Origin of the sequence: Pseudonocardia kujensis (assembly GCF_021283305.1) — a bacterium.
GTDB classification, from domain to species: domain Bacteria; phylum Actinomycetota; class Actinomycetes; order Mycobacteriales; family Pseudonocardiaceae; genus Pseudonocardia; species Pseudonocardia kujensis.
In genome coordinates this window covers 279670-335827 of sequence record NZ_JAJSOK010000001.1, presented here as the reverse complement: position 1 = coordinate 335827, position 56158 = coordinate 279670, and the positions used below count along the sequence as shown (strand labels likewise).

Genomic DNA, 56158 nt, shown 5'->3' with positions numbered 1-56158 from the left:
CCCCTTCGAGCCCAAACCACTCGTGCCCCCGATCCCCGAGTCGCCGACCGACGGCCTCCGCCACACCTACTGAGGAGACCTCCATGCCCACGCACACCTTCACGCTCAACGGCGAGCGGGTCACGGTGGACGTCGAGGACGACGTCCGCCTGCTCTGGGTCATCCGCGACATGCTCGGCATCACCGGCCCCAAGTACGGCTGCGGCATCAACGTCTGCAAGGCCTGCACCTGCCACATCAACGGCAAGGCCTTCAACCCCTGCTCCGTCCCCGTGGGCGCCATCCACGAGTCCGACGAGATCACCACCATCGAAGGCCTCGCCGACGGCGACGACCTCCACCCCATGCAACAAGCCTGGCTCGACCGCGACGTCCCCCAATGCGGCTACTGCCAACCCGGCCAGATCATGGCCGCCGTCGCCAAGGTCCGCCAATGCCAACGCGAAGGCCGCGACCTCGACGACGCCGCCATCGAAGAAATCCGCAACATCTGCCGCTGCGGCACCTACCAACGCATCCGCGAAGCCATCAAGGCCGGCGCGGACAACATGTGAGGACCGGAATGAAAAAACGCACCCTCTGCACCCTCGCCCTCGGCGGCGCGCTGCTGCCGGTCGGCACCGGCACCGCATTCGCGGCCGAAGCCCCCACCGCCGACCTCGCCCAGGGCGCCAGCGCCACCCAGGCCACCGCCCAGACCGCCGCCACCTCCTTCCTCGACGCCGCCGACGGCAACGGCCCCACCGGCGCCGACGGCCTCGAAACCGAGTTCCCCGACCCCGGCTTCAACTACCTCGACGGCCCCGCGAACGGCCTCCTCAACGGCCCCTTCGACTGACCCACCCAACCCATTATGGTTCCATAACGCACCATTCCCCGGCCCCAGAATCGCGTTATGGAACCATAATGCGCCCGAGAGCGGCGAGAGAACGCGTTATGGAACCATAATGCGCTCAGGACGCGCGGAAACGAGCGTCATGGAGCCATAATGCGTCGGGTTGGTCAGGCGAGCGCGAGGATCGCGAGCGGGGTGTCCTCGAGACGGCGCAGGGCCGGGTCGGAGCGCCGCCAGAGCGCCGGGACGTCGGCCTGCCGCGTCACCGCGCCCGTCACCAGGTCCGGCCGGTTGGCCACCAGGACCCGGCCCTCGGCGTTGACCAGCGCCGTGGGCCCGGTCATCCGGTGCAGCAGCGGCAGCAGCCGCCGCTCCAGCCAGCTGGTGACCACGTCGGCCCCCACCACCCCGAGGTAGGTCCGCCCCCGTTCGTGGTGCGTCGCGTAGAGCGGCACGGTGAAGGTGAGCGTGTACTCCTCGGTGCACAGCCAGTCGACGTACGGGCCCGTGACGTGCCGGGCGCCGGTGTCGCGCGGCACCGCGAACCACGGGAAGCTCGTGTAGTCGAAGAAGTTCTCCGCCTCGGGGTCGAGCACCGGGAGCAGCTTCCGCGGCCCCGCCCCGGACCGGTACCACCACTCCATCCAGTGCGCCGCGTCGGCGAGCACGTCCGGGGCGAGCACCAGGCCCGCACCGACCAGCGGCGTCCCCTCCGGTTCCACGATCGGGCGGACGGCGCCGGCGATGGCGGCGACCTCCTCGGCCCGGACGGGCGTGCCCGCGGCCCACGGCAGGAAGAGCTGCTCGGCGACCCGGCGCAGCGCGTCGAGCGCTCCGAAGGCGGTGGCACACAGCTGTTCCACCCGCGCAGCCAGGGCGTCGGCGGGGTCGGGGACGGCGGCGGGTTCGGGCGCGGCGCTCACGGCTCCTCCTCCCCGAGCAGGGTCAGCTGGATCGCGCTGGCCCGGGCCAGCGCAGCGTAGACCTGCGCCACCGCCTGTGCGCGGGCGCGCTGACCGTCGCCGGCCACGACCGCGTCGAGGACCTGCCGGTACCGCGCGACGACGTCGGTGTGGGCGGCCGGGGTGGTCGCCGCCAGCCAGAGCAGCGACCCGACCTCGCTCTGCAGGTCGATCACCGCGCGGGTGAGCCGGGGCGACTGGGCGGCGGCGGCGAGCTCCACGTGGAAGCGGGCTTCTGCGCGCCGGCGGGACCCGGCGTCGGCGGCCCGGGCCAGCTCGTCGACGCTCGCGGTGAGCAGGTCCAGGTCGTCGCGCCCGGCGCGATCGGCCGCGAGCAGCGCGCTCGTGCCGGCGATCGCGACGTAGTGGTCGGCGAGGTCGCGCAGCTCGGAGGGACTCACCTCGCGCAGCCGCTCGTGCAGCAGGTCCGCGCCGGACGTGCGGATGTCACGGACGAAGCTGCCGCCGCGCCGCCCGCGCCGCGTCTCGACCAGGCCCTGCTCACGCAGCGTGGTGAGCGCCTCCCGCACGGTCACCGCCGAGACCCCGAACGAGCCCGCGAGGTCGGTCTCGCTGGGCAGCTGCTCGTCGGCCCGCAGCAGCCCGAGCCGGATGCCCTCGGAGAGCCGGCGCACCACCGCGTCGGCCCGCCGGCCCACCTCGAGGGGCGCGAACACCGCGGCGCGCCCGCCACCTCCCGGCGCACGCAGCGACCGGTTGTCCCCGTTCGTGGTCATTTCGCCGCCATGCTGCCACAGGGACTTGACCATAAACATATGAGTCCATATGTTTTCGCCCCATCGGTTGCCCCGAGGTTCGCAACGCGGGCGGCCGACCGCCGCAGGAGTCGCGCCCACCCGACCGATCCCGGAGGAGACGATGCTCGTGGCGACAGCCGCCGAACCCCGCACCACCGACACCGGCGCCGCGCCGGCCATCGCGCTGCGCGGGATCCGGAAGGTGTTCGGCTCGGGGTCCGGCGCCGTCACGGCCGTGCACGACCTCGACCTCGACATCTCCGACGGCGAGTTCGTCACCCTGCTCGGGCCGTCCGGCTCCGGGAAGACGACGGTGCTGCGGATCGTCGCCGGGTTCGAGCAACCGACCGCGGGCCGGGTGCTGCTGCGCGGCCGGGACGTCACCGGCGTCGCCCCCTTCGACCGCGACGTCCACACCGTGTTCCAGGACTACGCGCTCTTCCCGCACATGTCGGTGCGGCGCAACGTCGAGTACCCGCTGCGCATCGCGAAGGTCGGGCGCACCGAGCGCCGCGACCGGGCCATGGAAGCCCTGGAGACCGTGCGGCTCGGGCCCATGGCCGACCGCGCCCCGACCGAGCTCTCCGGCGGCCAGCGCCAGCGCGTCGCCCTGGCCCGCGCGCTCGTCGACCGGCCCTCCGTGCTGCTGCTCGACGAGCCGCTGGGCGCCCTCGACCTCAAGCTCCGCGAGCAGATGCAGCTGGAGCTCAAGGACATCCAGCGGAAGTCCGGGATCACGTTCGTGCTGGTCACGCACGACCAGGACGAGGCGCTCACGCTCGCCGACCGGATCGTCGTCTTCAACGACGGCCGGGTCGAGCAGGCCGGCGCAGCGCACGAGGTCTACGAGCACCCTGCGTCGCCCTTCGTGGCCGGGTTCGTCGGCACGTCGAACCTGGTCGGGCCCGAGGTCGCACCGGCGGTCCTCGGCCGCGAGGGCAGCTGGAGCGTGCGCCCGGAGAAGATCGCGATCTCCGAGCCGGACGCCGACGTGCCCGCCGGGCACGTCGGCGCCGACGGCACCGTCTCGGAGCTCGTCTACACCGGCCCCACCACGCGCTGCGTCGTGGCGCTCGACGCCGGCGCCTCCCTGTCCGTGCTGCTGCTCAACGGCGGGCAGCGCGACACGGCGCCGGAGCGCGGCGCCCGGGTGCGCCTGTCCTGGCACCCGGACCACCAGATCCCGCTCGGCTGACTCCGGCCGCGCAGACCCTGTTCCACACGAGATGAGGGGACCCGAACACCATGCGATGTCTCTCCGCGAGAAGGGGCCTGCGCTCCGCGGCGGTCGTCGGAGCGCTGGGCCTGGCGCTCGCCGCGTGCGGTGGCGGCGGGAGCGGCTCGGCCGGCGGCGCCCAGCAGCAGGCGCCGGCCGGTGAGGCCTACGCCGGTCCGGTCGGCCAGGGCGAGGGCAAGCTCTCGGTGCTGGCCTGGCCGGGCTACGCCGAGGACGGGTCCACCGACCCGGCCGTGGACTGGGTGACCCCGTTCGAGCGGGCCACCGGCTGCCAGGTGAGCGTCAAGACCTTCGCCACCTCCGCCGAGGCGGTGCAGCTGTTCGGCACGGGCGAGTACGATGTGGTGTCCGCCTCCGGCGACGCCTCGCTGCGGCTCGTCTACGGCGACCGGGTGCAGCCGGTGAACACGGGCCTGGTGCCGAACTACGCCGACATCATCCCGGACCTCAAGGACAAGCCGTGGAACACGGTGGGCGGCAAGAACTACGGCATCCCGCACGGCCGCGGCGCCAACCTGCTGCTCTACAACACCGCCGCGCACTCCACCGCGCCCACGTCCTGGAAGGACATGTGGGAGCCCGGTAGCCCGGCCGCCGGCAAGATCAGCCCCTACGACGACGGCATCTACATCGCCGACGCCGCGGTCTACCTGATGGCGACCCAACCGGACCTGAAGATCACCAACCCGTACGCGCTCGACCAGAGGCAGTTCGACGCGGCGATCGCGCTGCTCAAGCAGCAGAAGCCGATGGTGTCCGAGTACTGGGCCGACGTCGTCAAGCAGGGGCAGGGACTGTCCTCCGGAGCGCTGTCCGAGGGCCAGGGCTGGCAGCTCACCGCCAACCTCGCCAACACCGACGCCCCGAACACGGTCGGCACGGTGAAGCCGACCGAGGGTGCGACCGGGTGGTCGGACACGTGGATGGTTAAGAAGGACACCCCGAACATCAACTGCGCCTACCAGTGGCTCAACCACGTGATCTCGCCCGAGGTCAACGCGCAGATCGCGGAGTACTTCGGTGAGGCGCCGGCGAACACCAAGTCCTGCGCGCTGACCAAGGACCGGAACCACTGCGCGACCTACCACGCGCAGGAGACCGACTTCTGGGACAACGTCTACTACTGGACGACGCCGACCGAGGACTGCCTCGACGGCCGCACGGACGTGAAGTGCGTGCCCTACGACCAGTGGGTCCGCTCCTGGTCGGAGCTTCGCAGCGCCTGAGGGCGCGTGCGCGGTGGGTGGTGCCGACCCCGGCGACGACCGGGCACCACCCACCGCGCACACCACGGAGGTGCTTTCTCGTGACGACCCTGCCCGCCCCTTCCTCCTGGACCCGCCGCGTCCAGGCCGTCCTCCACCGGCACCCGAGGCTGCGGCTGTCCGGCCTGCTCGCGCCGGCCCTGCTCTGGCTCGTGCTGCTCTACCTCGTCCCGCTGGTCCTGCTGCTGCTCACGGCGTTCGCCGAGACCGACAGCTTCACCGGGCAGATCACCTGGACGCTCTCGGCCGACACCGTGCTGGACGTGCTCACCACGCCGGCGTACCTGTTCACCGCGCTGCGCACCGTGCTCGTGGCGGTGGGCGTCACGGTGCTGTGTGCGGTCCTCGCGCTGCCGCTGGCGACCTACATGGCGCTCGTCGCGGCCCCGCGGCGGCGGCCGTTGCTGGTGGCCCTCGTCGTCACCCCGCTGTGGGCCTCCTACCTGGTCAAGGTCTACGCCTGGCGGATCCTGCTGGCCCCGGAGGGCGTGCTCGGCGGCGCGAGCCCGGGCTACGGCTGGACGGCCGTCGTGGTCACCCTGACCTACCTGTGGCTGCCGTACATGGTCATGCCGGTCTACACCGGGATCTCCGCGCTGCGCGGCTCCTACCTGGAGGCCGCCGCGGACCTCGGCGCCCGGCCCTGGACGACGTTCCGGACCGTGGTGCTGCCGGTGCTCAAGCCCGCCATCGCGGCCGGCTCGGTGTTCACGTTCTCGCTGAGCCTCGGCGACTACATCACCGTGCAGCTCGTCGGCGGGACGAACCAGATGCTCGGCAACCTCGTCTACGCCAACTTCTCCACCGACCTGCCGCTCGCCGCCGCGCTCGCCGTGCTGCCGCTGATCGTCATGGCGGCCTACCTGCTCACCATCCGGCGCACCGGCGCCCTCGACCGCCTGTAGGAGGGACGCGATGGTCCTCTCCGGCCCCGCCCGCTGGGTGCTGCGCATCCTGGCGATCGCCGTCCTGACCTTCGTCTACGCGCCGCTGGCGCTGGTGCTGCTCAACTCGTTCAACGCGAGCGCCACGTTCGCCTGGCCGCCCTCGGGCTTCACGCTGGACTGGTGGTCGGCGGCCGCCGGCAACGAGGGCGTCCGCTCGGCCGTCCTGCTCTCGGTCGAGGTGGCGCTGCTGGCCACCGCGATCGCGGTCGTGCTGGGCACGCTCGCCTCGCTCGCCCTGGTGCGCTACGAGTTCTTCGGCCGCGACGTGGTGTCGCTGCTGGTCCTGCTGCCGATCGCGCTGCCCGGCATCGTCACCGGGATCGCGCTCAACACGCTGTTCACGCAGGCCCTCGGCGGCCTGACGTTCGTGACCCTCGTCGTGGGGCACGCGACCTTCTGCATCGTGCTCGTGGTCAACAACGCCTCGGCCCGGCTGCGCCGCACCAACGCCACGCTGGAGGAGGCCTCGACGGACCTCGGCGCCACCCCGTGGACGACGTGGCGGCTGGTCACGTTCCCGGCGCTGCGGGGCGCGCTGGTCGCCGGGGCGCTGCTGGCCTTCGCGCTCTCCTTCGACGAGATCATCGTGACCACCTTCACCGCGGGTCCCGGGCTGCAGACGCTGCCGCTGTGGATCCTGCAGAACCTCTTCCGGCCGAACCAGTCGCCGATCGTCAACGTCGCCGCGGTCGGCCTCGTCGTGATCTCGGTGCTGCCCGTGTACCTCGCGTACCGGCTCTCCGGGGACAGCGCGACCGCCACCACCAAGTAGGGAGTTGCCGGCCATGCAGACCTTCCACAACATCGTCGACGGCAAGCCGGTCCCGGCCGCGGACGGGCGCACCACCGACATCGTCGACCCGTCGACCGGCGAGGTCTACGCGACCGCACCGCTGTCCGGGCAGGCCGACGTCGACGCCGCCTACGCGAGCGCGAGGCGGGCCTTCGACGAGCACTGGCGCGACCTCACGCCGTCGGAACGGCAGGCCGCGCTGCTGAAGATCGCCGACGCGGTCGAGGAGCACGCCGACGAGCTCGTCGAGCTGGAGCACCGCGACACCGGCAAACCGAGGGCCCTGACGCACTCCGAGGAGATCGCGGTCATGGCCGACCAGTTCCGGTTCTTCGCCGGCGCGGCCCGCACCCTCGAGGGGCGGGCGTCGGCGGAGTACATGGCCGGGCACACGTCGTCGGTCCGCCGTGAGCCCCTCGGCGTGGTCGGGGCGATCACGCCCTGGAACTACCCGATGATGATGGCCACCTGGAAGATCGGGCCCGCGCTCGCGGCCGGCAACACCATGGTGCTCAAGCCCTCGGACACCACCCCGGCCTCGACGACCCGGATGGCCGAGCTGTTCGCCGAGTTCCTGCCACCGGGCGTGCTCAACGTCGTGTGCGGCGACCGCAACACGGGCGCGCTGATCTCGGGACACCCCGCCCCCGCCCTGGTCGCGATCACCGGGTCGACGCGGGCGGGCAAGGCGGTCGCCGCGGCGGCGGCCCCGAACGTCACCCGCGTGCACCTGGAGCTGGGCGGCAACGCCCCGGTCGTCGTGTTCCCCGACGCCGACGTGGCCGCCTCGGCCGAGGACATCGCGGTCGCCGGGTTCTTCAACGCCGGGCAGGACTGCACCGCGGCCACCCGGGTGCTGGCCCACGAGTCGATCGCCGGGGACCTCGCCGAGGCGCTGGCCGAGGTCGCCCGTGCGGTGCGGTTCTCCTCCGACGAGGACGACTCCGACGACCTGTTCATCCCGCCGCTGAACAACGCCGCGCAGTTCGAGAAGGTCTCGGGCCTGCTGTCCCGGGCCCCCGCCCACGCTTCCGTGCTCGCCGGCGGCTCCCCGGCCGGCGGGCCCGGGTTCTTCTTCCCCGCGACCGTGGTCAACGGCCTGCGGCAGGACGACGAGCTGGTCCGCGAGGAGATCTTCGGGCCGGTGATCACCGTGCAGACCTTCACCGACGAGGCCGAGGCACTGCACCTGGCCAACGACACCGACTACGGGCTGTCCTCCAGCGTCTGGACCACCGACCACTCCCGAGCGCAGCGGATGAGCCGGGGCCTGGAGTTCGGCTGCGTCTGGCTGAACTGCCACATCCCGCTGGTCGCCGAGATGCCGCACGGCGGGTTCAAGCAGTCCGGGTACGGCAAGGACCTCTCCGGCTACTCGGTCGAGGACTACACCCGCGTCAAGCACGTGATGTCGCGCTTCTGAATCGCATTATGGAACCATAACGACGATTCCGACGGCGATTTTCGTCGTTATGGTTCCATACTGCGATCAGAGGCCGGCGGTGTTCAGGAGCAGGTTCGGCGTGCCGCCCTCGTCGCCGCCGGCGATCTTGCCGGGGGTGGCGTGGTCGACGATCCACTGCTTGACCGTGGCGCTCGGGGCGTCGCCGTAGGTCTGCTTGTACAGCGCGGCGACCCCCGCCGCGAAGGGTGCGGCCATCGAGGTCCCGGTGTACGACGCCGTCCGGCCGCCGGGCGTCGTCGCGACGATGCTGGTCCCGGGGGCGTACAGGCTCACGCACGGCCCCGTGCTCGAGGAGCTGTTGCGCCGGTCGTCGATCGTCGAGTTCGCGACCACGAGCACCCCGGCGGCCGCCCGCGGGGCCACGCCGCAGTCGTTCGCGCCGCTGTTGCCGGCCGAGGAGGCGACGAACACGCCGTCGTTCACCAATTTCGTCACGGCCGAGAGCAGTGCGTCAGAGGGCCCGTAGCTCCAGGACATGACGGCCACGGCCGGGCCGCCCTTGTGGTTCTGCAGCACCCAGTCGATGCCCGCGAGCAGCGAGGAGAGGGTGCCGGAGCCGTTGCAGTCGAGCACCTTCACCGCGCGGACCCGGGCGTCCTTGGCCACGCCGTGGTCGCGCGAGGCGGCGATCCCGCCCACGACGGTGCCGTGGCCATCGCAGTCGGTGTCGTTGTCGTCGATCGTGTTCGTGCCCCAGCTCGCCCGCCCGCCGAACCCGGGGTGGGTGACGTCGACGCCGGTGTCCACCACGTACACCGTGACCCCCTGCCCGGTGGCGCGGGTGGTGTAGCGGCCGTCGAGCGGGAGGTCGCGCTGGTCGATGCGGTCGAGGCCCCAGTTCGGCGGGTTCTCCTGGGTGGCCTCGGTGAGCCCGGGCACCTGCGCCGGGCGCGGCTCCAGCGGGTCGATCCGCCGGTCCTCCTCGACGCCGAGGATCCCGGGCAGCGCCTCGAGGCGGGTCAGCTGGTCCGCGGTGAGCCGGGCGGCGAAGCCGGTCAACGCCCGGGTGAAGACGGTGGTCGGCGAGACCCCGACCTCGGAGGCGGCGTCGGTGGCCCGCTGCGCGTCCCGGGCGAGGACGACGTAGGCGCCCGGCACGGCGGTGGCGGCCGGCGCACCCGACGCCGGGTCGGCGGCCAGCGCGGCCCCGGCGGCGTCGGCCGGGCTCGCCAGCGCGACGGAGCCGGTCACCGGGAGGAGCCCGACGGCGATCGCGACGCAGACGAGCCGCAGCAGCTGACGTGTCACGGAAAGCGACGGTAGGCCCCCATCGCCCTGCGACATAGGTACACGATAGTGGCTCGGGTGACTCCTGTGACCCGAGAGGTGACCCTGGGTTGCGAGGCTCGCCGACGTGTGAGTGCCCGACTCGGGCGGATCGTGCCGTCCGCTACCCCGCCGGGTGGATCTCCACCTCGGTGGCCTTGACCGCGAACCAGAGGGGGCTGCCGGGCTCGGCGGCCAGGTCGGCGACCGCGGCCGGGGTGACGTCCGCGGCGAGCCCGTCGAGCCACTCCGGCCCGCCCTCCCGCGGCGCCGCCCGCAGCCGGACGACGTCGCCGCGCGGCTCGATCGAGGCCAGCCGGACCGGCAGCACGTTGCGGGGGCTGCCGTGCGGCTCGTCGGCGAACACCGCCACCGCCGAGGGCGGGAACACCGCGACCGCCGGGTCCCCGGCGCCGATCGGCTCGCCCGACACGCCGTCCCGCCCCGCGATCACCGTGCCGTCGCTCGCCCGCAGCGCCCCCGCCTCGTGCACCCCCGGCACGAGGTCCAGGCCCGCGATCCGGGCGGTGAAGGCGCTGCGGGGCCGCCCGAGCACCTCGCGCGTCGGCCCCTGCTCCACGACCCGTCCCCGGCCCAGCACGACCACCCGGTCGGCGAGTACCAACGCGTCGAGCGCGGAGTGCGTGACCAGCACCGCCGTCTGCTTGCCGTCCCGGATGACCCGGCGCAGCAGCGAGCGCATGGCGGGTGCGGCGTCGACGTCGAGGGCGGCGAGCGGCTCGTCGAGCAGCAGCAGGTCCGGTTCGGGCGCGATCGCCCGGGCCAGCGCGACCCGCTGCTGCTGACCGCCCGACAGCTGGGCGGGCTTGCGGCCGGGCAGCCCCGAGACGTCGGGCAGCACGTCGGCGAGCAGGGCACGCGCCCGCGCCTCGGCCTCCCGCCTCGGCACGCCCTGGGCCCGCGGCCCGAACGCGACGTTCGCCTCGGCGGTCAGGTGCGGGAAGAGCAGCGCCTGCTGGGCGAGGAGCCCGACGCCACGGCGGTGCGCCGGCACGAACACGCCCGCCCCGACGTCCGTCACGGTGTGGTCGCCGACCCGGACGTGGCCGGCGTCGGGGCGCAGCAGCCCGGACAGGATCCCGAGCAGCGTCGACTTGCCTGCGCCGTTGGGCCCGAGGACGGCGACGACCTCGCCGGGCGCGGCCGCCATCGCGACCTGCAGCGAGAAGGACTCCCGGTCGAGCCGGACGTCGACGTCGAGGCTCACGGCGCCGCCCTCACGTCGCCACCCTCACGTCAGTCCCTCCGACCCGCGCGGCCGCCCGACGACGATCACGATGATCGCCACGACGACCAGGAGCAGCGACAGCGCGACCGCCCCCTCCGCATCCGTCTCCCGCTCCAGGTACACGAGCAGCGGCAGGGTCCGGGTGGTGCCCTGCAGGCTGCCGGCGAAGGCGATCGTGGCGCCGAACTCGCCCATGCAGCGGGCGAAGGCCAACACCGCGCCCGAGGCGAGGCCGGGCAGGACCAGCGGGATCGTGACCCGCCGGAAGGTCAGCGCGGGTGACGCGCCGAGCGTGGCCGCGACCGCCTCGTAGCGCCGGCCCGCCGTGCGCAGGGCGCCCTCCAGCGAGACGACCAGGAAGGGCAGCGCGACGAACGTCTGTGCGAGCACGACCGCCGCGGTGGTGAAGGGGACGGTGATGCCGAAGGCCAGGTCCAGCCCCCGGCCGACCAGGCCGGTGCGGCCGAGCAGGAACAGCAGCGCCAGCCCGCCGACGACCGGGGGCAGCACCAGCGGGAGCAGCACGACCGAGCGCAGCGTCCGCAGCCCCGGCAGCCGGCCGCGGGCGAGCACCACCGCCAGTGGTCCGCCCAGCAGGATGCACAGCAGTGTGGAGATCGCGGCCGTCTCCAGGGAGAGGCGGAGGGCGTCGAGCGCGGCGTCGCCGAGCAGCAGCTCGGGCATCCGCGCCCAGTCGGCCTTCCACAGCAGGCCCACGACCGGCAGGGCGATGAGCAGGAACGCGAGGCCGGCGGGGATCCACACGAACCACGGAAGCCCGACCGACTGCTCGTGTCGGTCGGGCTTCCGCGGGGCCCGCGCCCGGGTGGTGGCGGCAGCCGTCATGCAGTGCTCGTGACGGGGCTCGGGAGGGGACTCACGCCGCTCCGAAGCCCTGGGCCTCGAGCGTCTTCTGCCCGGTCTCGCCGGTCACCAGCTCGACCCACTTCTGCGCGAGGTCGGCCTGCGGGGCGTTCTTCACCACGGCGATCGGGTAGTCGGTCTTCGCGGCGGACGACTCCGGGAAGCTCACGCCCTGGACCTGGCCCTTGGCGGCGTTGACGTCCGTGACGTAGACGAGGCCGGCGTCGGCGTTGCCGGTGGAGACCTTGCTCAGCACGGACTTGACGTCGTTCTCCTCGCTGACCGGCTTCAGCTCGACGCCGGTGCTCTGCTCCACCTTGGTGGTGGCCGCCCCGCACGGTACCTGCGGCGCGCAGACGACGGTCTTGACGTCCGGCTTGGCGAGGTCGGCGAAGGCGGCGATGGCCTTCGGGTTGCCCGGGGCGGTCGCGATCTGCAGGACGTTGGTGGCGAAGGTCGTCGGCGCGGCGGCGGTGAGGTTCGCGTCGGTGACCGTCTTCATCGTCGAGTCGCTCGCCGCGGCGAACACGTCGGCGGGCGCGCCGTTGACGATCTGCTGGGCCAGGTCGGACGAGCCGCCGTAGCTCAGCCTGACGTCGACGCCCGGGTTGTCGGTCTCGAACTGCTTCTCGAGGGCGTTGAACGACTCGGTCAGCGACGCCGCCGCGAAGACCGTCAGCGTGCGTGCCTCGGGCGCCGCCGAGGGCCCGCCGGTGCTCGGGGCCTGCGACGGCGAGCTGCACGCCGCGGCGAGCACGACGGCCAGGCCGGCGACGCCGGCGGCCACGAGACGCTTCATGAGCTTCCTCCGGGGATCTCCACCACGACGTTCGTGGACTTGACGACGGCCACCGCGAGCGACCCGGGCGCCAGTCCGAGGTCCCGGACCGCCTCGCTGCTCATGAGCGAGACGATCCGGTGCGGCCCGCACTGCATCTCGACCTGCGCCATCACCTGGTCTGTCAGGACCGCGGTGACCAGCCCGACCATGCGGTTGCGGGCCGAGCGCCGCACGCCCGAGGGGTCGGGCGGCGCGCTGGCGTGGTCGCGCGCGAACTCGGCGAGCACGGCGCCGTCGATGACCTTGCGGTTCGACGCGTCCGGGTGCGCCGGCAACGTGCCGGCGTCGACCCAGCGACGGACGGTGTCGTCGCTGACCCCGAGCAGGCGCGCGGCCTCGGCGATCCGGAATTGCGGCACGGTGTGGATCCTATGTCCGCGTCTGCGCGAATCGCTACCGGGCCAGGGACGCAGGTCACGTCGGCCGGATTGTTTAATGCATCTGCATTGTGGTGTCATGCCCGCGTGGACTTCGAACCCAGCGCCGCCGCTGCCGACTACACCAAGCGCATGCGCGCGTTCCTCGACGAGGAGGTCCTCCCCGCCGAGGCCGCGTACGACGCCTTCCGCGCCGAACGCCGCGGGACACCGCAGGAGTGGGACCTGCCCCCGGTCGTCGAGGAACTGAAGGCCAAGGCCCGCGAGCGCGGGCTGTGGAACCTGTTCCTGCCCGCGATCTCCGGGCTGTCGAACCTGGAGTACGCCGCGGTGGCCGAGGTGTCCGGCTGGTCGCCGGTGATCGCGCCCGAGGTGATCAACTGCCAGGCCCCGGACACCGGGAACATGGAGACGCTGCACCTGTTCGGCACGCCCGAGCAGAAACAGCAGTGGTTGGACCCGCTGCTGGAGGGCGAGATCCGCTCGGCGTTCGCGATGACCGAGCCGCAGGTCGCCTCGTCCGACGCCACGAACGTCGAGACCCGGATCGAGCGGCAGGGTGACGAGTACGTCATCAACGGCCGCAAGTGGTGGATCTCCGGTGCGGCCGACGAGCGTTGCAAGATCTTCATCGTCATGGGCAAGACCGACCCCGAGGCCGCCAAGCACCGCCAGCAGTCGATGGTCCTGGTCCCCCGGGACACCCCGGGCCTGGAGATCACCCGCCACCTGCCGACCTTCGGCTACCAGGACCAGCACGGACACTCCGAGCTGCGGCTGACCGACGTCCGCGTGCCCGTGTCGAACCTGCTCGGCGAGGAGGGCGGCGGGTTCGCCATCTCCCAGGCCCGCCTCGGGCCGGGCCGCATCCACCACTGCATGCGGCTGATCGGCATGGCCGAGCGCTCGGTCGACCTCATGGTCCGCCGGGCCAAGGACCGCGTCGCGTTCGGGCGGCCGCTGGCCGACCAGGGCGTGGTGCGCGAGCAGATCGCGCTGTCGCGGATGGAGATCGAGCAGGCCCGGCTGCTGGTGCTCAAGACCGCCTGGCTGATCGACAAGTTCGGCGCCAAGGGTGCGGCGAGCGAGATCGCGGCGATCAAGGTCGTGGTTCCGCGGATGGCGTGCACCGTGATCGACCGGGCCATGCAGGTCCACGGCGGCGGCGCGATGAGCGACGACTTCCCGCTGGCCTACTTCTACACCTGGGCCCGCGCGCTGCGCTTCGCCGACGGCCCCGACGAGGTGCACATCCGCTCCGTCGCCCGCCAGGAGCTCGCGCAGCACTGACGGGCCAGCCGCCTCCGGCCGGGCGTTTGCTCCCCCGATCGGCCCTTGTCCGGTTCGCCGGAAGGGGCCACGGTGGAGCGCGCCCGGCCTGTCGGCGGAGCGGAGGCGATGCCCGTGCGGAGAGCGCATGCCCGCGGGAGCCGAACGGCGTCCGGGCCCGGTTCCGCCACCTCCCTCCCGCTCCCGTAGCCGCCCGCCGCCGCGGCGGGCCCGGGTCCGGCTCCTGACCGTGCACGCACCGCACCACCACGGGAGTCACCCATGCTCACCATGACCGACATCCAGACCCGGCTCGGCGAGTGCCGGGAGAAGTCCGGCGCCGCGCTGCGGGCCGCCGAGGCGGACACGGGCGCGTCCGTCGTCCTGCTCGCCGTCGTGCGGGAGTTCGACTCGAAGGCCGCGAAGGCGGGCCGGCTGGCCGCCGAGGGCGACGCGGCGGCGCACGACGCCGTCGTCGAGCTCGAGCAGGCGGCCGACAGCGCGAAGGCCGCGGCCGAGGCCGACCCCGGTCTCGACGCGAAGGCCCGCGAGGCGGTGCTCGACGCGCACCTCGCGATCTGCATCCTCAAGACCGAGATCTGACCGCGGCACGCAATGCCCGGCCGGCGGGGTGGTCCTCGCCTTCCGGGCAGGCCGAGGGCGCCGTCGCGGCCCGCTCCTGCGGCCCGCGGCGGCGTCGGGGTCCGCATCTGCGGAGCCCTCTGACCTGGCGTTTTCCACCCTGGTTGAAGATCGCGGCGGACGGCTACCCTCGTCTGCGTGACGGCTACCGAACTGGGTCTACCCGCCCTCCGCGGGACGGCGACACGGGACCCGGGCCGCCCCGACGACAGCCGCCTGATCGACGGGTTCGGCCGGGTCGCCACCGACCTGCGCATCTCGCTGACGGACCGGTGCAACCTGCGTTGCACCTACTGCATGCCCGCCGAGGGCCTCGACTGGATGCCCCGCGAGGAACAGCTGACCGACGCCGAGCTGGTCCGGCTGGTCACCATCGCCGTGCGCGACCTCGGCATCCACGAGCTCCGCTTCACCGGCGGCGAGCCGCTGCTGCGCAAGGGCCTCGAGGAGGTCATCGCCGCCTCGGCCGCCCTCGAGCCGCGGCCCGACATCTCGCTGACCACCAACGGCATCGGGCTGGCCCGCCGCGCCGAGGCGCTGGCCGCCGCCGGCGTCAACCGGCTCAACGTCTCGATGGACACGCTGCGCCCCGAGCGCTTCGCCACCATCACCCGCCGCGACCGCCTGTCCGACGTGCTCGCCGGGCTCGCCGCCGCCCGCGCGGCCGGCCTGGAGCCCGTCAAGATCAACAGCGTCCTGCTGCGCGGCATGAACGACGACGAGGCCACGGACCTCCTGGCCTTCGCCGTCGAGAACGGCTACGAGCTGCGATTCATCGAGCAGATGCCGCTCGACGCCCAGCACGGCTGGCAGCGCACGGAGATGATCACCGCGGGCGAGATCATGGAGAAGCTGTCCGCCCGCTTCCGCCTCACGCCCGACGGCGAGGAGCGCGGCGGTGCCCCCGCCGAGCGCTACCTGGTCGACGGCGGCCCGGCGCGGGTCGGCGTGATCGCGTCGGTGACCCGGCCGTTCTGCGGCGCCTGCGACCGCACCCGGCTGACCGCCGACGGGCAGGTCCGCTCCTGCCTGTTCGCCCGCACCGAGACCGACCTGCGAGCCCTGGTGCGGGGCGGCGCGAGCGACGCGGAGATCGCCGACACCTGGCGGCACGCGATGTGGGGCAAGCTCGCCGGGCACGGCATCGACGATCCCGGGTTCCTGCAGCCCGACCGCCCGATGAGCGCCATCGGCGGGTGAGGAGGATGAGTCCGGTGACCACCACCACCGCCCTGCGGACCGTGACGGTCCGGTACTTCGCGGCCGCGAAGGCGGCCGCCGGCCGGGACACCGAGGCCGTCGAGGTGCCGGCCGGGGCGACGGTCGCGGCGCTCGCCGAGCACCTGGCCGAGCGGCACGGGCCCGAGTTCGCGCGGGTGCTCGCGCGCTGCTCCTACCTCGTCGACGAGGTCGCCGTGCGCGACCCGCAGCGGGTGCTGCCCGAGGCCGCCGTCGTCGACGTGCTGCCGCCCTTCGCCGGGGGCTGAGCTCCGCAGGCCCCAGGCCGGGCGTCACCCGGTCGTGGCGGATCGTGGTGCGCGTCATAGCCGCCGTCCGCACGGTTCCGGTTTCCCTGTCCGGAATGCGTGGTGACCGCTTCCGCCCGACTCCTCCCGCGCCGACTCTCCGCGCCCGACTTCTCAGCGGCCCGTCGCGGCCCGTGCGTGGTCGTTGACAGCGGGTTCACGGACGCCTCACGGACCCGAACCGGCCGGCTGGTGCCCTGCACCCATGCCGATTCCCGTCACCCAGGCCGTCGCGGAGCAGGCGACGACGGCCCGCAGCAAGGCCGAGTCCACCCGCAACCCCGCCCGCTACCTCGTCAGCGGCGCGCTCGCCGGTGCCTACGTCGGCGTCGCCGTCGTCCTGATGGTCATGGCCACGGGCCCGCTCAACGCCGCCCAGAGCCCCTTCACCAAGCTGGCGCAGGGGCTGGTGTTCGGCATCGCCCTGACGCTGGTCGTCTTCGCCGGGGCCGAGCTGTGCACCGGCAACATGATGACGATGGTCCTGGGGCTCTTCGACCGCGTGCGCGGCACGGGCCCCGGCGCGGCCGGCGCCGTGATCCTCTTCTCGTTCGTCGCCAACCTCGTCGGGTCGATCGTCTTCGCCTGGCTCGTGCACACCTCGGGGGTGCTCGACGTCGCGGCCTCCCCCGGCGCGCCCGCGCCCGGGGCCACGATGCTCGCCGCGCTGGTCAAGGCCAAGGCCGGCGAGAACGTCACGACGATGTTCTTCCGCGGCGTGCTCTGCAACTTCCTCGTCTGCCTCGGCGTCTGGATGGCCGGGCGCACCCGGTCCGACGGCGCGAAGCTCGTGGTGCTGTTCTGGGCGCTGCTCGCCTTCATCACCAGCGGGTTCGACCACGTCGTCGCCAACATGACGATCTTCTCGCTGGGCGAGATGGCCGGCGCCCCCGGCGCGACGCTCGGCACCTTCGCCGAGAACATGCTCGTCGTCGGGCTGGGGAACCTGGTCGGCGGCGGCCTGCTGGTCGGGGCGGCCTACGGGCTGGTGGGGCGGACCCCGGCGGCCTCCGGCGCCGAGCCGGCCCACCCGGCCAACGCCGAGCCGGCGCTCACCGCGGCGACCCGGGGCTGAGCTCGGCGGCCCCGGCCGGGCTCGCCGTCCGGCGGCACGCCGGCGCCGGCAGGCGCACCGGCGTGCGTCGGGCGGGCGCCGCCGTCGGGGCCGCACCCTCCGGGATCTGCAGGTCGCGGACCGAGGCGCGCTCGCGCAGCCGCACCCACTCGGCCACCGGGGCGGCGTCCGTCCCCAGCGGCGTGCAGATGAGCAGGTGCATCCCGGGTTCCGCGGCCTGCAGCCGATAGCTGCCGTCCGGGGCGGTCCGCGTGCGGTCCTGCTGCGCGCCCCGCACGTCGGTCAGCGTGAGCACCGCCTGCACGGGCTCGGCGCCGCCACGGACCCGGCCGTACAGGGCGGGGACCGGGCCGCCGGAGGTCCGCCGGGCGGGCGCGGCGGCGTCGCCGAGCGAGACCAGCGCGTCGTGCAGGTGGCCCAGCTCGTGCACCACGCCCCGGACCCCGGGGTCGGCCACGTCGACGGCGGAGAGCAGCTCGACGGTGGCCGCGGAGCGGTCGGGGTCGACCACCGGCCCGTCCGCCCGGAGCGCGTCGACCAGGTCGACCGTCCGCTCGACGACGTGGGTCAACACGCGCCGGACCTCCCCGTCCACCGGCCCGCCGCCCGTCCCCGCCAGCCGCGCCAGGCGCCGGGCGTGGTGCGCGAGCGAGGTGTAGAGCATGAGGCGCCGGCCGCGTTCGCCGTTGCGCAGGAAGGGCGCGGGCCGCAGCAGGGTGGCGTCGAGGAGCAGGAGCTGGTGCAGCCGGGCGTCCAGGGCGCGGGAGGCCCCGGCCAGGTCGTCGGCGGCCGTGCCGACGGCCGCGGGGTCGCGCAGGACCCGCACGAGGTCCTCGAGCAGGGTGCGGAGCTGGCCGAGCAGCGCCCGCCGGGCCGCCGTCGCGACCACCGCCGTGGGCAGCGGCAGCACGAAGGCGGCCACCGCCACGCCGATGGCGCCCCCGACCGCGGTCTCCGCGAGCCGGAGCAGCATCAGCTCCGGCGTGAACGTGCCGAGCATGGCGTAGAGCTCGCCGAGCAGCAGCGTGATGAAGAAGGTCATCAGCGCGTAGGAGACCCGCATCAGGTAGAACGCGCCGAAGATCGACACCAGGACGATCGGCAGCGCCACCGCCGGGCTGTGCCCGGTCACCGCGACCAGCGGGATCGCGGCGAGCAGGCCGAGCATCGTGCCGAGCACGCGGTTGACGGCCTTGAAGATGGTCTGCCCCGCCGTCGCGGTCCCGGTGAACGCGATGAACGCGGCGAGGACCGCCCAGTAGTAGCGCTGGCCGGAGATCGCGTCCCCGGCCGCGATCGCCAGGCCGGTCGCGAGGGCCACCTGCACGGCCTGCCGGGTGGTCAGGGAGAGCCGGCTCCACCAGGCACCCGTGCGCTCCTGCAGCATCTCGGCGATCGTGCCCGCGGATCCCGGCATGGTGCCCGCGAAGAGCTGCACGGCGGGCACGAACCCGGACTCGGCGTCGTCGGCGTAGTCGGCGTGGCTCGCCTCGCGGGCCGGACGTGCTGCGTGGCGGTGCCGGTGTCCCTCGACCAGCCCCTGGGCCGCGGCGGCGAACCGGCGGACGACCTGGGCCACTGTGGGCGGCGCGGGTCCGTCGGATCCGGAGGGGCGGGGCACCGCGACCGGGAGCGGACGGTCGGCGCCGGCGGCCACGGCGTCGAGCGCACGCACCCGGCCCTCCAGCTCGGCCCACGACCCGGTGCGCAGCCCGTCCAGCACCGCCACCACCCCCGTGCGCACCTCGGAGGGCAGCCACGGTCCGCAGGCCGCGAGCAGCCGCACGGAGTCGGCGAGGGCGCGGGCGGCGAGCTCGTCGTCGATCAGGGCGTGCCGGACGGCCCGCGCGGTCCCGTCGTCGACGACCGCGCCCGGCGTGCCCAGCTGCCCGTCGATGATCAGTGCGGCCTCGTTGACCTGCACCAGCTTGCTCTCCAGGCGCGCGACCAGGTCGCCGGAGCGGCCGGCGTCGGGATCGGCGAGCAGGGCCGCCGCGGCGTCGGCCACCCCGCGCACCCGCCCGTCGAACCCGCGGACCATACGGGCGAGCACCACGCCGTTGCGCACCGGCCACACGACCAGCGACAGCAGCAACGACCAGGCGGTGGCGACCGCGACGGCCAGCGCGATCACCGGGAGCTGCTGCGGCTTCAGCAGCAGGAACAGGGCGAAGAAGTAGCCCATGAAGGCGACCATGCCGCCGTTGAACCACCGCGGGCCGAAGCGGCGGACCGCCACGGCGGCGAACATGACCACGACGAACACGACCAGCGACAGCACCCGCCAGTGGTCCACCGCGAGCGCGACCCCCATCCCCGCGAAGAGGAACAACGGCAGGCAGAGCAGCGTGACCGCACGGCCGCCGGGCGTGGGGTCGGCGACGCCGAACGACGCCATCATGGTGAGGACGGCCCCGATCATCATCGGGACCATGGCGGGGATGCCGAGGGCCGAGGCGACGAGGTACTCGATGCCGAGGGCCGCGCCGACGCCGAAGGCCGCGCGGGCCGCGGAGGTGAGCCGGTTCAGTCCGGGGTCGGAGGCCGCCAGCCGGTCCCACCGGTCCGCGCGCCGTCCGCCTCGCGCCACCACCCGCGCTCCTTCCCGCCCGCGGGCACACGTCCGCCCCCGGAGCCGATTGGTTGTTATTGCTAATCGTAACCGCTCGGCGGCGTTCCCTCCCCGTTCTCGACCGTGATCTTTCCGCCGGCCCGCTGCGCCGGCGACGGAACCGCTGGTCGACGGCCGTCGGTGTCCGGTCAGCCACGTTCCCGGTTCGCGGGCTCCGCGGCCCCCGTGACGCTGCGGTACGAGGGCCACGAGCCCCCCGTCGTGGTGACCGGGGTGGCGGCGAGCACCGCGTGCACCACGGCGCGGGTGACCACGTCGGCCGCCGCCGCGTGCAGCGCGAAGAGGCCCTCCGGCCCCGGCGCCGGGCGGTCCCCCGTGGCCAGGGCGAAGATCGCGTCGCCGTCCATCGCGGTGTGCACGGGGTCGAGGGAGCGGGCGTAGCCGTCGTGCGCGACCGTCGCGAGCCGCCCGCACCCCGCCTTGTCCAGCGTCGCGTCGGTGGCGACCACCGCGAGCGACGTCGCCGTCCCGGCGGCGAGGGTGCGCCGCCCGCGGAACACCGCCGCCAGCTCCTCGACGACCTCCGGCGCGACGTCGGCCTCGGGGAACTCGCCGGGCAGCCCGTGCCGGGCCCCCAGCAGCGTGCCGGTGCGGCCGTGCACGGGCGAGCCCGCGGCGTTGACCGCGACGAGCGCGGCGACCGTGGTGCCGTCGTCGAGGACCGCACTGGCGGTGCCGATCCCGCCCTTCAGACCCCCCGCCGTCGCGCCGGTGCCCGCGCCGACCACCCCCTGCAGGACGGGGCCCGACGCGGCCGCGTCGTAGGCGGCGGCGCCGGTCTCCGCGGTCGGGCGCGCGGCGAACCGACCGCCGCGACCGAGGTCGAACAGGACCGCGGCCGGCACGATCGGCACGACGCCGCCGGGCACGGGGAAGCCCTCCCCCGCCGCCTCGAGCCGGTCCATCACCCCCTGGGCCGCGGCGAGGCCGTACGCGCTCCCGCCCGACAGGACGACCGCGTGCACCCGCTGCACGGAGTTGCCGGGGGCGAGCAGGTCCGTCTCGCGCGTGCCGGGCGCCGCGCCGCGGACGTCCGCCCCGGCGGTCGCACCGCCGGGCGGACAGAGCACGACGGTGGTGCCGCTCAGCGCGTCCTCCCCGGTCAGCGCCGCATGTCCCACCCGGAGCCCGGGGATGTCGGTGATCGCGTTGTGCGGCCCGGCGTGCATGACCCCGATCCTCGCACCCAGTCGTCGGGCTCAGCCGTCGTGCTCGGTCGTGCTCGGTCGTCGTGCCCCACGCGGACGGCGCCGAGCGGGCGGCCACCCTCGCAGCGCAGGAGCACCTTCACCTCGGTGTCGTCGGCGACCGACTCGAAGGCCGCCGCCGACGCCGAGGACGCTCCGGGCGACCCGCCGCCCCCGGCCGGGCACCCCGCCGTCGGGGGCCGCGGGCCGCAGCAGGACCGCGCGCTGACCGGGCGTGCCACCCCGGCCGGTCGCCGGCACGACCACGAACAGCGGCACCCGGGGCAGCCACGACCCCGGCACGGTCTCCAGGGCGGTGGGCCAGGCGGGCATGCTGCTGCGGTCGTGCCCCGCGAGCAGCAGGATCCCCTCCACCACGACCACCAGGAACGCGCCGGTCAGCCAGGCCTCTCGACGGGCGTCGCCGGCGGCCGTCAGGACGCCGGCGGCGCACCGTCCCTCGCGAGGGCGGCAGCGGCCGCATCTCCGACGGCACCGAGCTCGAGACGGCGATCGAGTGCACGAACGCCGAGGGCCGGCGACCCGTGCGGGTCGCCGGCCCCGGGACGCCGAGTTCGGGTCAGCTCTTCCGCAGGGCGCGGATGATCAGGAAGATCGCGAGCAGCACACCGAGCCCGCCGGCGACCGGGACGAGGCGCTTCACGATCGGGGCGCCCGCGGTGTCGAGCAGGTCGATGGCGTCGACGCTGCTCTTCATCGGGGCCGGCTTGCTGGCGGCGGAGGTGTCGGTCGGCTTCGGCACCTCCGCGGCGACCCCGCCGGCGGTCGGGGTGGCCGGGGCGGCGGTGGTCGCCGGGGTGACCGGCTCGGCCTGGGCCTCGTGCTTCTCGGTGAGCTTGTCGGCGAGGCAGGACGAGAACTGCCCGATGATCTTGTCGGCGACGTCCGAGATCACGCCGCGGCCGAACTGGGCCGGGCGGCCGGTGATGGTCATGTCGGTGACCATCGTCACCTCGGTCTTGTCCGGACCGTCGGCCTTCATGGTGCCGGTGACCTTGGCGGCTGCGGTGCCGTTGCCGCGCGAGTCGCGCCCGGTGGCGTCGATGACGACCTTGTGGTTGGCGTCGTCCCGCTCGATGTAGGTGCCCTTGCCCTTGTACGTCAGCGAGATCGGCCCCAGCTTCACCTTGACCGTGCCGGTGAAGGAGTCGCCCGTGTACTCGGTGAGCGTGGCGCCGGGGAAGCAGGGGGCGACGGTCTCCGGGTTGTTCAGGGCCGCCCAGGCGTCCGCGATGGGCGCCGCGATCGTGAACTTGTTCTCCAGCTGCATGACTTCCAGTCTCCTCGTCGGCGAGCCGTGCCCGGCGGGTGCGGGTGGGCTCCTGGTAGGAGAAACGGCGGGACGCCTGCCCGGGTGCCCGGGCAGGCGTCCAGCCGTCTCGCTCTTGCCCACGGAGACACTGCTCGCTCCGCGGGCCGTGCTCAGCCGGCGGCCGCCAGCACCGCTCGGCCGGTGAGCACCTTGGCCAGGTGCTCACGGTAGTCGGCCGCGGCATCGGCGTCACTCGGAGCGGCAGTGCCCTCCGTCGCGTGCTCGGCCGCGGCCCGCACCGAGTCCGCGGTCGCGGGCTGGCCGACGAGCGCCTGCTCGACGCCGGTGGCCCGGATCGGCGTGGTGCCCATGTTCGTCAGCCCGATGCGGGCCTCGGCGATCGAGCCGCCCTCCACCCGCAGCGCGGCGGCGACGGCCACCATCGACCAGGCCTGGGCGGTGCGGTTGAACTTCTCGTAGTGCGTGCTCCAGCCGGTGTACTTCGGGAACCGCACCTGGGTGAGGATCTCGCCCTCGCCGATCGCGGTGGTGAAGTAGTCGACGAAGAACTCGGCCGCCGGGACCGTGCGGGTCCCGGAGGACCCGGCGATCACGAACTCGGCGTCGAGCGCCAGTGCGACGGCGCCCAGGTCACCGGCCGGGTCGGCGTGCGCCAACGCGCCGCCGAGGGTGCCGCGGTGCCGGACCTGCGGGTCCGCCACCGTCGCGGTGGCCTGCGACAGCAGCGAGACGTGCTGCTTGACCAGGTCGTCGCGCAGCACGTCGTGGTGCGGGGCCATGGCGCCGATGGCGATCCGGTCCCCGTCCTCGCTGATCTGCCGCAGCTCCGGGATGCCGCCCAGGTCGATGACGACCGACGGCGCGGCCAGCCGCAGCCGCAGGACCGGCAGCAGGCTCTGCCCACCGGCCAGGATCTTGGCGTCGTCCCCGCCCTGCTGGAGCGCGCTGACGGCCTCCTCGACCGACGACGGCCGGACGTAGTCGAACTTGGCGGGGATCACTGGACCTCTCCCTGCGGGTTGTTGGGGTCGATGGAACCGAGGCCGGCGCCCGGCGAGTGGGTGTCGATGGGCGTCTCCTGGGTGGAGCGCCCCTGCGCCTCCTGGATGGCGCGCCACACGCGCTGCGAGGTCGTCGGCATCTGGATGTCGGCGACCCCGAGGTGACGGACCGCGTCGAGCACGCCGTTGACGATCGCCGGGGTGGAGGCGATGGTGCCCGCCTCGCCCACGCCCTTCACCCCGAGCGGGTTCGACGTGGCCGGGGTGCTGACGATCTCCGTGGTGAAGCTCGGCAGGTCGGCCGCCGACGGCAGCGTGTAGTCGACGAAGGTGCCGTTGACCAGGGTGCCCTGGTCGTCGTAGTTGGCCTCCTCGAACAGCGCCTGCGCGATGCCCTGGGCGAGGCCGCCGTGGACCTGGCCCTCGGCGATCAGCGGGTTGACGACGTTGCCGATGTCGTCGACGCAGACGTAGTGGCGCAGGTTCACCCGGCCCGTCTCGGTGTCGACCTCCATGGCCGCGAGGTGGGTCCCGTGCGGGAAGGAGAAGTTCTCCGGGTCGTACACGGCGTCGGAGTCCAGTGACGGCTCCATGCCCTCCGGGTAGTCGTGCGCCATGAACGCGGCGAACGCGATCTCCTGGATGGCCTTGCCCTTGTCCGTGCCGCGGACGGTGAACTGCCCGGCGCTGAACTCGATGTCGGCCTCGTCGGCCTCGAGGAGGTGCGCGGCGATCTTCTTGGCCTTCTCGATGACCTTGTCCGCGGCCATCGTGATGGCGATGCCGCCGACGACCAGCGACCGCGAGCCGTAGGTGTCGAGGCCCTTGGGCGACGACGCGGTGTCGCCGTGCAGGATCTCGACGTCCTCGAACGGCACGCCCAGCTTGTCCGCGACGATCTGGCTGAAGGCCGTCTCGTGGCCCTGCCCGTGCGCGGAGGCGCCGGTGATGACCTCGACCTTGCCGGTGGCCAGCATGCGGATGCTCGCGGCCTCCCAGCCGCCGGCACCGTAGGCCAGCGAGCCGAGCACGCGCGACGGGGCGAGCCCGCACATCTCGGTGAAGGTCGAGATGCCGATGCCCAGCTGGACCTTGTCGCCGCGCTCGCGGCGCTCGGCCTGCTCGCGGCGCAGGGCGTCGTAGTCGAAGAGCTCCTTGGCCCGGGCGGTGGCCTGCTCGTAGTTGCCCGAGTCGTAGGTCAGCCCGCACACCGTGGTGAACGGGAACTCCTCGTGCTTGATCCAGTTCTGCTCGCGCAGCTCCAGCGGCTCGCGGCCGAGCTCGACGGCGAGCTCGTCGATGATGCGCTCGACGCCGAACGTGGCCTCCGGACGGCCGGCGCCGCGGTAGGCGTCGGTCAGCGTCTTCGTGGTGAAGACGTTGGTGGTCTGGAAGCGGTAGGCCGGGATCTTGTAGATCGCGTTGAACATGAACGCGCCCAGCACCGGCACGCCCGGGCCGACCAGGCCCAGGTAGGCGCCCATGTCGGCGAGCAGCCTGACGTCCAGGCCCGTGATCGTGCCGTCCTTCTTGGCGGTGATCGTGAGGTCCTGGATCTGGTCCCGCCCGTGGTGGGCGGTGAGCATGCACTCCGAGCGGGTCTCGGTCCACTTGACCGGCCGACCCAGCTTCCGGGCCAGCAGGACCGTCATCATCTCCTCGGGCAGCACGCCGATCTTGCCGCCGAAGCCACCGCCCACGTCGGGGGCGATGACCCGCAGCTTCGACTCGGGGATGCCGAGCGTGACCGTGGTCATGGTGCGGAGGATGTGCGGGACCTGGGTCGCCGACCAGATGACGATCTGCTCGCCGGTCGGGTCGACCACGCAGGAGCGCGGCTCCATGAACGCCGGGACCAGGCGCTGCTGGCGGAACCGGCGCCGGACGACGACCTGGTCCGGGTCGGCCTCGGCGGCGGCGATCGCGTCGGCGACGCTGCCGCCGGTGCCGGCCTCGCCGGAGTCGAAGACCCAGGTGGCGGACTCGTTGGTGCCCAGGTCCGGGTGCACCAGGGTGGCGCCCTCGGCGAGCGCGGCCTCCATGTCGAGGACCGGGTCGAGCGGGTCGTAGTCGACCTCGACGAGGTCCGCGGCGTCCTTGGCCTCGGCGGCGCTGCGCGCGACGACGACCGCCACGCCCTCACCGGCGAAGTGGACGGTGTCCTTGGCGAGGACGGGGCGCTGCGGCGCCTTCTGGTCGGGGGTGATCGGCCAGGCGCACGGCATGCCGACCTCGTCGGCACCCAGGTCCGAGACGGTGTAGACGCCGTGCACGCCCGGGGCGCGCTTGGCCTCGGCGGTGTCGATGCCCGTGATCCGCGCGTGCGCCAGCGGGGAGCGGACGACGGCGACGTGCAGGGTCCCAGGCGGGGTGATCGCGTCGGTGTAGCGGGTCCGGCCGGTGATCAGGCGGGCGTCCTCCTTGCGGACGCGGGCCTTGCCGAACTCGAGTGCGGTGGTGTCGGCGGTCGCGGTCATCTCTCAGTCTCCTGCGACGGGTGCGGGCGTCTCGGTCGGGGCGGACGCGCCGGGCTTCATCATCTGGGCCGCGCGCTGCACGGACCGCACGATGTTCTGGTAGCCGGTGCAGCGGCAGAGGTTGCCCTCGATGCCCTCGCGCACCTCGCCCTCGTCGGGGTCGGGGTTGTCCCCGAGCAGGTCGACGGCGGCCATGATCATGCCGGGCGTGCAGTAGCCGCACTGCAGGCCGTGGCACTCGTTGAAGGCGGCCTGGACCGGGTGCAGCTGGCCGTCGCGGGCCAGGCCCTCGATGGTCAGCACCTCCCCGCCGTCCGCCTGGACCGCCAGTACCGAACAGCTCTTCACGCTCTGCCCGTTCAGGTGGACGGTGCAGGCACCGCAGTTGCTCGTGTCACAGCCGATCAACGTGCCCGTCTTCCCGAGCCGTTCCCTGAGGTACTGGACCAGCAACATGCGGGGCTCGACCTCGTCGGCGTAGTTCACGCCGTCGACGGTGACCCGGACCTCTGCCATGAGTCTCTCTCCCAACCGCGGTGGTGGTCGCGTCCTCCGGGAGAGCCACCGGTGGCCGGTGTGCTCTCGCGCCGCGCACACATCTGTGGCGGCGAGCACATCACACTCCCGATCATCAGGCGGTGCAAGGCGCCCAAAGTCCCCTCCCACCAGGGCGGACGCGCTCGTCCGAGAGAGATCCGCAGCCGCGGATCGTTGCGACCCTACGACCCGCAGACGCGGTGCGTCCGGGCAGGGCCAATCACCCGTCCGGACCAGTCCACTCGGGGGGTCGGGTCACTTCCGACCGGGTGCGACGGGGCGGAGCGCGGCCGTGTCGCGGGCCTTCCCGGCGCCCCACCAGAGCCCCGCGCCGTACGCCAGGTCGTCCAGGCGGTGGGCGACCAGGTGGGTCACGGGGTCCGGTCGAACGGCCGGGTCGTGGTGCCGGTGCGTCCACCAGTCCCCCAGCCCCTCGGCGACCGCGGCGAGCAGCACCGCCCGCCGCAGGCGCCGGGAGAAGGGCACCAGGGCCGCGGTGACGGGCCAGTGGTGGCGCAGCAGCGCGTTCGCGACCTGCAGGGCGGCGCCGGAGAGCCCGAGCCCGGCCAGCCGGGCCGCCGACACCCGCGGCCGTTCGAGCCGGGAGAGCTTGCGGGACAACCGTTCCGCCGCCACGCCGGTGACCACCGCCGCCACCGGCACCGACCACCGGCGCTGCGCCAGCAGCGCCGCACACGCCGCCGCCGTCCACGGGCTGAGCACCATCGGCGGGACCGCACCCCGGTGCCGGCGGGCGAGCGGGGCGGCGCCCGTGCCGTAGTAGGCCTTGCGCAGCCACCACGCGCCCGGTGTCGTCCGGTGGTCGTGCGCGACGCGGGCGGCGGGCTCGTAGCGCAGGCGCCTGCCCGCGGCGTGCAGCCGCAGCACGAGGTCGACGTCCTCGGCCACGTGCATGTCCTCGTCGAACCCCGCACCGACGGCGTCGCGCCGGACCAGCATCGCCGCGCTCGGCACGTAGGCGACCCGGCTGCGCGGCACGATGAGCGCCGGATCGGGGCCCAGGTCCAGGCTGGACCGGACGGCCTCGTACCGGCCGATCGCGCTCCGGAGCCGGAGCCTGCGGAGCCGACCATCGGGACCGACCGGATGCAGTGCCACGATCCGCGGGGCCACGAGCGCCACGGCCGGGTCGGCGAGGTGCTCCAGCAGCGGGTCGAGCCAGCCCGGCTGCGGCACGACGTCGGAGTCCAGGAACATCACCAGCGGCGTGGTGGCGGCGGCCAGCCCGGCATTGCGGGCGGCGGCCGGTCCGCGCGGGGTCTCGTGCCGGATCACGCGGCCGCCGGCGGCCTCGACCGTGGCGGCGAGTCCCTCGGGGTCCGCCCCGCCGTCGTCGACCACGACCAGGCCGCCGAGGTCCGCGGGCAGGGTGGCGAGCAGCCGGTCGAGCGGGCGGTCCTTCACCGGGACGACGACCGTGACCTCGCCGCGCCTCGGCCCGCCGGGGATCGGGTGGGCCGGGTGGGCGAGACCGGAGTCGAGCAGCGTGCGGGCCAGGGCCCGGGAGGTCGGGTCCGCGACGGTCACCGAGTCGCCCGCACCGAGGACGGCCTGCGCCCGCGCGGTCAGGTGGACGAGCTTGGGCGGCGCCCCGCCGAGCAGCGCCGACCCGCCGTCGCGCCCGGCCAGCCGGCGCACCCGCCGGTCCAGCACCACCCGCATCCCGTCCGGCAACGGTCCCGGCCTCGTCGCACCCACCCGGGAATCCAAACACGCGGGCGTGCTCCCGGGACCGCCCCGTGACGTGGGACGCTCACGCCGTGTCCACCGCTGATCAGCTGCTCCCGCGGTACGGCGAGCGCTCGCTGGCCGAGGTGTTCCCCGCCGTCCTCGCCGCGCTGGGCGTGGCCGGTCCGGCACCCGCGATCCCGCTGCCGCCGGTGCGCGCAGCCGCGGTCCTGCTCGTCGACGGGCTGGGCGCCGAGCTGCTCCGGGACCACGCCGACGACGCGCCGTTCCTGACCTCGCTCGCGGGCGAGCCGCTGACCGTCGGCTTCCCGTCGAGCACCTCCATCAGCATCACCTCGCTCGGCACCGGGCTGCCGCCTGGCGGGCACGGCGTGGTCGGGATCAGCTTCCGGGCCTGCGGCGACGCGCTTCTCGACTCGCTGAAATGGACCACCTACGGCGAACCCGAGCCCGCCGACCTGCGCGAGTCCCTGCCGCCGGAGCAGATCCAGCCCGCGCCCACCGCGCTCGAACGGGCCGCGGCCGACGGGGTGCGGGTGACCGCGGTGGGGCCGCGGGCCTTCCGCGGCTCCGGCCTGACCCGGGCGGCGCTGCGCGGCGGGCACTACCGCGGGGTGCTGGCGCTCGGCGACCTCGCCGCCGAGGTCGCGGACGCGCTCGCCGGCCCGGGCCGCCGGCTCTGCTACGGCTACCACGCCGACCTCGACACCCTCGGCCACGTGCACGGTCCGGGGTCGGTGGCGTGGCGCTACCAGCTGCGGCAGATCGACCGGCTCGTGGAGACGGTCGCCGACCGGCTGCCGCGCGACGCGCTGCTCGTGGTCACCGGTGACCACGGCATGGTCCAGGTGACCCGCCGCTACGACGCCGACGAGCTCGCCCCGCTGCGGCTCGGCGTCCGGCTGCTCGGCGGTGACCCGCGGGCCCGGCACGTCTACGTCGAGGAGGGCGCGCTCGACGAGGTGCAGGCCGCCTGGCGGGAGACCCTCGCGGACGACGCCTGGGTCGTCACGCGGGACGTGGCGGTGGCCGCGGACTGGTTCGGTCCGCTCGGGCCGCACGTCGCCGACCGGATCGGGGATCTCGTCGTCGCGCTGCGCGGGTCGGCCGGGGTGGTGCGGACGGTCGCCGAGCCGGTCCTCGCCGGCCTGCCCGGCCAGCACGGCTCGCTGACCGCGGCGGAGCAGCTGGTGCCGCTGCTGGTGGCGACCACCGCGCGGTGAGGCCGACACGACCGGCATCCCTTCGGCGGCGCGCGCAACCGCGGGGACCTTCACCAGCGCGAACGGGTCAGCTCCCGAACGCCAGCCGGCCCGTTCCCTCGTCCGGCTCCCATCGTGCGACGGCGGCGGTGAGCGCGTCGGTCATCGCGGCGAGCAGGGCCTCGCCCTCCTCGGCGGAGGCGCCGCGCGGGTCACCGAGGATGCCGTTGGGGCTGACCCCGGCCACGCCCTTCTCCCGCATCTCCGGCAGCAGCTCGCGCAGCGGGGCGGTCGCGCCGGTTTCGCGCTCGTCGCCGACCCGACCTCCGAGGGCGAGCATCAGGGAGGTCTCGGTGCGGCCGGCGTGTGCGTCGCCGCGGACGCCCGGCGCCACGCAGGGCACCCAGGCGGCGTCGCGGCCCTCGTAGCGGAGCAGCCGGACGGCCTCGACCAGGGTGGCGACGTTGCCGCCGTGGCCGTTGACGAACACCAGCCGGGCCGCCCACCGGCAGGCCGAGCGGCCGAGCTCGACCAGCACCGCGCGCAGGGCCTCGTGGCCGATCGAGACCGTGCCCGGGAACCCCTCGTGCTCCCCCGCGGCGCCGTACGCGACGGCGGGGGCGAGCACCAGAGCGGGATCGCGCTGCTCCATCCGGGCGGCCACCCGCTCCGCCACGCGCACGTCCGTCGTCAACGGCAGATGGGGCCCGTGCTGCTCGACCGACCCGACCGGCACGACCATGCTCCGGGGTGGACCGTCGGCGAGGACCGTCCACGTGAGCTCGTCCGCCCTCACCGTCGACCTGCGCGAACGAGGTTGTCCACAGTGTGGATCCACAGGTGGACACCACTCTCAGGTTTCACAGGCTCACCGCCAGCCGCTCGCCGTCGCGGAGCGCGGCGTCCATCCGCCGCGGGGCCAGGCAGTCACCGATCCGGTGGACCCCGGCACGGTGACGCAGTGTGGACCACAGGGCGTCGTCGGGCTCGGCGGGGACCGCACAGACCACGGCGTCGACCTCCCTCGTCTCGCTCCTGCCCGTGGGATGGTGCACCAGGGTCGCCCGGCCCGGTTCGACGGCCGTCACGAGCCGGGCCGTGGTGAGCCGGATGCCGGCCGCGTGCGCCCGGCGGCGGAAGCCCTCCCGGTCGAGCGTCAGGCCGAGGTCCTGGCCGACCACCATCCCCGGGGTCACGATCTCCACGGTGCAGCCGCGGGCGGCCAGCAGCTCGGCCACGGAGGTGGCGTGGTGGAAACCCAGCTCGTCGACGACGAGCACGGCGCCGGTGGGCGCGGCGGTGCCGGCGAGCACGTCCCGGACGTCGACCGTGCCGGGCCGGCGGGCCGGTCGGGCTCCCGTGGCCAGGACGACGGCGTCGGCGCTCCCGAGGTCCCCGGGCTCGCCGTGCACGATCTCGACCCCGGCCCGCTCGCACTCGCCGAGGAGGTCCCGGACGACGTGGGCGAGCTCGCCCCGCCCGGGCGCCAGGGCGGCGAGGGCGAGCTGCCCGCCCGGCCGGTCGCGCTCGTAGAGGGTCACCCGGTGTCCGCGGGCGGCGGCCGTCGCGGCGGCCCGCAGCCCCGCCGGGCCGCCCCCCACGACGACCACCCGCCGCGGCACGCCGGGCGCCGGCAGCGGGACGGCCTCCCGCCCGGCCCGCGGGTTCACCGCGCAGCGCAGTGGACGGTTCATCCCGACCCGGCCGACACAGTCCTGGTTGCACCCCACGCAGACCCGGGTCGGCCCGGCCGGCGCCGCGAAGTCCGGGGAGGCGATCTGTCCCCGCGCGACGCCGACCAGGTCGCAGTGCCCCTCGACCAACGCCCGCTCCGCGACCGCGGGCTCGGTGAAGCGTCCGACCGCGACGACCGGGAGCCGCACCGCCGCCCTGATCGCCGAGGGGATGAAGGTCGCGTAGTCGGCCGGCGTGTGCATCGAGGCCTCGATGAGGTGCAGCGACGCCGTGGCCACGCCGATCGAGGTGTTGAGGTGGTCGACCTCGCCGGTCCGCTCGAGCAGGCGGGCCAGGGCGACCCCCGCGTCGAGCCCGATCCCGCCCTCGATGCCCTCCTCGCCGCCGATCCGCACGCCGAGGACCCGGCCCCCCAGCTCCCGCCGGACCGCGGCGACGATCCGGAGCAGCAGCCGGGCCCGGTTCTCCAGGGTGCCGCCGTACACGTCGTCGCGGTGGTTGGTCGCGGGGGAGAGGAAGCAGCGGACCAGGGAGGCGTGCGAGCACTGCAGCTCGACGCCGTCGAACCCGCCCTCGACGCAGTGCCGCGCGGTGCGCGCGTACCCGGCCACGACGTCGTCGAGGTCCGCCTCCGTCATCGCGACCGGGACCTCGCGGAACATCGGGTCGGGGACGGCGGAGGGCCCGCGGACGGGCTCGCGGGAGTACATCCCGGAGGACTGCGGCCCGTTGTGGTTGAGCTGGGCGAGGACGACCGCGCCGTGCGCGTGCACGGCGTCGGTGAGCGCGCGGTAGCCCGGGAGCACCGCGGGGTCGTGGCCGCGGATGAGCTTCTCGTAGGGGCGGTCGTGCGGATGGACCGAGTGCTCCTCGGTGATCACCATCCCGGCCCCGCCCGCGGCCCGGGCGGCGTAGTAGGCGGCGTGCTCCCGGGTGGGCAGGCCGTCCGTCGCGTAGCCGGTGAGGTGGGCGGTGAAGACGAGGCGGTTGCGCAGGGTCAGTCGTCCGGCCCGCAGCGCTTCGTGCAGCATCACGACCCCGGTGGGCGCGCAGGGTCGGCGGAGGGGCGGCCGGCCGGGACCGCCGCCGGCGAGCTGCCGAGACCGTGCACCGCCCGCCTCCCCTCCCGCACCGCCTCGTGCACGGTCCGGGGCGCCACGCAGTCCCCCGCCACCACCAGCCGCGCCTCCCGATCCCGCGAGTCGCGCGCCGGGCTCCCGCGCCCCGCACCCTGAACGCCCGCGGGTCGCGCTGCCGGCTCCCGCGAGTCGCACTCCCTACCCCCGCGAGTCGGGACTTCCGGCAGCGCGAGTCGGGAGCTCCGGGAGCGCGAGTCGGGAGCTTCCGGCTCCCCCCGCAGGAGGCCGGGGTGCCCGCGCCACAGGCCGTCGTCGGGCAGCCGGTGGGCGCAGTCGATCACCACGGTGCAGGGCACCTCCCGGGCCGCACCGTGGTCGACGTCCGTGAGCAGCGCCGTCCCACTCCCGACGGACCGCAGGCGGGCGAAGAGCTCTCGCACGACGCCGGCCCGCTCGAGGCGGGCGTTGGCGTCGGCGAGGTCCCCGGTGCGGGAGAGCTGGGTGCCGGCGACGGCGTCGGGTGTGACGAGCACGCACGGCACCCCCGCCGCCGCGACCTGCTCGGCGACCCCCACACCCGTCCAGTCGCCGATCGGGTCGTGCACGACCACGTGTGCTCCGGCAGGCAGCACGGCGGACGTCGCATCGGGTCCGGGCGGGTCGGACGGTCGACGGGGTCCGGCCGCGGCGTGCACGGCGGCCTCGAACTCGCCCGCCGGGAGCACGACGACGTCGGGTCCGGCGACGAAGGCGGGCGGCGACGGCACGGACCCGGTCGCGAGCACGACGTCCCCGCTCAGGTCCGCGGGATCCGCCTCGACCCCGAGGGCCACGTCCACACCGAGCCGGTCGAGCTCGCGCTCCCACCACTCCACGAGCAGGCCGAAGCGCGCCCGTCCGTGGACGGCCGCGGCGAACCGCAACGCACCGCCGAGCCGTGGCGCCCGCTCCACCAGCCGCACCCGGTGGCCGTGCAGCGCCGCCGTCCGGGCGGCCTCCAACCCGGCCGGGCCACCGCCGACGACGAGCAGGTCGCCCCGCGCCCCGCCCGGCGTGAGCGGGAGCGGCGGGTCGAGGGTCTCGTGCCCCGACCGCGGCTCCGCCTCGTCGCTGACCAGGGGGTTCCGCGGGTCGCGCGCGCGGTGCTGGTTGGCGAGGGTGCAGGGACGGATGCGCTCGGGCGTCCCGGCCCGGACGTGCGCGACGAGCCGGGGGTCGGCGATCTGTGCCCGCGTCATCTCGACGAGCGCGACCCCCTCCTCGAGCGCCGCCTCCGCCATCGCCGGGTCCACCACGCTGCCCTGCAGCACGACCGGCACGCCGAGCCCGAGGACGCCGCGGGCGAGGGGAAGGTTGAAGCCGGGCGGGGTGTGCAGGTCGGGGCGGGTCGCGGAGACGGTGAGGCCCGATCCCCGCACCGGCACGAGGTAGTCGACGAGCTGCGCGATGCTCGCCCGCTCTCCCGGAACTGCCGACTCGGTGTCCCGGAGCCGCCGACTCGCGGGGAGGGAACTCGCGACTCGCGCGGCCGGAACTCCCGACTCGCGGTGCCGGAACTCCCGACTCGCGGGGGAGGCCGGCAGCGGTGCCGTCAGCGCGGCCGGTGCGGAGTCCGGGGTGATGCCCGCCCAGGGGGCGAGCTCGTCGCAGCAGAGGCGCAGGCCCAGGACGTGGTCCGGGCCGAGCGCGGCACGCACCGCCCCGACGACCTCGCGGAGGAGCAGGGAGCGGTCCTCCCCGTAGGCGTCGGGGCGGTGGTTGGTCAGCCCGGACAGGAACTGCCGGAGCAGGGAGTGCTGCCCCGCCTGGATCTCGACCCCGTCGAGCCCCGCGACCACCGCTGCCGCGGCGGCCGCGGCGAAGCCCGCGACCAGCGCGTCGATCTCCGTCCGTTCCATGACCTGCGGGACCTCGCGGGACACGACGTCCGACACCCCGGAGGCGCCCCAGAGCGCCCGCCCGGTGAAGGCGGGGGTGCCCTGTGCCCCGGCGTGCCCGAGCCCGGCGAGCACCAGGGCCGGCCCGCACTCCGACCGGATCGCGCGCCAACCGGGGCCGCAGGACGCGGCCAGCGGCGCCCGCTCGTACGGGTGGTCCGACTCGTGGACCGACGCCGTCTCGGTGACGATCACCCCGCACCCGCCCGCAGCCCGCTCGGCGTAGTAGGCCACGTGCCGCTCGGACAGGGCGCGCCCGCGACCGAGGTTGGTGACGTGCGGGCCGAAGAGGACCCGCGACGGCGCCGATCGGCCGCGGAGTTGCAGCGGCGAGGTGAGCATCGGAAGGTGGGTCGCGCGGCGCCGGACCCGTCGTCCCCGGGTCCGGCGCCGGCGGTCTAGAGGGTTACGAGCCGGCGACCGGGAGCCGCAGGCCCGAGTCGGTCTCCGACGCGCCCATGCCCGCGAGGGGGCTGGTCTCGCAGGCGCGGTCCGGACGGCCCATCGAGAGCTGCAGCAGGACCGGCGACTTCTTGCCGAGCTTCGTCCGCGAGTGGTCGACCTCGGACTTCGGGATCACGTGGTCCTCGCCGCGGGCCGCGAGGGCCTGCTCGCCGAACCCGCGCACGCACTCGGGGTCCGGGCCGTCGAGCGGGAGGCCGGTGAAGAACTTGGCCGCCATGCACCCGCCCTGGCAGGCGTCGTAGTGCATGCAGCTCTGGCAGGCCCCGCCGGTCTGCGGCCGGCGCAGCTCGGTGAACAGCTCCGAGGACTCCCACACCTTCTGGAAGCCACCGGGGGACCGGACGTTGCCCGCGAGGAAGTTCTCGTGGATCGCGAACGGGCAGGCGTAGACGTCGCCGACCGGGTCGATCAGGCAGACGACGCGCCCCGCACCGCACAGGTTCAGGCCCGGCAGCGCCTCGCCGAACGCCGAGAGGTGGAAGAAGGAGTCCCCGGTGAGGACCTGGTCGCCGCGGTCGACGAGCCAGTCGTACATCTGCTTCTGCTGGCCGGGCAGCGGGTGCAGCTCGTCCCACACGTCGGCGCCGCGGCCGGACGGGCGCAGCCGGGTGATCCGCAGCTGCGCGCCGTACTTGTCCGCGATGGCCTTGAACTCGTCGAGCTGGTCGACGTTCTGCCGGGTCATGACGACCGAGATCTTCGGCTGCGCGAACCCGGCCTCGGCCAGGTTCTCCAGCGCCCTGATCGCCATGTCGTACGAGCCGGGGCCGCGGACGTAGTCGTTGACCTCGGGGGTCGCGCCGTCGAGCGAGATCTGGATGTCGACGTAGTCGGTCGCCGCCAGCTGGGCGGCCCGCTCCTTGTCGATCTTCAGGCCGTTCGTGGAGAACTTGACCCCGACGTTGTGCGCGATGGAGTAGTCGAGCAGCTCCCAGAAGTCCGGTCGGACCGTGGGCTCGCCGCCGCCGATGTTGATGTAGAAGACCTGCATCCGCTGCAGCTCGTCGATCACGGCCTTGGCCTCGGCGGTCGACAGCTCACGCGGGTCGCGGCGGCCGGACGAGGACAGGCAGTGGGCGCACGAGAGGTTGCAGGCGTAGGTGAGCTCCCACGTCAGGCAGATCGGCGAGTTGAGGCCGTACTGGAAGTGATCGACCAGCTTCATCGGGGGCACTCCGGTGTGGTGGTTACTGGCGGGCTTCGATCGTCCCCGAGGCGGCCAGACCGGCCAGGGCCTTCAGGTAGGCGGGGCGCTGGGTCTCCTCGACGCCCGCGGCCGCGATGGCCGAGTGGACGTCCGGGTGGTCCTCGAGCCCCTTGACGACCTCCACGAGCGGGAGGGTCTTCAGGAAGGAGAGCTTGCGGGTGCCGAAGTGGTACACCAGCGCCCCGAACGGCTCGGGCCGCAGGGACACGTGCGGGCTGCACCGGTAGGGGGCGCCGGGGTCGAAGACGGAGCTGTCGCCGACCCCGGCGGCACCAGCGCTCTCGGCGCTCTTAGTAGACACCGCACATGCCGTCGATGGAGACCTCCTCGACGAGGGTCTCCTCGACGACGGGGGCGTCCTCGACCTGCTCGGACTTCTCGATCGGGGCCATGGGGTACCTCCTGGTGCGACCTGGTGGACATCGGTGTCGGACGTGCCGGCCGGCAGGTCGGACGATATTGGCACCGGGTGCCGGAAGCAAGGGGCCCGTAGGGTCCCCCTCCGTTCGGAGAGGCGGCGCCAGGGCCGCGACGATCTGCACCGGCCCCGCCCGGGGAGGACGGACGCCCAGGTGGCGGGCATCCTGACCCGGTGCCCGCGCCCGCGACCCTGCTGCACCTGACCACCCCCGCCGAGTGGCGTACAGCTCTCCGGACGGGCGCCGTGACGCCGCCGTCGCTCGCGGAGGTCGGCTTCGTCCACCTCTCCACGGCCGACCAGGTCGCCCTCCCGGCCGACCGCCTCTTCTCCGGGCGCAGGGACCTGCTGCTGCTCGCCGTCGACGCGGCGACGGTCGGCTGCGAGATCCGCTACGAGCCGGGCGTGCCCGGCGATCCCGCGGCCCTGCGCTTCCCGCACGCCTACGGTCCCGTGCCGGTCTCGGCCGTCGTCGCCGTCTCGGCCTACCGCCCCGGGCCCGACGGCAGGTTCGCCGCGCCACCCGAGCCGCCCGCCCGCACCGACCACGCCGGGCGGTTGCGGGCCTTCGCCGACTCCCTGCCGCGCCGGGTGGCGAGCGCGGAGGAGCCCGCCGCCGGCGGGGTCGCCGTGCTGCAGGACGACGTCCCCTGGGCGCCCGCGCTGAACCGGCTCCTGGTCGACGACGGCACCCCGGCACAGGAGATCGCCGCCGAGGCCGACCGGGTGCTGGGCGCGGCGGGACGCGACCACCGCTGCGTGACGATCCGGGGGACCGACCCCGGCCCGGTCGCCCGGGAGCTCGGCCGGTCCGGCTGGTGGGTGCAGCACGACGTCGTCATGGCCCGCGGGACCGACGGCGCGGTCCCGGCGTCGGCCGCGGAGGAGGTGCCCCTCGACGGGGAGACGGACGCGGGGCCGAGCTTCGGCGCCGTGCGGGAGCTCTGGGGCCGGGCCTGGCGGTCCGACCTGGCTCCCGACGACCCCCGCCGGCTCCGGTTGCCGGACCGGTACCTCGTCGAGGACCGCGGGACCGATCTCCGCGTGCTGGCCGTGCGCGAGGGGGACGAGGTCGTCGCCGCGGCCGCGCTCTACCTCGACGGCGCCACGGCGGTGCTCGAGGCGGTGGAGACCGACGCCGCGCACCGGGGCCACGGACACGGGAACGCCCTGCTCGACGCGGCCCTGGCGGCCGCGCGCCGGGCCGGCTGCGACCTGCTGGCCCTGCACGCGCAGGCCTACGGCGCGCCCCGGGACTGGTACTCGCGGCACGGCTTCCGGGTGCTCGACGACGCGTGGTCGGCCGGTCGCGAGCCGTGACGCCACGCCGCCCCGAGGGCCGGTCGCGCGCGCTCCCCCGTCAGGCCGTCCGGGGTCACTGCGCCGCCCACCCCTCCGACCCGACGGTTTCCGCCCCCACCTCTTGACGGTTTCCCCCGCGGCCCCCTGTGCCCGCCGTCACGCCCGCCCTAGCGTCCGGGTCGACCGACATCACCTGCACCAGAAAGGGCTGCCATGCAGGTCGACGAACTGCTCAAGCCGTTCCCGCTCAAGGAGTTCCACCCGTTCCCCAAGGCTCTTCTCGGCCCGGGTGCGCACGAGATGATCGGGCCGGAGGCCCTGAAGCTCGGCTTCAAGAAGACGCTCGTGATGACGTCCGGCCTCCGCGGCACGAACATCGTCCACAAGATCGTCGAGTCGATGAAGTACCACGGCCTCGAGGTCGTCGTGTACGACAAGGTCGAGTCGAACCCCAAGGACTACAACGTCATGGACGCTGTGGGCCTGTACCAGCAGAACAACTGCGACTCGTTCGTCTCGATCGGCGGCGGCTCCTCGCACGACGCCTGCAAAGGCGCGCGCATCTCCGTGGCCCACGACGGCCGCAACGTCAACGAGTTCGAGGGCTTCAACAAGTCCGAGAACCCGCAGAACCCGCCGCACATCGCGGTCTCCACCACGGCCGGCACCGGCTCGGAGACCTCGTGGGCGTACGTCATCACGGACACCACGACGGACCCCGACAACCCGCACAAGTACGTCGCGTTCGACGACGCCTCGGTGACCAGCCTGGCGATCGACGACCCGGTGCTCTACTACGACTGCCCGATCGACTACACCGCGCAGTGTGGCTTCGACGTGCTCGCGCACGCCTCCGAGCCGTACGTGTCCCGGCTGAACTTCCAGCCGTCGCTGGGCAACGCGCTGCACGCGATCAAGCTGACCGCGCAGAGTCTGCGCGCCGCGGTGTGGAACGGCCAGGACCTGGCCGGCCGCGAGGGCATGATGTACGCGCAGTACATCGCCGCGCAGGCGTTCAACTCCGGCGGTCTGGGGATCATCCACTCGATCTCGCACGCGGTGTCGGCGTTCTACGACACCCACCACGGCCTGAACAACGCGATCGCGCTGCCGCGCGTGTGGGCGTTCAACATGCCGGTCGCCTACGAGCGCTTCGCGGACATCGCGGAGGCCATGGGCATCGACACCCACGGCATGACCAAGGTGCAGGCGGCCGAGGCCGCGCTGGCCGCCGCGATCCGGCTGCTGCGCGACGTGGGCATCCCGGAGCGCTTCATCGACGTCAAGGCCGACACCTACTCCAAGAACCGGCTCGGCCAGGGCCCGACGAAGTACTACGAGAACGCCAAGGAGATCAAGGGCGACGCCGCCGACGTCGACCGGATCACCAACCACGTCCTCGGCGACGCGTGCACCCCCGGCAACCCCAAGGAGTGCACCTTCGAGACCGTCCGCCCGGTCGTCGACCACTGCATCAACGGCGACCTGGACGACCTGCTCAGCTGACCCCCGGGTGGCGACCGCCGCTGCGGCGGTCGCCGCTCCCGACAGCTCAGGAATCCGACGGGCCCGCCACGCGAATCCGGCGCACACTGGATCCGTGGCGGGCCCGCCCGCCTGGGCGCCGCCCTCACGTGCGCACCACCGCGGCTCGCCGGCGAGCCGCGCGGAAGGAGTTCCGGCCTTGACCAGCCTGTCCGACGGCCTCTCCGACGGCCCGCAGACCGATCCCGACCCGCCGTTCGAGTCCGTGGACGAGGTCGTGGCCGCGCTCCACGACCAGGGCTACATCGCCGACACCCGGCTCGCCACGACGGTCTTCCTGCTCACCCGGCTGGACAAGCCGCTGCTGCTCGAGGGACCCGCCGGCGTCGGCAAGACCGAGCTGGCCAAGATGCTCGCCGCGGCGACCGGCCGCCGGCTGCTGCGCCTGCAGTGCTACGAGGGCCAGGACGAGACCAAGGCCCTGTACGAGTGGGACTACGGCAAGCAGCTCATGTACACGCAGATCCTGCGCGAGAAGATCGGGCAGGTCGTCGAGGACGCCCCGGACCTGGGCACCGCCGTCGAGCGGATCGGCGAGAACGAGAGCGTGTTCTTCTCCGAGCGCTTCCTCGCCCCGCGCCCGCTGCTCGAGGCGATCCGCTCCGAGCAGCCCGTCGTGCTGCTGATCGACGAGGTCGACAGGGCTGATGAAGCGCTGGAGGCCGTGCTGCTGGAGACCCTCGGCGAGTTCCAGATCTCGATCCCCGAGGTCGGGACGTTCACCGCGAAGCAGCGCCCCTACGTGCTGCTGACCTCGAACAACACCCGCGACCTCGCCGCCGCGCTCAAGCGCCGCTGCCTGCATCTCTTCCTCGACTACCCCTCCGCCGAGCGCGAGCTGGAGATCGTGCGCTCGAAGAAGACCGGCCTTGCCGACTCGCTCGCCGAGGAGCTGGTCAACGTCGTGCGCGGGCTGCGCGAGCTGGAGCTGCGGAAGGCACCGAGCATCTCCGAGACGATCGACTGGGCCCGCACGCTGGCGGTCCTCGGCGTCGACGAGCTCGACTCGCAGATCCTCTCCGACACCGTCTCCGTCGTCGTCAAGTACGACAAGGACGTGACCAAGGCGCTCGAGGCGCTGCCCCGCCTCGTCGACCCGAACGCCGTCGTCGAGGAGCACGGGCACGGCCACGGGCACGGGCACGGCCACGGGCACGGGCACGGCCATTCGCACGACGACGGCGACGGCGACGTGGACGGCCGGCAGGTCCGCGCCGACCGCGACACCGCCGGCCGGCACGGCGAGGGCGTGTACGGCACCCCGAACTACGCCAAGGGCACCGAGAAGGACGCCCCGGCCAAGCCGCGGTCGGTCACGTCGGGCCAGGGTTCGCGTTCCTTCGGCCTCGGACGCAAGCGGGCGCTCTAGATGGAGGCCACCATCCACCGGTTCGTCCGGCTGCTGCGCATCCGCGGCGTGCGGATCTCGGTCTCCGAGGCCGTCGACGCCATGCGGTGCGCGTCGCAGCCGGGCGTGCTGGCCGACAAGGCGGTCCTCAAGGAGGCGCTGCGCGTCGCGCTGGTGAAGGACCGGCGGGACGAGGCGACCTTCGACGAGGTCTTCGATCTCTTCTTCGCCCTGGTCAAGGTGGGTGAGGCGGAGACCGGGCACGGCCACGGGCACGGCCACGGCGACCTCTCCGACGAGGGCACGCTCGACGACTTCACCTTCTCCGAGGACCCCTCGGAGACGCCGCAGCAGGGCCACGAGCACGGCAAGCCCGTCGACATCCGGGACTACTTCGACCCGGAGGACCTGGCGCAGCAGTACAACCTGCACCAGGAGGCCAACAAGATCGACCTGGCGGCGATGACCGAGGAGATCGTCTTCTCGAAGGACAACCAGGGGCAGCCGCTGTCGGAAGGCAACCGGGTCCAGATCGAGACCGACCGGCTCTCCGGCGCGGGGCTACCCGGCGACATCTCGACGGCCACCGGCACCAAGGTCGACGCCGACCTCTCCGTCGCCGAGCAGGAGGCCCTGCTCGGCTGGCTGACCGCCGCGGAGGAGGACGTCGCGGGCTCCGAGGGGACCGAGGACGACGCGGCGGCGCTGCGCCGGCGGCTCGCCGGTGTCCTGCAGAACCTCCCGGAGGCCATCAAGGCGCACCTGGAGAAGCTGCTGGAGATCGAGCAGCGGATCATCGACGGCGGCGAGGGCGACGGCCGGGTGGCCGAGGTCGACCGGGCGTCGGAGACCGAGCGGATGCAGCTGGAGGACTCGCTGCGCCGGCTCGCGAAAACGCTGCACGGGGCACTGACGCACCGCCGCCGGGTCTCCCCGCAGGGCCGGATCGACTCGGCCCGCACGATGCGCAAGAACATGCGCTTCGACGGGGTTCCGTTCACCCCGGTCACGGTGCGCCGGCAGGAGGACAAGCCCCGGCTCGTCGTCCTGGCCGACGTGTCGCTGTCCGTGCGGGCCACCGCCCGGTTCACGTTGCACCTGGTCCACGGCCTGCAGGACCTGTTCGGGCAGGTGCGCTCGTTCGCGTTCGTCGACGAGATCGCCGAGGTCACCGACCTGTTCGCCGACCACCCCGTGGAGCATGCGCTGGGGCTGGTCTTCGGCGGTGACGTGGTCGACGTCGACGCCAACTCGAACTACGGGCTGGCTTTCGGCCGCTTCCTCGAGGAGCACGGCTCGGCCGTGACCCGGCGGTCGACGGTGCTGATCCTCGGCGACGGGCGGGGCAACGGCAACGACCCCAACATGGAGGCGTTCGTCGAGATCACCCGGCGCGCCAGGGAGACCATCTGGCTGACGCCCGAACCCCGCTACTCGTGGGGCCTGGGCCGCTGCGACCTCCCGGACTACGCCGAGTACTGCGACCGGGTCCGGGTCGTCCGCGACCTCACGGGACTCGAGCAGACGACGAACGAGATGGCGGGCGAACTGATCGGCCGCTGAACGCCCGCACCGTGGAACCATGATGCGCACAGGTCACCACCGGATGCGCATTATGGTTCCATAACGCGCCCAGGAGCCGGTTTCGAGCGCATTATGGTTCCATAATGCGCCCAGGAGCCGGTTTCGAGCGCACTATGGTTCCATAACGCGCCCACGAGACGCCTCCGAGCGCATTATGGTTCCATAATGCGCCCACGAGACGCTCCCAGAAGCGTTATGGCTCCCTCCTGCTTCAGAGGGTGAGGGCCACCTTCCCGATGGTGCGGCCGGACTCCAGCTGCTCGTGCGCCTCACGGAGGTTCTCGCCGGTCAGACCCTCGAAGGTGCGGGTGAGGGTGGTGCGGATCCGGCCCTCATCGACCAGCTCGGCCACGCGGTTCAGCAGTTCCCGCTGACTCGCGTCCGTCTTCTGGAAGAGCGGCCGGGTGAACATCAGCTCCCAGTGCCAGGTGATGCTCTTCGACTTCAGCGGGAGCAGGTCCATGCCCGGCGGCTCGTCGATCGCCACGATCTCGCCGCGCGGGGTGAGCAGCTCGGCGTAGGCCTCGATGTTCTTCCCCGACACCGGCGAGAAGACGTACCGGACGTCGGGGACCACTTTCCGCACCGACTCCACCAGCGCGTGGTGGTCGGCGAGGTGGTCCGCACCCATGGTGCGCGCGAAGTCCGCCGACTCCTCGCGGGACGCCGTGCCGATCACCTCGACACCGGTCAGCGTCTTGGCCAGCTGGGTCACCATCGCGCCGACCCCGCCGGCCGCCGAGACGACGAGCAGGCGGCCCGTGTCGGCGGGACCGAGCCGCAGGGCGTCGAACAGGGTCTCCCAGGCGGTGATCGTGGTCAGCGGCAGCGCGGCCGCCTGCGCCCAGTCCAGCGTGCGCGGTTTGCGGCCCACGACGTGCTCGTCGACCAGCTGGTACCCGGCGTTGCTGCCGGGCCGGTCGATCGTCCCCGCGTAGTACACCTCGTCGCCGGGGCCGTACGCCGTGACCGCCGACCCGACGGCCCGCACCACGCCGGCGGCGTCGAAGCCGAGGACGCGCGGGGCGTCCAGTCCGGCCCGGACCTTGGTGTCGACCGGGTTCACCGACACCGCCCGGACCTCGACGAGCAGGTCGTGCGGGCCGGGGTCCGGGACCTCGTGCTCGATCTCCGTGAAGGTGGAGGCGTCGATCGCGGTGGTGCGTGTGCTCATGGCCGCGACGGTATGCGAAAGGTATCGGTTACCCGCAAGGGAAGTTGGTTCCCTTCGGATACCATGCAGCTCGTGCCCGCCCTGAACGCGCCGCCCGACGTCTACCTGGCGAACTGCCCCTGCCGCTCCGTACTGGACCTGCTCGCCGACAAGTGGAGCGCGCTCGCCCTCGGCGCGCTCGTGGACGGGCCGCTGCGGTTCGGGGAGGTGAAGCGCCGGCTGGAGGGGATCAGCCCCAAGGTGCTCACCGCGGTCCTGCGCCGGCTCGAGGAGCACGGGCTCGTCGATCGCACGGTGTACCCGGCCGTCCCGCTGCACGTCGAGTACGCGCTCACCGAGCTGGGCCGGGACGCCAACGCCCCGCTCGACGCCCTGCGCCGCTGGGTCGAGGCGAACATCGAACGCTTCCCCTGAGGCGCCCGCCGGACGGGCACATCCCGCCCTGCCCGGTCGGACGGTTCGCGGTGCCGGGCCGGACGGGATCGGCCCCGCGGCGGGCGTCCGCTCCCTAGCGTCGGGATCGACGAAGGGAGCCGCCATGATCGGGCTCGCACGGCTGGACAACGACCTGGCCGGGTGGCTGGACCGCACGCTCGTCGTGCCCGGGGTGCTGCCGCCGGAGCGGTTCGAGGAGGCCTTCGTCGCGATCGTCACGTCGGGGGCACCGGACCCCGAGGACGCCTGGCTGGCCTTCTACCGCAACACCCTCGACGCCCTGCGCGGCGACCCGGAGCCGGGCGGGACCAACGCCGAGCTCAAGCCGGTCCACGAGCGGGCCGAGGAGCTGGCCGCCGGGAGCGTGCTGGAGCTCGGCTCGTGCTTCGGGTTCCTCGCGCTCCGGCTCGCGCTGGCCGGGCACGAGGTCACCGCGACCGACCTCGTCCCCGGCACCGTCGGGTTGCTGGAGCGGATGGCCCCGCGGCTGGGGCTCGCCGTCGACACCCTGGTCGCCGACGCCCGCGACGTCCCCCTGCCCGACGGGTACGCCGACACCGTGCTGGCCGTCCACCTGCTCGAGCACCTGCCGGCCGAGGAGGGCAAGTCCGTGCTCGCCGAGGCGATCCGGCTGGCCCGGCGCCGGGTCGTCGTCGCGGTGCCCTTCGAGGAGGAGCCGAACGAGACCTGGGGGCACGTGACGACCTTCGACGAGGCGGCCCTGCACGAGCTCGGCGGAACGACCGGGCTGCGGTACGAGGTGTCCGTGCACCACGGCGGGTGGTTGATCGTCGACCGTTGACGGCACACGTCCCCGGGCGGTTCCCTCGGGAGCCCGTCACCGCGGTACCGGCACCCGGGACCTGACGGGCCGCCGTTCAGGACGCCGGCCTCGTCCGGCCGGCGTCCTGAACGGCTGGCGGTCACACGAGCTCGGGCACCCGCAGGTGGGCCAGGGCGAGCTCGAACTCCCGGACCTCGAGCACCTCGCCGCCGATCTCCTGCATGGCGGTCTCCCGGATCCGCGAGGCCGCGTCGCGGGAGGCCCCCATCGCCTCGCGGCTGTCGTAGGTCACCGACGAGACGCTCAGGCCCTCGTCCCGGTCCAGCAGCAGGCTCGCGCTGCAGAACCCGGCGATCTGCTCCATCTCCGGAAGCAGCATCGTCCGGTAGACCTCGACGGACCGGTCCATCGCCGACGGCTCGACCCGCACCCACGTGACCCGCACACAGGCACCGGGCTCGGAAGGGTGGTCGCGGTGCAGCACCCCGATCTCCCACTCGTCGACCTGCGCGGTGCCGCCGAGGGCGTCGGCCGCCCGGTCACGCATGGGGCGGACGGTCGTCGCGGAGGCCTCCATCGCCTCCCGGGAGTCCCAGGCGGTCGTCGCGATGCAGCGGCCGGACTCGCGGTCGGCCAGCATCGACATGCCGATGCACCCCGGCATGTCGAGGACCGCGGGCATGATCTCGTCGCGGATCAGCGCGATGCCGTGGTCCATGTTCTCCCGGTGGGCCAGGACGGTGGTGGAACGTGCGTACACGGGCCACCTCCTTCCGGTCGGGGCGGCGCCCCGGCGGCGCCGCCGGTCGACGGACAGGGTCCTCGTGGCGGGTCCGGCGCACAACGGACCAAGGCCCCGGGCCCCGGAACGCCGACGTCCCGGCCCCCGCGGACGGGAACCGGGACGTCGGAGAGGGAGGACCGGGAAGGGGCTCAGCCCGCCGCGGTCTGCAGGGCCCGTCGGGTCAGCACCGTCACCAGGTGGCGGCGGTACTCCGGGGTGCCGGCGTTGTCGGCCGGGGGCTCGGCGCCCTCCGCGGCCAGCGCGGCCGCCTCCTCGATGCTCTTGCCCTCGGCCAGCGCGGCCTCGGTGGCCTTCGCCCGCAACGGGGTCGAGCCCATGTTGACCAGCCCGATCCGGCGCGCGCCGTCCGGGGCGGTCACCACGGCCACGGCCACGATCGCCCAGTCGTTGCTGCGCCGGGTGAACTTCTCGTAGGCCCACCCGGTGCTGCCCGTGCGGGGCACCCGGATCTCGACGATCAGCTCGTCCGGCTCCTTCACCGAGGAGAACACCCCGGTGTAGAACTCGGTGATCGGGACCTTCCGCTCGCCCCGCGGGCTGCGGAGCACGATCGTGCCCTCGAGCGCGAGGATCGCGGCGGGCAGGTCGCCGGCCGGGTCGCCGTGGGCGAGCGCGCCGCCCAGGGTGCCGCGGTGGCGGACCTGCGGGTCGCCGACGGTCCGGGTGACGGCCGGGAGCAGCGCGCACTCCTTCGCCAGCACGTCGGAGACCACGATGTCCCGGTACCGGGTGCCCGCGCCGATGGCGACGTAGGAATCAGCACCGTCGCCGTCGACCCGGATGTAGTTGAGCTCGGCGAGCCGGCCGATGTCGATGACGACCTCGGGGGCGGCCAGGCGCAGCTTCATGACCGGGAGCAGCGAGTGCCCGCCGGCCAGCACCGTGGCGTCGTCGCCGTGTTCGGCGAGCAGGGCCAGGGCCGCGTCGACGGACTCCGGGCGCTGGTAGTCGAAGCCGACGGGGATCACTGGTCACCCTTCCCGGTGGAGAAGCCCGGCGCCATGGTGCGCTCGTCGGACACGGCCTCGGCGGCCTGCGCGGCGTCGGGGTCCTTGCCCGCGGCGACCAGCACGGCACGGACGATGTTGTGGTAGCCGGTGCAGCGGCAAAGGTTGCCCTCGAGCCCTTCCCGGACGTCCTTCTCCGTGAGGTCCGGGTTCTCCTCGATGAGGCTGACCGCGGCCATCACCATGCCCGGGGTGCAGAACCCGCACTGCAGGCCGTGCTCCTGGCGGAACGCCTTGGTGACCGGGTGGCCCAGCTCGCCCTGCGCGGCGCCGTCGAGGCCCTCCATCGTGGTGACCGACTGCTGGTCGGCCTGGACCGCGAGGACCGTGCAGGACTTCACGGCCTCGCCGTCGACGAGGACGGTGCAGGCGCCGCACGAGGTGGTGTCGCAGCCGATGTTGGTGGCCTTGAGCCCGAGGTTCTCGCGCAGGTAGTGCGCGAGCAACGTGCGCGGCTCGACGTCGTGGCTGGTGTGCTCACCGTTGACGGTGATCTCTACCTTCACTTGGCCGACTCCTTCTGGGCCTCGTGGATGGCGGTCCACACCCGCACCGGGGTGAGGGGCATGTCGATGTGGCGGACGCCGAGGTGGGACACGGCGTCGATCACCGCGTTGTGCACCGCGGGGCAGGACCCGATGGTCCCGGCCTCGCCGACGCCCTTGTAGCCCATGGAGTTGATCGTCGTGGGGGTCTCCATGGTGACCAGGTCGAAGCTGGGCAGCTCCGCGGCCGAGGGGATGCCGTAGTCCGCGAAGGTCGCCGTGAGCGGCTGGCCCTCGGAGTCGAACACGACCTCCTCGAGCATCGCCTGCGCGATGCCCTGCGCGATGCCGCCGTGCCGCTGGCCGTCGAAGATCAGCGGGTTGAGGATCGGGCCGGCGTCGTCGACCGCCCAGATCCGCTCGACCGTGGCCTTGCCGGACTCCACGTCGACCTCGACGACGGCGACGTGCGCGCCGAACGGGAAGGTCGGCTTCTTGGCGTCCCACTCGTGGAAGACCTTGAGCTCCTCGGTGCCGGCCAGGTCGGCCAGCGAGACGCTCTTCGCGCCCGGCGCGCCCTTGACCACGATCGACCCGGTGGCCTTGTCCAGCTCCAGGTCGTCGACGCTCGCCTCGAGCACGTCCGCGGCGCGCTGCTTGGCCAGCTCGACCAGCTCGACCGCGGCGTTGTGCACCGCGACGCCGCCGGTCTGCAGGCTCCGCGAGCCCATGGTGCCGGCGCCGGTGGGGATCAGGTCCGTGTCGCCGTGCTTCACGGTGATCTTCTCGACCGGGATGCCGAGCTCCTCGCTGGCCAGCATCGCCCACGCCGTCGCGTGGCCCTGGCCGTGCGGCGAGGTGCCGGTGAGCACGGTGACGGTGCCGTCCGGGTGCACCTGGACGGTCGCGTTCTCGACGAACGCGCCGCCGCCGGTGATCTCGACGTACGACGAGACGCCGATACCGAGCTGCAGCGCGTCCCCGCGCTCGCGGCGGCGCGCCTGCTCGGCCCGCAGGCCCTCGTAGTTCGCCGCCTTGCAGGCCAGGTCGATCGCCTTCGCGTACTCGCCGGTGTCGTACTCGGCGCCGCCCTTCGTGGTGAAGGGGAACTGCTCCGGCTTGATCACGTTCTTCTTGCGCAGCTCGGCCGGGTCCATCCCGATCTCGTCCGCGAAGAGGTCCATGGCGCGCTCGATGGCCTGGGTGGCCTCCGGGCGGCCCGCGCCGCGGTAGGCGGCGGTGGACGTCGTGTTGGTCGCGACCACCTTCGCGGTCGACCAGACCTTCGGGATGTCGTAGGTGCCGGGCGCCATCATCCGCGTGAACATCGGCAGGGCGACGCCGAGGCGCGGGTAGGCGCCGGCGTCGGCGACGACGTCGAGCCGGTAGGCCTTGACGGTGCCGTCCCGGTCGCCGCCGATGGTGATGGTCTGCAGCTGGCCGCGGCCCTGCACCATCCCGGTCATGTTCTCCGAGCGGCTCTCGTTCCAGCGGACCGGTCGGCCCACCTTCTTCGACAGCCACGCGACCAGCGCGAACTCGGGGTCGGCGCCGATCTTCGCGCCGAAGCCGCCGCCGACGTCCGGCAGGATCAGCCGCAGGTCCTTGGCGTCCATGCCCAGCCAGCCGGCGACCTCGTCGCGGGCGCTCTGCGCGTTCTGCGTGGAGCAGAAGATCGTGCAGCGGCCGTCCTCGCCCCAGTAGGCGGACGCCGCGCGCGTCTCCAGCGGCGCCGCGGCGACCCGCTGGTTCACGATCTCCCGGCTGACGACGACCTCGCAGTCGGCGAAGAAGTCGTCGCCCGGCTCGTCCTTGTTCAGGTGCATCGCCGTGACGCTGTTCGTCCCCGCCTCGGGGAACAGGAGGACCTCGTCCTTGAGGGCCTCCTTCATGTCGACCACGGCGTCGAGCGGCTCGTAGTCGACGTCGACCAGGTCGGCGGCGTCCTCGCCCTGGTAGGCCTCCTCGGTGAGGACGGCCGCGACCGCCTCCCCGACGTAGCGCACCCGGTCGGTCGCCAGGAACGGCCGCACCATCTGCTTGTTCGCGGCGGGGAACAGCAGGGCCGGCGCGATGTCGCAGTCGGCGCCGGTGAAGACCGCGACGACGCCGGGCGCGTTGCGGGCCTCCTCGACGTCGATCGAGTTGATCGTGGCGTGGGCCAACGGGGAGCGGACCAGGGTCACGTGCAGTGCCCCGGTGAGCCGCTCGTCGGTCAGGTCGTCGGTGTATGTCGCGCCCCGTGTGAGGAACACCGGGTCCTCGGTACGGACAACGCGCGTGCCCAAGATGCTCATCGGGCGCGACACTAGCCCCGCGGGCGGCGCCGTGCGACCTGCCGCAGGCCCCTGACCTGCAGGTTAGCGTGCCCTAAGTCGATCGCATCGATCGGCGTCTCCGCTCCAGCGGCCGGTTGCCGGCGAAACACACCGCAGCTGCGGTTCGTTCCCCGGGTACCGGTTTCTGAGCGAACGAACGTTCACACCGATGGCGGAGCGTCCCACCAGGGGCGAACGGCCCACAACGGCGAGACGGGACCGTGCCCCTGACCGAGTGGATAGGCGTGCCGCACAGCCTCGACGATGTAGCGCTTGCCGAACTCGACCGCCTCCGGTAGCGCCAGCCCCCGGGCGAGGCCGGACGCGATCGCTGCGGCCAGCGAGTCGCCCCCGCCGTGGGTGTGTCCGGTCGCGAAGCGCGGGCCCGGCAGCTCGGTGAAGGACTCGCCGTCGAAGAACAGGTCGACGCAGCCGTCGGTGTCCTCGGCCAGGTGCCCGCCCTTGACGAGCACCGCCCGCGGGCCGAGGGCGTGCAGCTCCTTCGCCGCGGCGTACTGGGCCTCGCGGTCGTGCACGTCGATGCCGATGAGCAGCCGCACCTCGTCGAGGTTCGGGGTCACCAGGGTGGCGCGCGGGAACAGCAGGCCACGGAAGGCGTCGAGGGCGGAGTCGGCGAGCAGCTGGTCGCCGTGCATGGAGGCCGCGACCGGGTCGACGACCAGGGGTGTCCGCCCGTCCGCCCCGATGCCGTTCGCGTCGCAGGCCGCCGCCACCGCCTCGATGATCTCGGCGCCGGCGAGCATGCCGGTCTTGGCCGCGTCGAGCCCGATGTCCGACGCCACGGTGGTGATCTGCGCGGCGACGGTCTCCGGCGGGATCGTGTGCACGCCCGTCACCCCGACCGAGTTCTGCACCGTGACGGCGCAGACGGCGAGGCAGCCGTGCACCCCGCACGCCGCGAAGGCGCGCAGGTCGGCGGCGATGCCGGCACCGCCGCCGGAGTCGGTGCCCGCGATCGTCATGACGCGGGGCGGGGTGGTGCCGAGGGACGGTTCGGGCATGGGAGGACGGTAGCCCGCGGCACGGGCGGTGGAATGCGCCGGCGGATGATCCGGTTCACTGGAGACATGGCGGATGAGAAGGTGGAGCTCAGCCCGGAGGGCTGGGTGCAGGACCAGACGAAGAAGATCCTGGAGACGGGCACGACCGAGGGCGTCGACGTCCTCGGCAGGCCGGTCGTGCTGCTGACACTGCGCGGCGCGAAGAGCGGGAAGCTGCGCTACACCCCCGTGATGCGCGTGGAGCACGACGGCAGCTACGCGGTCGTCGCGTCGAAGGGCGGGGCCCCCGAGCACCCGGTCTGGTACCACAACATCAAGGCGCACCCGGAGTTCCCGCTCCAGGACGGGACCGACACGAAGACCTACGTCGCCCGCGAGGTCGACGGCGAGGAGCGCGCCGTCTGGTGGGAGCGCGCTGTCCAGGCCTACCCGCCGTACGCGGAGTACCAGGAGAAGACGGACCGGGAGATCCCGGTGTTCGTGCTGGACCCGAAGTCCTGATCAGCTCCTGAGCGGCCGGGGAGGGCGGCGGGTGCCGGGGCGCCCGCCGCCCCCGCGTTCTCGGCGCCCCGTTCCCGGCGCCCGTTCTCACAGCTCCGTCGGCACCGCGACGACGTCGACCATCGCCCCGTTGCGCAGCACCGTCACCGGCAGCGGCACGCCGATGGCGTCGCCGAACAGCTGGCGCTGGATGCCCTGGGCGTCCTCGACCGGCGTGCGCCCGACGTCGAGCACGAGATCACCGCGGCGCAGCCCGGCCCGGTCGGCCGGGCTGCCGCTGACCACCTCGGCGAGCCGCAGCCCGTTGCGCCGCCCGTACCGGTCCGCGACCACGGTGGGCACCGGCGCCGGGGCGCCGACGACGCCGAGGTAGGCGCGCCGCACCCGACCCTCGCGGCGCAGCGTCTCCACGATCCGGCGGGTGGTCGCGTTGATCGGCACGGCCAGGCCCAGGCCGGTCCCGGCGACCGCGGTGTTGATCCCCACGACGCGGCCGCGGGCGTCGGCGAGCGCTCCCCCGGAGTTGCCGGGGTTGAGCGCGGCGTCGGTCTGGATGACGTCCTCCACCACCCGACCCGCGGACCCGTCGCGGGTGGGCAGGGCCCGGCCGAGTGCGCTCACCACCCCGGCCGTCACCGAGCCGGCCAGCCCCAGCGGGTTCCCGACCGCGACCACGAGCTGCCCGACGACGAGCGCGTCCGCCTCGCCGAGCCGCGCGGGCTCGGGCAGCGGCCCGTCGGCGCGCAGCAGCGCGAGATCGGAGAGCGGGTCCGAGCCGGCCACCCGGACCGGGACCTGGGCGCCGTCGGCGAAGTCGGCCCGGCCGCCGGTCGACCGGCCCACGACGTGCGCGTTCGTCAGCAGTTCCCCGGGCGCGACCACGACCGCCGAGCCGGAGCCGCGGCCGAAGCGGACGGCCGCCACGCGGGGCGTGAGCTCCGCGGCGACCGTGCTGACCGTGCGGGAGTAGGCGTCGAGCTCCTCCATGGCGAGCCTCCTGATTACAGCGTTGCAGGAGGCTCAACGGGTCGACGGCGCCGGGTGTTCCCGGTCACGGGTGGGGGCCCGCAGCCGCGGTCAGACCTCCTCGGCCTGCTGGGTGGCGGGGTCCCAGGTGCGGCCGGGCTCGCCCCAGCCGTGCTTGCGCAGCATCTTCTTGGCGGCGCGCTGGTTGCGGCCCACGAGGCGGTCCACGTAGAGGACGCCGTCGAGGTGGTCGGTCTCGTGCTGCAGGCAGCGGGCGAGGAAACCCTTGCCCTCGACCTCGACGGGCTCACCGAACTCGTCCGTGCCGGTGACCCTGGCCCAGTCGGCCCGCCCGGTCGGGAACTGCTCGCCGGGGACGGAGAGGCAGCCCTCGTCGTCCTCGTCCGGGTCGGGCATGCCCTGCGGCTTCTCCGAGGTCGTGAGCACCGGGTTCACGACCACGCCCCGGCGCATCGTGCGGGACTCCTCGTCGGGGCAGTCGTAGACGAACACGCGCAGCCCGACGCCGACCTGGTTGGCCGCGAGCCCCACCCCGTGCGCCGCCGCCATGGTGTCGAACATGTCCGCGACCAGGGCGCGCAACCCGTCGTCGTACGTCTCGACGGGGCGGGTGGGCGTGTGCAGGACGGGATCACCGATGATGACGATGGGACGGACGGCCACACCGAGACAGTAATGTCCGTCCCGGACCTCTCCGGCGTCCGCCCGGTCCCGCTGCGGGACGGTCCGGCGATTCACGCCGCCGGGTGGCGCGTCCGCCCCGTTTCCGTCGGTCCATCGTGGTTCAATGGCGCCCGCGAATGACAGCCGTGTCATTCCGCGTCGGAGCGACTGTGCAGGGAGCGTGATGGAGTCCGCCACGGAAACCAGCGGGACGAACCGTCCCGCCGGCCCGCCGGTCCGCGAGCTGGACCGGCGCGAGCGCGAGATCCTCGCCTTCGAGGGTCAGTGGTGGAAGTACCAGGGGGCCAAGGAACAGGCCATCCGCGAGCTGTTCGACATGTCGGCCACCCGCTACTACCAGGTGCTCAACGCGCTGGTCGACACCCCTGAGGCGCTCGCCGCCGACCCCCTGCTGGTCAAGCGCCTCCGCCGGCTGCGCGCCAGCCGGCAGCGCACCCGGGCCGCCCGCCGGCTCGGCATGGAGCCGTGGTGACCGCCACCCCGTCCGCCCCGCCCGCCGCCCCCGCACCGGAGGACTGACGTGACCGCACCCGCGTCCGGACCGTCACCGCTGAAGGTCGGCGGCATCGCGCTCGTCGGCGTCGCCGTGATCGCCGCCGTCATCGGGCTGGTCTCGCTGGGCACCGGGGGCGGGGGCTCGGACGACGGATCGGGCTCCGCCGCGGCCCCGCCCACCGCCTCGGTCGCCCCGGCGACCCCCGCACCGGGCTCGGGCACGGACGAGGTCCCGCTGCCCTCCTTCCCGGCCACGCCCACGGAGCTCGCGCCGATCGGCACCCCGGCGCCGGTCGCGCCCCCGGTCGCGGCGGGCAGCTTCGGCAGCGGCAGTGGCGCCGCCGAAGGTGTCGGTGGGATCGGCGGCGTCGAGTCCGCCCCGACGCTGCCGCTGCGCGTCTACAACAACAGCACGGTCGAGGGTCTGGCCGCGCGGGCCGCGTCGGACTTCCGCAACGGCGGCTGGACGGTCACCGACACCACCGGCTACCCCTACGGCGTGATCCCGACCAGCACGGTCTACTACCGGCCGGGCACCAGCGAGCAGGCCTCGGCCGACCGGCTGGCGCAGGAGTACGGGCTGCGCGCGGAGCCGCGCTTCCAGGGCATCGAGGACGCCAGCCCCGGCCTCATCGTGATCGTCACCAAGGACTACAAGGCCAAGTAGCACCCCACAGACCGATCCGCTCCCCAGCGCACGCCGTCGAGGGCCCGGTCAGTCCGCGGCGCGCCGGGCGGCGTACGCCTCCAGCTCGGCGACCTGCACCGGGTCGAGGCTCGGCGGGACGGCCCGGCGGGCCTTGTCCAGGTGCGCGGCCGTGACCTCGGTGGCGTCGAGCGACTCCCGCATCGCGGTGAGCGCGGCCTCGCGCAGCACCGCGGCGCAGTCGGCGGCCGAGTAGCCCTCGAGCTCGGCGGCGAGCGCGGCGAGGTCCACGTCGGCGGCCAACGGGGTGTTGCGGCCGGCGGCGCGCAGGATGTCCGCGCGGGCCTCGGCGTCGGGCGGCGGCACGAAGACCAGACGCTCCAACCGCCCGGGGCGCAGCAGCGCGGGATCGACCAGCTCGGGTCGGTTGGTCGCGCCGACCACCACGACCTCGCGCAGCGGCGTCGCCCCGTCGAGCTCCGTGAGCAGGGCGGCGACCACCCGGTCGGCCACGCCGGAGTCGGTGGAGCCGCCCCGCCGCGGGGCCAGCGCGTCGACCTCGTCGAGGAACACGAGCGCGGGTGCCGCGTCCGAGGCCTTGCGGAACAGCTCGCGCACCGCCCGCTCGGACTCGCCGACGTACTTGTCCAGCAGCTCGGCGCCCTTCACCGAGAACACGTTCAGCTGCCCCGACCCGGCGAGCGCACGCAGCAGGAAGGTCTTGCCACCACCGGGCGGGCCGTAGAGCAGCACGCCGCGCGGCGCCTCGACGCCGAGCCGGGCGAAGGAGTCCGGGTAGCGCAGCGGCCAGAGCACCGCCTCGGTGAGCGCCTGCTTCACCTCCGTCATGTCGCCGACCTGGTCCAGGGTGATCCCGCCGGTCTGCAGGGTGCCGGTGGAGGACATGGAGATCGGGCGCACCGACCCCACCGCGCCGAGCAGGTCGGCCATCTCGATCCGGGCCCCGTCGGTCTCCACGACGGCCGGGGCCTGGGCAGGGTCCGCCGGACCTGGCGCGGCGTCGTCGGCGACGGCCGGGGCGGGGACGTCGTCCGGGCCGCTCCCGGCCCCGTGCCGCAGCGCCGCCGTCACCGCGGCCTCGCGGCGGACGGCGGCCAGGTCGGCGACGACGAACCCGGGGGCCCGCGCGGCGACCGCGCCGAGGTCGACGTCGTCGGCGAGCGGGACGTCGGCGAGCAGCCGACGCAGCAGGTCCGCCCGCACGGACGCGTCCGGCAGGCCCAGGCCCAGCTCCCGGTCGGCCAGGTCCGGCGCCCGCAGCCGGGGGTCGACGGCCTCGGGCGCGGCCGTCGTGGCGACGAGGGCCAGGTTCGGCGTGCCCACCGCCTCCCGCAGGCCGTCGAGGACCAGCGTGGCGAGCGGCGGCGGCGAGGCGGCGGGCAGCAACGCGTCGACGTCCGTGACCAGCAGGACCACCGGCCGTCCTGCCGCGGCCTCGCCGCGGGCCCGGGTCAGGCACTCCTGGACCCGCACCGCGGCCGACGCCGCCTCCAGCGCCGCGACCGCCGGACCGGGCAGCTCCACGGTCTCGGCCCCGACCGCGCCGGCGACGCTGCGGACCAGCGTCGTCTTGCCGACGCCCTCGGGCCCGGTCACCAGCACCCCGAGCCGGGGCGTCCCGCCCAGCCGGACCAGCAGCTCGGGCCGGGAGAAGGTCAGCTCCAGCCACTCGACGAGCCGGCGCGCCTGCGCGGTGTGGCCGACCAGGGCGTCGAGCGGGAGCGGGGGCTCCGTGGTCTCGGCCGGAACGGGCGCCGCGGGTGCCGGGGCCGTCCGCGGCGCGGCCGGCCTGGTCGACGGCCTCGGTTCGGCCTGCGGGGAGTCCGCGGTCGTCGGTCCGTCCAGCCAGCCGACGACGGTCGTCGGGTGCACCGAGACCGGCCCGGGCGGATCGGTCTGCGACACGGTGACCAGCTCGCTGGTCCACGCCCCGCCGATCGCCGCCGCCAGGGCGCGGCGGGCCCTCGGGACGTCGGCGCCGGGCGGCGGGGCGATGTCCTGCGGCAGCAGGGAGACCGCGTCGCCCCCGGTGAGGACCTTGCCGAGCAGCGCGAGCCGGGCCGTGGCCGGCGGGACGGCGCTGCGCACCAGCCGCGAGCCGGCGAGCACCACCCGCCGGGCCGGGGCCACCGCCACCGGCCCGACGACCACGGACGCCCCGTCGGTGAGGCCGGCATTGGAGAGCGTGACGTCGTCGAGCAGCGCCTGGCCGGCCGCGGCCGCCGGGTCGCCGGCCACGGCCAGGGCGCTGGTGACCCGGGCGCCGGTGAGCGTGACGGCGTCCCAGCTGCGCAGGTGCAGCGCGTCGAGGACCTCGGGGTGGAGCCGCACGACCCCGCGCCGGGCGTCGACGGCGGACGTGGCGAGGCGGGCGACCAAGGTGATCACGGGCACCGGGTAACCGTATCGACCGGCCCGAACCCCGCCCGCGGGTCAGCGCAGAGGACCGCTCCGCAAGCTCCGCTCAGCACCGAGGTTCGCTCCGCAAGCTCCGCTCAGCACCGAGGTTCGCTCCGCAAACTTCGCTCAGCACCGAGGTTCGCTCCGCAAGCTCCGCTCAGCACCGAGGTTCGCTCGCAAGCTCCGCTCAGCGCCGCCGCAGCCCGCGGCGTCGTTCGGTGCTGGGCATCCGGCGCGCCTGCCCGCCCAGCGGGCGCATCGGGCGGATCGGGCGCGAGGGGCCGGAGTCGAAGGGCTCGACGGGATCCTCGGCGCTGCGGCGTCGCACGATCCCGCCCATGCCGCGGGCGACCGCCATCGTCCGGCCGGCGACCCGGCGGCGCAGCGGCGGCCGCAGGCCCAG

Annotated in this window: 53 protein-coding genes and 1 pseudogene (2 of these 54 running past the window's edge); 23 read left to right on the top strand and 31 right to left on the bottom strand. The window is 73.9% G+C overall.

The window, feature by feature from the left end:
* The 3 genes in view from LWC35_RS01620 to LWC35_RS01610 are tightly spaced (at most 10 nt apart) and all read left to right on the top strand, a layout consistent with a single transcriptional unit that may run on beyond the window.
* Positions 1-73 carry the end of a molybdopterin cofactor-binding domain-containing protein gene (locus tag LWC35_RS01620; RefSeq protein WP_232868036.1) on the top strand. It extends 2288 nt beyond the left edge of the window, so 73 of the gene's 2361 nt are visible here — the last part of the coding sequence; its start codon lies beyond the left edge, outside the window; it ends in the stop codon at positions 71-73.
* A 10-nt stretch (positions 74-83) separates the two neighbouring features.
* Positions 84-554: a (2Fe-2S)-binding protein gene (locus LWC35_RS01615; protein ID WP_232868035.1), complete on the top strand. Its 471-nt coding sequence runs from the start codon at positions 84-86 to the stop codon at positions 552-554.
* An 8-nt stretch (positions 555-562) separates the two neighbouring features.
* Positions 563-838 carry a hypothetical protein gene (locus LWC35_RS01610; RefSeq protein ID WP_232868034.1) on the top strand — a complete coding sequence of 92 codons (276 nt, stop codon included), beginning with the start codon at positions 563-565 and terminating at the stop codon, positions 836-838.
* A gap of 164 nt (positions 839-1002) precedes the next feature.
* On the opposite strand, the gene LWC35_RS01605 is transcribed toward LWC35_RS01610, so the two are convergent.
* Entirely contained in the window at positions 1003-1758 is a 756-nt protein-coding gene (locus LWC35_RS01605) for a cache domain-containing protein (RefSeq protein ID WP_232868033.1), read from the bottom strand.
* Positions 1755-2534 (bottom strand): FadR/GntR family transcriptional regulator, encoded by a 780-nt coding sequence (locus LWC35_RS01600; RefSeq protein WP_232868032.1) that lies wholly within the window; start codon positions 2532-2534, stop codon positions 1755-1757. The genes LWC35_RS01605 and LWC35_RS01600 overlap by 4 nt, the downstream gene beginning before the upstream one ends.
* Positions 2535-2676: 142 nt before the next feature.
* Here LWC35_RS01600 and LWC35_RS01595 point away from each other — a divergent pair, with 142 nt between their 5' ends.
* The 5 genes from LWC35_RS01595 to LWC35_RS01575 all read left to right on the top strand — a co-directional run bounded on the left by LWC35_RS01595 (position 2677) and on the right by LWC35_RS01575 (position 8220).
* Complete coding sequence (locus LWC35_RS01595; protein WP_232868031.1) at positions 2677-3750, top strand: ABC transporter ATP-binding protein; 1074 nt, start codon at positions 2677-2679, stop codon at positions 3748-3750.
* A gap of 50 nt (positions 3751-3800) precedes the next feature.
* Positions 3801-5018, top strand: coding sequence for an extracellular solute-binding protein (locus LWC35_RS01590; protein WP_232868030.1), 1218 nt, complete (start codon positions 3801-3803; stop codon positions 5016-5018).
* Between the two features lie 80 nt (positions 5019-5098).
* Positions 5099-5962, top strand: coding sequence for an ABC transporter permease (locus tag LWC35_RS01585; RefSeq protein WP_232868029.1), 864 nt, complete (start codon positions 5099-5101; stop codon positions 5960-5962).
* A gap of 10 nt (positions 5963-5972) precedes the next feature.
* Positions 5973-6776, top strand: coding sequence for an ABC transporter permease (locus LWC35_RS01580; protein WP_232868028.1), 804 nt, complete (start codon positions 5973-5975; stop codon positions 6774-6776).
* Between the two features lie 13 nt (positions 6777-6789).
* Positions 6790-8220 carry an aminobutyraldehyde dehydrogenase gene (locus LWC35_RS01575; RefSeq protein ID WP_232868027.1) on the top strand — a complete coding sequence of 477 codons (1431 nt, stop codon included), beginning with the start codon at positions 6790-6792 and terminating at the stop codon, positions 8218-8220.
* A gap of 66 nt (positions 8221-8286) precedes the next feature.
* Here LWC35_RS01575 and LWC35_RS01570 read toward each other — a convergent pair whose 3' ends face one another.
* From LWC35_RS01570 to LWC35_RS01550, 6 genes and pseudogenes are all read right to left on the bottom strand, one after another.
* Positions 8287-9510: a S8 family peptidase gene (locus LWC35_RS01570; RefSeq protein WP_232868026.1), complete on the bottom strand. Its 1224-nt coding sequence runs from the start codon at positions 9508-9510 to the stop codon at positions 8287-8289.
* A 142-nt stretch (positions 9511-9652) separates the two neighbouring features.
* On the bottom strand, positions 9653-10231 hold the full coding sequence (locus LWC35_RS41210; protein WP_443690199.1) for a TOBE domain-containing protein: 579 nt from the start codon (positions 10229-10231) through the stop codon (positions 9653-9655).
* A 39-nt stretch (positions 10232-10270) separates the two neighbouring features.
* A pseudogene (locus LWC35_RS41205) lies at positions 10271-10756 on the bottom strand (ATP-binding cassette domain-containing protein); the annotation flags it as partial.
* A 24-nt stretch (positions 10757-10780) separates the two neighbouring features.
* Positions 10781-11623 (bottom strand): ABC transporter permease, encoded by an 843-nt coding sequence (locus LWC35_RS01560; RefSeq protein ID WP_232868024.1) that lies wholly within the window; start codon positions 11621-11623, stop codon positions 10781-10783.
* Positions 11624-11654: 31 nt separating this feature from the next.
* The gene (modA, locus tag LWC35_RS01555) at positions 11655-12440 is read right to left on the bottom strand and encodes a molybdate ABC transporter substrate-binding protein (protein WP_232868023.1); all 786 of its coding nucleotides are present in this window, start codon (positions 12438-12440) and stop codon (positions 11655-11657) included.
* Positions 12437-12841, bottom strand: coding sequence for a TOBE domain-containing protein (locus LWC35_RS01550; protein ID WP_232868022.1), 405 nt, complete (start codon positions 12839-12841; stop codon positions 12437-12439). Before LWC35_RS01550 ends, modA begins: the two co-directional genes overlap by 4 nt.
* A 105-nt stretch (positions 12842-12946) precedes the next feature.
* On the opposite strand from LWC35_RS01550, the gene LWC35_RS01545 reads away from it, so the two are divergent.
* From LWC35_RS01545 to LWC35_RS01525, 5 genes are all read left to right on the top strand, one after another.
* Positions 12947-14149 (top strand): acyl-CoA dehydrogenase family protein, encoded by a 1203-nt coding sequence (locus tag LWC35_RS01545; RefSeq protein ID WP_232868021.1) that lies wholly within the window; start codon positions 12947-12949, stop codon positions 14147-14149.
* A 261-nt stretch (positions 14150-14410) separates the two neighbouring features.
* Positions 14411-14731, top strand: coding sequence for a hypothetical protein (locus tag LWC35_RS01540; RefSeq protein ID WP_232868020.1), 321 nt, complete (start codon positions 14411-14413; stop codon positions 14729-14731).
* Between the two features lie 177 nt (positions 14732-14908).
* Positions 14909-15970, top strand: coding sequence for a GTP 3',8-cyclase MoaA (gene moaA / locus LWC35_RS01535; protein WP_372462977.1), 1062 nt, complete (start codon positions 14909-14911; stop codon positions 15968-15970).
* Between the two features lie 14 nt (positions 15971-15984).
* Positions 15985-16257 (top strand): MoaD/ThiS family protein, encoded by a 273-nt coding sequence (locus LWC35_RS01530; protein WP_372462976.1) that lies wholly within the window; start codon positions 15985-15987, stop codon positions 16255-16257.
* A gap of 244 nt (positions 16258-16501) precedes the next feature.
* Positions 16502-17371, top strand: a complete 870-nt coding sequence (locus LWC35_RS01525) for a formate/nitrite transporter family protein (RefSeq protein ID WP_232868018.1) — start codon at positions 16502-16504, stop codon at positions 17369-17371.
* Here the strand turns inward: LWC35_RS01525 and LWC35_RS40045 are convergent.
* The 7 genes from LWC35_RS40045 to mftF all read right to left on the bottom strand — a co-directional run bounded on the left by LWC35_RS40045 (position 17349) and on the right by mftF (position 28218).
* Positions 17349-19964 (bottom strand): FUSC family protein, encoded by a 2616-nt coding sequence (locus tag LWC35_RS40045; protein ID WP_232868017.1) that lies wholly within the window; start codon positions 19962-19964, stop codon positions 17349-17351. The two genes, LWC35_RS01525 and LWC35_RS40045, sit on opposite strands and share 23 nt — an antisense overlap.
* A 167-nt stretch (positions 19965-20131) precedes the next feature.
* On the bottom strand, positions 20132-21172 hold the full coding sequence (locus tag LWC35_RS01515) for a P1 family peptidase (RefSeq protein ID WP_232868016.1): 1041 nt from the start codon (positions 21170-21172) through the stop codon (positions 20132-20134).
* A 598-nt stretch (positions 21173-21770) separates the two neighbouring features.
* Complete coding sequence (locus LWC35_RS01510; RefSeq protein WP_232868015.1) at positions 21771-22481, bottom strand: SRPBCC family protein; 711 nt, start codon at positions 22479-22481, stop codon at positions 21771-21773.
* A 152-nt stretch (positions 22482-22633) separates the two neighbouring features.
* Positions 22634-23485: an FAD binding domain-containing protein gene (locus LWC35_RS01505; protein ID WP_232868014.1), complete on the bottom strand. Its 852-nt coding sequence runs from the start codon at positions 23483-23485 to the stop codon at positions 22634-22636.
* Positions 23482-25962, bottom strand: a complete 2481-nt coding sequence (locus LWC35_RS01500) for a xanthine dehydrogenase family protein molybdopterin-binding subunit (RefSeq protein ID WP_232868013.1) — start codon at positions 25960-25962, stop codon at positions 23482-23484. Before LWC35_RS01500 ends, LWC35_RS01505 begins: the two co-directional genes overlap by 4 nt.
* A 3-nt stretch (positions 25963-25965) precedes the next feature.
* Complete coding sequence (locus LWC35_RS01495) at positions 25966-26478, bottom strand: (2Fe-2S)-binding protein (RefSeq protein ID WP_232868012.1); 513 nt, start codon at positions 26476-26478, stop codon at positions 25966-25968.
* Positions 26479-26754: 276 nt separating this feature from the next.
* Complete coding sequence (gene mftF / locus LWC35_RS01490) at positions 26755-28218, bottom strand: mycofactocin biosynthesis glycosyltransferase MftF (protein ID WP_232868011.1); 1464 nt, start codon at positions 28216-28218, stop codon at positions 26755-26757.
* A gap of 62 nt (positions 28219-28280) precedes the next feature.
* Here mftF and LWC35_RS01485 point away from each other — a divergent pair, with 62 nt between their 5' ends.
* On the top strand, positions 28281-29432 hold the full coding sequence (locus LWC35_RS01485) for an alkaline phosphatase family protein (RefSeq protein WP_232868010.1): 1152 nt from the start codon (positions 28281-28283) through the stop codon (positions 29430-29432).
* Positions 29433-29499: 67 nt separating this feature from the next.
* Here the strand turns inward: LWC35_RS01485 and mftE are convergent, their stop codons facing one another.
* The 6 genes from mftE to mftA form a co-directional block, all read right to left on the bottom strand.
* Positions 29500-30207, bottom strand: coding sequence for a mycofactocin biosynthesis peptidyl-dipeptidase MftE (gene mftE / locus LWC35_RS01480; protein WP_232868009.1), 708 nt, complete (start codon positions 30205-30207; stop codon positions 29500-29502).
* A gap of 64 nt (positions 30208-30271) precedes the next feature.
* A complete protein-coding gene (locus LWC35_RS01475; protein ID WP_232868008.1) occupies positions 30272-32137 on the bottom strand; it encodes a mycofactocin system FadH/OYE family oxidoreductase 2 in 1866 nt (621 codons plus the stop codon).
* Positions 32137-34464, bottom strand: a complete 2328-nt coding sequence (locus tag LWC35_RS01470) for an oxidoreductase (RefSeq protein WP_232868007.1) — start codon at positions 34462-34464, stop codon at positions 32137-32139. Before LWC35_RS01470 ends, LWC35_RS01475 begins: the two co-directional genes overlap by 1 nt.
* Positions 34465-34528: 64 nt before the next feature.
* The gene (gene mftC / locus LWC35_RS01465) at positions 34529-35752 is read right to left on the bottom strand and encodes a mycofactocin radical SAM maturase (RefSeq protein WP_232868006.1); all 1224 of its coding nucleotides are present in this window, start codon (positions 35750-35752) and stop codon (positions 34529-34531) included.
* A 22-nt stretch (positions 35753-35774) separates the two neighbouring features.
* Positions 35775-36095 carry a mycofactocin biosynthesis chaperone MftB gene (gene mftB, locus LWC35_RS01460; protein WP_232868005.1) on the bottom strand — a complete coding sequence of 107 codons (321 nt, stop codon included), beginning with the start codon at positions 36093-36095 and terminating at the stop codon, positions 35775-35777.
* The gene (gene mftA, locus LWC35_RS01455; protein ID WP_232868004.1) at positions 36085-36186 is read right to left on the bottom strand and encodes a mycofactocin precursor MftA; all 102 of its coding nucleotides are present in this window, start codon (positions 36184-36186) and stop codon (positions 36085-36087) included. Before mftA ends, mftB begins: the two co-directional genes overlap by 11 nt.
* Before the next feature lie 200 nt (positions 36187-36386).
* Here mftA and LWC35_RS01450 point away from each other — a divergent pair, with 200 nt between their 5' ends.
* The 4 genes from LWC35_RS01450 (at position 36387) to LWC35_RS01435 (ending at position 41970) form a co-directional block, all read left to right on the top strand.
* Complete coding sequence (locus tag LWC35_RS01450) at positions 36387-37532, top strand: GNAT family N-acetyltransferase (protein ID WP_232868003.1); 1146 nt, start codon at positions 36387-36389, stop codon at positions 37530-37532.
* A 195-nt stretch (positions 37533-37727) separates the two neighbouring features.
* Complete coding sequence (gene mdo / locus LWC35_RS01445; protein ID WP_037048752.1) at positions 37728-39020, top strand: NDMA-dependent methanol dehydrogenase; 1293 nt, start codon at positions 37728-37730, stop codon at positions 39018-39020.
* Positions 39021-39198: 178 nt separating this feature from the next.
* Positions 39199-40428 (top strand): AAA family ATPase, encoded by a 1230-nt coding sequence (locus LWC35_RS01440; protein ID WP_232868002.1) that lies wholly within the window; start codon positions 39199-39201, stop codon positions 40426-40428.
* The gene (locus LWC35_RS01435) at positions 40429-41970 is read left to right on the top strand and encodes a VWA domain-containing protein (RefSeq protein ID WP_232868001.1); all 1542 of its coding nucleotides are present in this window, start codon (positions 40429-40431) and stop codon (positions 41968-41970) included.
* Positions 41971-42202: 232 nt separating this feature from the next.
* Here LWC35_RS01435 and LWC35_RS01430 read toward each other — a convergent pair whose 3' ends face one another.
* Positions 42203-43165, bottom strand: a complete 963-nt coding sequence (locus LWC35_RS01430; RefSeq protein ID WP_232868000.1) for a zinc-binding alcohol dehydrogenase family protein — start codon at positions 43163-43165, stop codon at positions 42203-42205.
* 72 nt (positions 43166-43237) lie between these two features.
* Here LWC35_RS01430 and LWC35_RS01425 point away from each other — a divergent pair, with 72 nt between their 5' ends.
* A complete protein-coding gene (locus tag LWC35_RS01425) occupies positions 43238-43579 on the top strand; it encodes a winged helix-turn-helix transcriptional regulator (RefSeq protein WP_232867999.1) in 342 nt (113 codons plus the stop codon).
* 124 nt (positions 43580-43703) lie between these two features.
* Positions 43704-44402 carry a mycofactocin oligosaccharide methyltransferase MftM gene (gene mftM / locus LWC35_RS01420; protein WP_232867998.1) on the top strand — a complete coding sequence of 233 codons (699 nt, stop codon included), beginning with the start codon at positions 43704-43706 and terminating at the stop codon, positions 44400-44402.
* A gap of 121 nt (positions 44403-44523) precedes the next feature.
* On the opposite strand, the gene LWC35_RS01415 is transcribed toward mftM, so the two are convergent.
* The 5 genes from LWC35_RS01415 to thiD all read right to left on the bottom strand — a co-directional run bounded on the left by LWC35_RS01415 (position 44524) and on the right by thiD (position 50021).
* Positions 44524-45144, bottom strand: a complete 621-nt coding sequence (locus tag LWC35_RS01415) for an antibiotic biosynthesis monooxygenase (protein WP_232867997.1) — start codon at positions 45142-45144, stop codon at positions 44524-44526.
* A 173-nt stretch (positions 45145-45317) separates the two neighbouring features.
* Complete coding sequence (locus LWC35_RS01410; RefSeq protein WP_232867996.1) at positions 45318-46157, bottom strand: FAD binding domain-containing protein; 840 nt, start codon at positions 46155-46157, stop codon at positions 45318-45320.
* Positions 46154-46702 carry a (2Fe-2S)-binding protein gene (locus tag LWC35_RS01405; protein WP_232867995.1) on the bottom strand — a complete coding sequence of 183 codons (549 nt, stop codon included), beginning with the start codon at positions 46700-46702 and terminating at the stop codon, positions 46154-46156. The genes LWC35_RS01410 and LWC35_RS01405 overlap by 4 nt, the downstream gene beginning before the upstream one ends.
* Positions 46699-48978, bottom strand: coding sequence for a xanthine dehydrogenase family protein molybdopterin-binding subunit (locus LWC35_RS01400; protein WP_232867994.1), 2280 nt, complete (start codon positions 48976-48978; stop codon positions 46699-46701). Before LWC35_RS01400 ends, LWC35_RS01405 begins: the two co-directional genes overlap by 4 nt.
* A 182-nt stretch (positions 48979-49160) precedes the next feature.
* Positions 49161-50021, bottom strand: a complete 861-nt coding sequence (thiD, locus tag LWC35_RS01395) for a bifunctional hydroxymethylpyrimidine kinase/phosphomethylpyrimidine kinase (RefSeq protein ID WP_232867993.1) — start codon at positions 50019-50021, stop codon at positions 49161-49163.
* Between the two features lie 66 nt (positions 50022-50087).
* Here thiD and LWC35_RS01390 point away from each other — a divergent pair, with 66 nt between their 5' ends.
* Complete coding sequence (locus LWC35_RS01390) at positions 50088-50522, top strand: nitroreductase family deazaflavin-dependent oxidoreductase (protein ID WP_232867992.1); 435 nt, start codon at positions 50088-50090, stop codon at positions 50520-50522.
* Positions 50523-50609: 87 nt separating this feature from the next.
* Here LWC35_RS01390 and LWC35_RS01385 read toward each other — a convergent pair whose 3' ends face one another.
* Together LWC35_RS01385 and LWC35_RS01380 are read right to left on the bottom strand one after the other, a co-directional pair.
* Entirely contained in the window at positions 50610-51509 is a 900-nt protein-coding gene (locus LWC35_RS01385) for a S1C family serine protease (protein ID WP_232867991.1), read from the bottom strand.
* Between the two features lie 90 nt (positions 51510-51599).
* Positions 51600-52172, bottom strand: coding sequence for a peptide deformylase (locus LWC35_RS01380; RefSeq protein ID WP_232867990.1), 573 nt, complete (start codon positions 52170-52172; stop codon positions 51600-51602).
* 184 nt (positions 52173-52356) lie between these two features.
* Between LWC35_RS01380 and napA the strand changes: the two genes are divergently transcribed.
* A complete protein-coding gene (gene napA / locus LWC35_RS01375; protein ID WP_037048722.1) occupies positions 52357-52665 on the top strand; it encodes a nucleoid-associated protein NapA in 309 nt (102 codons plus the stop codon).
* 48 nt (positions 52666-52713) lie between these two features.
* A complete protein-coding gene (locus LWC35_RS01370; protein WP_232867989.1) occupies positions 52714-53355 on the top strand; it encodes a LytR C-terminal domain-containing protein in 642 nt (213 codons plus the stop codon).
* Between the two features lie 48 nt (positions 53356-53403).
* Here LWC35_RS01370 and LWC35_RS01365 read toward each other — a convergent pair whose 3' ends face one another.
* Positions 53404-55743 carry an AAA family ATPase gene (locus tag LWC35_RS01365; RefSeq protein WP_372462981.1) on the bottom strand — a complete coding sequence of 780 codons (2340 nt, stop codon included), beginning with the start codon at positions 55741-55743 and terminating at the stop codon, positions 53404-53406.
* A gap of 199 nt (positions 55744-55942) precedes the next feature.
* On the bottom strand, positions 55943-56158 hold the end of the coding sequence (locus tag LWC35_RS01360; protein WP_232867987.1) for a CDP-alcohol phosphatidyltransferase family protein. Its footprint extends 792 nt past the window's final position; 216 of the gene's 1008 nt are visible here — the last part of the coding sequence; its start codon lies off the right edge, out of view; it ends in the stop codon at positions 55943-55945.

What these genes read in the sequence shown, in the direction of transcription:
- modA (WP_232868023.1), bottom strand. Translation starts at nt 12,440, where the DNA reads ATGAAGCGTCTCGTGGCCGCCGGCGTCGCCGGCCTGGCCGTCGTGCTC.
- LWC35_RS01515 (WP_232868016.1), bottom strand. Translation starts at nt 21,172, where the DNA reads ATGCACGCCGGGCCGCACAACGCGATCACCGACATCCCCGGGCTCCGG.
- LWC35_RS41210 (WP_443690199.1), bottom strand. Translation starts at nt 10,231, where the DNA reads ATGCGCTCGCTGCTGCGCCGGGTCATCCGGGACGGCAAGCAGACGGCG.
- LWC35_RS01385 (WP_232867991.1), bottom strand. Translation starts at nt 51,509, where the DNA reads ATGGAGGAGCTCGACGCCTACTCCCGCACGGTCAGCACGGTCGCCGCG.
- LWC35_RS01580 (WP_232868028.1), top strand. Translation starts at nt 5,973, where the DNA reads ATGGTCCTCTCCGGCCCCGCCCGCTGGGTGCTGCGCATCCTGGCGATC.
- thiD (WP_232867993.1), bottom strand. Translation starts at nt 50,021, where the DNA reads ATGCCCGAACCGTCCCTCGGCACCACCCCGCCCCGCGTCATGACGATC.
- LWC35_RS01495 (WP_232868012.1), bottom strand. Translation starts at nt 26,478, where the DNA reads ATGGCAGAGGTCCGGGTCACCGTCGACGGCGTGAACTACGCCGACGAG.
- LWC35_RS01560 (WP_232868024.1), bottom strand. Translation starts at nt 11,623, where the DNA reads ATGACGGCTGCCGCCACCACCCGGGCGCGGGCCCCGCGGAAGCCCGAC.
- LWC35_RS01510 (WP_232868015.1), bottom strand. Translation starts at nt 22,481, where the DNA reads ATGCAGCTGGAGAACAAGTTCACGATCGCGGCGCCCATCGCGGACGCC.
- LWC35_RS01430 (WP_232868000.1), bottom strand. Translation starts at nt 43,165, where the DNA reads ATGAGCACACGCACCACCGCGATCGACGCCTCCACCTTCACGGAGATC.
- LWC35_RS01475 (WP_232868008.1), bottom strand. Translation starts at nt 32,137, where the DNA reads ATGCTGCACGAAGCGCTGCGGGCCGGACGACTGACCCTGCGCAACCGC.
- mdo (WP_037048752.1), top strand. Translation starts at nt 37,728, where the DNA reads ATGCAGGTCGACGAACTGCTCAAGCCGTTCCCGCTCAAGGAGTTCCAC.
- mftA (WP_232868004.1), bottom strand. Translation starts at nt 36,186, where the DNA reads ATGGCCCCGATCGAGAAGTCCGAGCAGGTCGAGGACGCCCCCGTCGTC.
- napA (WP_037048722.1), top strand. Translation starts at nt 52,357, where the DNA reads ATGGAGTCCGCCACGGAAACCAGCGGGACGAACCGTCCCGCCGGCCCG.
- LWC35_RS01400 (WP_232867994.1), bottom strand. Translation starts at nt 48,978, where the DNA reads ATGAGCATCTTGGGCACGCGCGTTGTCCGTACCGAGGACCCGGTGTTC.
- LWC35_RS01525 (WP_232868018.1), top strand. Translation starts at nt 16,502, where the DNA reads ATGCCGATTCCCGTCACCCAGGCCGTCGCGGAGCAGGCGACGACGGCC.
- LWC35_RS01600 (WP_232868032.1), bottom strand. Translation starts at nt 2,534, where the DNA reads ATGACCACGAACGGGGACAACCGGTCGCTGCGTGCGCCGGGAGGTGGC.
- LWC35_RS01390 (WP_232867992.1), top strand. Translation starts at nt 50,088, where the DNA reads ATGGCGGATGAGAAGGTGGAGCTCAGCCCGGAGGGCTGGGTGCAGGAC.
- LWC35_RS01575 (WP_232868027.1), top strand. Translation starts at nt 6,790, where the DNA reads ATGCAGACCTTCCACAACATCGTCGACGGCAAGCCGGTCCCGGCCGCG.
- LWC35_RS01470 (WP_232868007.1), bottom strand. Translation starts at nt 34,464, where the DNA reads ATGCTCACCTCGCCGCTGCAACTCCGCGGCCGATCGGCGCCGTCGCGG.
- mftM (WP_232867998.1), top strand. Translation starts at nt 43,704, where the DNA reads ATGATCGGGCTCGCACGGCTGGACAACGACCTGGCCGGGTGGCTGGAC.
- LWC35_RS01595 (WP_232868031.1), top strand. Translation starts at nt 2,677, where the DNA reads ATGCTCGTGGCGACAGCCGCCGAACCCCGCACCACCGACACCGGCGCC.
- mftC (WP_232868006.1), bottom strand. Translation starts at nt 35,752, where the DNA reads ATGAAGCTGGTCGATCACTTCCAGTACGGCCTCAACTCGCCGATCTGC.
- LWC35_RS01435 (WP_232868001.1), top strand. Translation starts at nt 40,429, where the DNA reads ATGGAGGCCACCATCCACCGGTTCGTCCGGCTGCTGCGCATCCGCGGC.
- LWC35_RS01500 (WP_232868013.1), bottom strand. Translation starts at nt 25,962, where the DNA reads ATGACCGCGACCGCCGACACCACCGCACTCGAGTTCGGCAAGGCCCGC.
- LWC35_RS01540 (WP_232868020.1), top strand. Translation starts at nt 14,411, where the DNA reads ATGCTCACCATGACCGACATCCAGACCCGGCTCGGCGAGTGCCGGGAG.
- LWC35_RS01590 (WP_232868030.1), top strand. Translation starts at nt 3,801, where the DNA reads ATGCGATGTCTCTCCGCGAGAAGGGGCCTGCGCTCCGCGGCGGTCGTC.
- LWC35_RS01610 (WP_232868034.1), top strand. Translation starts at nt 563, where the DNA reads ATGAAAAAACGCACCCTCTGCACCCTCGCCCTCGGCGGCGCGCTGCTG.
- LWC35_RS01615 (WP_232868035.1), top strand. Translation starts at nt 84, where the DNA reads ATGCCCACGCACACCTTCACGCTCAACGGCGAGCGGGTCACGGTGGAC.